Raw genomic sequence first — 56,792 nt, 5'->3', positions numbered from 1 at the left:
AAAGGTTGCCGCGGTTATCCACGCAGAAGCCATCCGGGAAACCGGGGGCGACCTCGGCAAACTGCCGCCCAGCGCCCAGCTCCCGTCCCTCGACCGGATAGACCCGCAGCTGACGGCGGCCCAGCGTCGGGAAGTCGACGATGGACATATCCGCCACATACAACAGACGCTCGTCGGGCGAAAAGGCCAGCCCGTTGGGGCGTTGCAGATCGCTGGCGGCGATAGTCAGTTGTCCGCTGGCCGGGTCGAAGCAGTAGAGGTAACAGCCGATCACCTGGCTGTGCGCGTGATAACCCTCGTCGTCACTGACGATGCCGTAAGGGGGATCGGTGAACCAGATCGTCCCGTCGGATCGCACCACCACGTCGTTCGGCGAGTTAAAGCGTTTACCCTCGACCTTCTCCACCAGCAGTGTGACGCTGCCATCATGCTCGGTACGGCTGATAGCACGGCGGCCATGCTCGCAGCTGACCACCCGGCCCTCATTATCGCGGGCGTTGCCGTTGGCATAGTGCGAGGGTGAACGCCAGAGACTCACCTCACCGCTACGCTGCCAGCGGAACATGCGGTTGCCTTTCACATCGCTAAACACCACGGTGTCCTGCTCTGGCAGCCACACCGGTCCCTCTGCCCATATCGCCGGGGAGCAGAGCGTTTCCAGCCTGAGATTATCGGTCTGCATAACGCCTCCGTTACTTCACGCCCCAGATGGTTTTGTAGTGTCCCTGATAGTCGTTCTGCGGGTCGTAATGGTTCTGCGGACCGCCGTCACTGCCAATATTTTCTTTGGTGATCAGGTGCGCCGGGGTGACGTAACCTGACGGCGGCTGCCCGGCAAAGGCGCGGTTAAACTCATCCAGCAGCTGCCAGCCGTGCAGTTTCAGCGGCTCGGCCACGGTGCCGATCTGGCTGTCACCGCTGCGGATACGCTGGAAGGCGGAGATTGAGCCGTCCCCGGCGGAGATATTAAACGGCGCATTTTTACCGCCTTTACCGGCGGTTTTCAGCGCCGGGGCCATAAAGTCAAAGTAGAGATCGTTGATTGCCAGCGCGTACTGGAACTTATCGCCGTACTTCTGCAACAGACTGAAGGTCATGGAGGGCATGCGGTTGGCGGTGTCGGCCAGCGGCGTATCGATAAACTCCACCACTTTACAGCCGCTGCACTTCTCAATTTCCTGCTTCATCGCATTGGCCTTATCCAGTGCGATTTGGTAGAGCGAATCGGTGAAGATCAGCACCTGTGCCTTGCCGCCGGACTGTACCACCGCATACTGCGCGGCGAGGCGGGCCACTTCGTTGGAGTCAGAAGTGATGTTGGCGACCACACCGTATTTAGCAATCGGCCCTGGCTGAGGTTCCGCGTGCCAGGCCATCAGCACGATTTTTTGCTGAAGGGCTTTTTTCAGCGGAATTTTGGCAACGTTCGGATTCCAGCCGCCAATCACGATGCCGTCCGGGCGCTGAGCAATGGCCTGGTTCAGCGCGGCCAACTGGTCTTTTACCGAGCCGCCACCGTCGAGGGTTTCCAGCTTCCAGCCTGCGGCAGCGGCGGCTTCACTCAGCCCCTGCTGCACGCCCTGTACGCCGCCATTTTTCATATCCGAGGCGATAAAAATCACCTTCTTATTCTTTTGCAGGACAGGCCCGGTGGTCGGGCCGTCCCACTCGGTGACGCTGGCCGTGGCTTTAGTAATGGCGGCGGTGGCCTGATCGAGGTAGCTGTCGGCCCAGGCGGGCAGCGAACCTGCCAGCAGGGTGCCAAGGGTCAGAGCAAGAAGATGACGTTTCATAGGGTACTCCCTGGAGTGATGGTTTTCTGGTTATTGTCAGGAGTGGTAGCCGGGGTGCTTTGACTGCGCACCACGGCCTTTTGGTTCAGCATCCGGCGGCGCTGGGCGTAACCGGCGAGGGTAATGGAGAGCAGTAAAGTGGCACCGTTAAACAGCGGCTCTACCCAGAAATCGCCGCCGAACTGCTGGATACCGGCGATGCCGATCGCCAGGATAGCAATCCCCACCACGGTGCCCCAGACGTTGACGCGGCCCGGACGGATGGTGGTGCTGCCGAGGAACGCGCCCACCAGGGCGGGCAGCAGGTAATCCATACCCACGCTGGCCTGGCCGACACCCTGTTCAGCAGCGATCAGCACCCCGCTAAACCCGGTCAGTACGCTGGAGGCGATAAAGGCACCGATAGTAAATTTGTTGACGGCAATGCCGTTGAGCCGTGCCGCAGCAGGGTTGCCGCCGACGGCATACATGCAGCGTCCGAGCGGGGTGTGTTCGGTGATCAGCCACAGGATGATGGCTACCGCCAGCACGTAGAAGGCACCCACCGGAATACCGAAGATTTCGGTATGGTGCAGGGCGGTGAAGGCATCCGGCAGATCGCCGACAATCTGGCGGCCGCCGGAGTGCCACAGTGCCACGGCATACAGCACGGTGCCGGAACCGAGGGTGGCAACGAAGCTGTCGATATCGGCCAGCGCTACCAGAATGCCGTTCAGCAGCCCGTAGAGCGCGGAAATCGCCAGCACGGTCAGCACCGCCATCTGCCAGGAGAAGCCATATTCCACCTGTAAGGTGATGGCGAGGATATGCCACAGCACAATACCAAAGCCGACGTTAAGGTCGATTTTGCCGACAATCATCGGGATGGTGGCCGCCAGTGCCAGCAGGGCGATTTTGGCTTTACTGGCGAGGATCGCCTGCAACGTCAGCATGCTGGCGAATGACGGCGAGAGCACGGAAAACAGCAGAGTAAGCAGGATGCACAGCAGTAGCAGACCGTAGCGGGTGACGATTTGCATCGACCATGCAGCGGCACCATGCTCGCCAAGGCTGACCCGCTGTTCCAGCGCGGTCGATTTCACGGATGTTTTGGACATAACAGCTTCTCCTGCCACCGTCGAAGGGTGGCGTTGACAATTCAGACGGTGGCGACAGGGGTTTCGTGACTGGCCGAAGCCAGTTCGAGCAGGTTGGCAAACGTGACCTGGTCATTTTTCAGTTCGCCGACCACCTGACCACGGTTAAACACCAGTGCGCGGTTGCAGATATGGGCGATCTCTTCAAAGTCATTGGAAATCACCAGCACCGCAATGCCGTCGGCCAGCGCTTTGTTCAGCAGGTGATAGATCTCTTCGCGTGCGCCGACATCGACGCCTGCGGTGGGGTCTTCGAGGATCAGCAGCGGGGCATTGAGGTGCATCCAGCGTGCCATGACGACTTTTTGCTGGTTACCGCCGGAGAGGGCGCTGATATCCAGGTTGACGTCTTTCGGACGTACATCAAATAACTGCACTTTCCACCAGCTGGCGCCGATTTCAGCCCGGCGACCGTAACGTGACAGCAGCGGGTGGCCGCTGGCACAGGGGTTAAGAAACAGGTTTTCACGCACGCTCATCGACATCACCAGGCTTTCTCCGGTGCGGTCGCCCGCCACCAGTGAGACACCCGCGGCCATGGCCTGCTGTGGTGACTGGGCGTGATAGTCTTTATCGCGAAACGTCATGGTGCCACCGCTGCGCTGGCGCAGGCCGAACAGCAGGCGGCCAATTTCTTCCTGTCCGGCACCGCGCAGCCCGGCCAGTGCCAGCATTTCACCGGGTTGCAGGCTGAAGGACACCGGGCCGACCTCATCAATGCGCAGCTGGTTGAGCGTCAGCACTGGAGGTTGCCCTTCAGGCAGCGCTTCGCGCTGATCGCCGTCGATGGCTTCCCCGACGATCATTTCGACGAGGTTGCGCAGGGTATATTGCGCCGTCATGCCGCCCGCCACGCGTTTGCCGTCGCGCATCACGCAGACGCGGTCGGCAATCTCAATCACTTCATCCAGGCGGTGGGTGACGTAAATCATCCCGACTTTTTTACTTTTCAGGCGGTTGATCACGCTGAACAGATGGCGCACATCGTTGGCGGGCAATGAGGCGGTGGGTTCATCCAGCACCAGCACTTCGGCATTGACCGCCACGGCGCGGGCAATCGCCAGCAGGGATTTCTCAGTGCGCGACAGCTCAAACACGCGGGCGTCCGGGTCCAGAGCGATGCCGACTTCATCCAGCGCAGCACGTGAACGTTCGCGCACCGCCCGCCAGTCAATCAACCCCAGACGACGGGTAAACCCCATCACCAGTGCCATATTTTCGGCAACCGTCATCCACTCAATCAGCCCGAGATCCTGATGGATAAAGGCGATGGGTTGCTGGCGGGCCGTTTTTAAACTGGCGGCAGAGGCGATACTGGCGTTTTGAAAGCGAATATCACCGCTGTCACGACCATAGACGCCCGCCAGCACTTTGATCAGGGTGGATTTTCCGGCACCGTTTTCCCCCAACAGGGCGACCACTTCGCCGGGGAAAACCTCCAGACTGACATCGTTGACGGCAATATTGCCACCGAACCGTTTGGTGATATGGCTCAGCGTAAGAACCGGTGTACCGGGTGTATGCTGCATTACAGCCTCCTGCAACTCCTGGTGAGCATCAACAGCGGCGACAGCAAGAAAAAACACCGCAATATTTCAATATGCGAAATCAAGTTTCAAAAATACTATTCTCTGTTGGAACGGAAAGCAAAGATGTGACGGTTTTATTTATTGTTTAAAAACAATGCTTTGTTTTTGATGTTGTGGAATTGTGATGAATAGCTCACTTCTGGATGGGCGTTTTTTGGCAGATTTGTCCCTCATAAAATGCACTGAAACGTCGTTCCATATTCACAGTACGGGATGCATGGGTTACCATCTGGCAACTCCCCGGACGGGGCGCGGGAAACTTAGAGGAAGCGTGGATGAGCGTAAAAGCGGATAGCGTGAAGGATGATAAGAAAGACAAGCCGCTGGGGACGCAGAGCCTGTTTCGTGGCCTTCAGTTGATTGAACTCTTAAGCAACTACCCTAACGGTTGCCCGCTGGCCCATCTCTCGGAGCTCTCCGGGATGAACAAAAGTACCGTGCACCGACTGTTGCAGGGGCTGCACAGCAGCGGCTATGTGACACAGGCACCGTCGCCGGGCAGCTACCGGTTGACCACCAAATTTATCTCTGTCGGGCAGAAGGCACTTTCATCGCTCAATGTGATCCACGTGGCGGCGCCGCATCTGGAAAAACTCAATCTTGAGGTAGGGGAAACGGTGAATTTCTCCAGTCGGGAAGATGATCATGTGATCCTGATTTATAAGCTGGAGCCGACCACCGGAATGATGCGTACCCGTGCTTATATCGGCCAGCATATGCCGTTGTACTGTTCGGCGATGGGCAAAATCTTTATGGCCTGGGGCAGCGAAGAGTATCCGGCGCACTACTGGCAGAGCCATCAGGACACCATTCAGCCCCTGACAAAAAACACCATCATCACGCTGCCGGAAATGCTGGAAGAGCTGAAAAATATTCGCCAGCAGCAGACGGCGATGGACCGCGAAGAGAACGAGCTGGGTGTCTCCTGTATTGCCGCTCCGGTGTTTGATATTCAGCAGCGGGTGCCGTATGCGGTATCCGTGTCCCTGCCGACGGCGAAACTCCAGCAGATTGGGGTGAAAAAGCTGATGGCTCCTGTGGTAGCCACCGCGAAAGCGATCTCCGCCGAGCTGGGTTTTCACGAGTAATTAAACGGGTAATGTGGGCACAAAAATTGTGCCGCTGTGGTTTTAACACTGCCACGACAGGGCGATCTCTCGTCGGGGAGGTATCCCCCATTTCTTCGCTAGAGACGGTGTGACAGGGCTAAGGCCCGTTTGAGCACGCCGGATCGGCAAAAGCCGCATCCATGCGGGCCTCGGCTCGCGCCATCCCTGGTTATCCAATCCTCAACGTCTCCAGCGCACTCAGCAGCGCATCGACCTTCGGCGTGAGCTGTTTTCTGCGTGGCCACACCACATACAGCGGCAGGCCCGGCACCGTCAGTTCCGGCAGGAATGCCACCAGTTCACCGCGTGCCAGTTGTTCTTCCATCAGCCAGGTCGCCATCTGTGCCACGCCCAGCCCGGCCATCACTGCTGAACGCTGCGCTTCGCCATCCCCCAGCGCCATCCGGTGTGGCACGGTGCGTGTGGTAATGCGGCCATCCGGCGAGGTGACATGCCACGGGCTGGTACTGCCGTCGATGCGGTCATACACAATCGCCCGGTGCTGCTCCAGCGCCTCTAACGACTGCGGTGTACCGTGCTGCGCCAGATAGTCAGGCGAGGCGCAAAAGATCAACTGCTCGCAGCCGAGATAACGCACCGCCAGCGAAGGGGGATAACTGCCTGGCCCGCCGATGCGTACCGCGACATCCACGCCCTCTTCAAACAAGTCAACAAAACGGTCCGAGAACGACAGGTTAAGCTGCATGTCCGGGTGCTGCTGGCAGAAGTGATTGAGCAGCGGCATGACATGCAGCCGGCCAAAGGTATGGGGGACGGCAACGCGCAGACGGCCCACAGGAATGGTACGCTGAGCCGCCAGCACCGATTCGGCTTCGCTCAGCTCCCCCAGCACGCGGGTACAGGTGTCGTAATAGGCCTGCCCGGCATCGGTCAGTGCCAGGCTGCGGGTGGTGCGCTCAAACAGCCGTGAACCGAGGCGCGCTTCCAGCCGTGCCACGCTTTTACTTACGGCAGAACTGGTCAGATGCAGCCGTTCGGCGGCGGCGGTAAAACTGCCGCTCTCCACCGTGGCAACAAAGGCGGTGATGCCTTTCAGGCGATCTTCAGATGAGGCCATTCGTTCCTCCTGTTCATGAATACTGTGAATTTATACCTGAGATGAGAATTTAATTCTCTATTAAGCTGGAGGCATTACTGAACAGGAGAGAAATTATGCAACAACGAGCTTTGATTGTCGGCGTCAGCGGCGTCACCGGAAGTGCCCTGGCAGAACGCCTTCTGGCGCAGGGTTGGCAGGTTTATGGGTTATCACGCGGCCGCACGCCGGTCACCGCCGGGGTCACTTCGCTGACCGCCGATTTGACGGACAGCGCATCCGTCCAGGCCGCACTGAAAGAGGTGGTGGTCGATAAGGTGTTCTTCAGCGCCTGGGCACGTCAGGAAAATGAGAAAGAGAATATCCGCGTCAACGGTGGCATGGTGCGTCATGTCCTGGATGCACTGGGCGACACCCTGAAAGGGGGCCATGTGGCGCTGATCACCGGGCTGAAGCACTACCTGGGTCCGTTTGATGCCTACGGTAAAGGCAGTGTGCCGGTGACCCCGTTCCGTGAGGAGCAGGGACGTCAGCCGGTAGAGAACTTCTACTACGCGCAGGAAGATGAAGTCTTTGCCGCCGCAGAAAAATATGGCTGCACCTGGAGCGTTCATCGCCCGCATACGGTGATTGGTTTCGCGGTGGGTAATGCCATGAATATGGGGCAGACGCTGGCGGTGTACGCCACGTTGTGTAAAGCGAGCGGTCAGCCGTTTGTCTTCCCGGGTTCACAGGCGCAGTGGCAGGGCGTTAGCGATATGACGGATGCCCGCCTGCTGGCCGACCAGCTGATTTGGGCCGCCACCACGCCTTCGGCGCAAAACCAGGACTACAATGTGGTCAACGGTGATGTGTTCCGCTGGCAGTGGATGTGGGGCGAAATCGCCGGATACTTTGGTCTTGAAGCCGCGCCATTCAACGGCGAGCAGCCGCTGGAAGGACGTATGAACGACGCCGCTCAGCAGTGGCAGGAGATTGCCCAACAGCACAACCTGAAAGAGAGCGACGTCACCAAGCTGGCCTCCTGGTGGCATACCGATGCCGATCTCGGTCGCCCGATGGAAGTGTTTACCGACGTCAGCAAAAGCCGCAAAGCCGGGTTCAATGGGTATCAGCCAACGCGCGAAGCCTTCTTTGAGCTGTTTGACCGGCTGAAAGCAGAGCAGTTAATCCCACGCTAACAGGCAACGGTTGTTTCCTCCGGGAAACAATCATGGCTTTTTGATGTTTATTGTTGCGCTAAAAACTGGCTGTGGCAGGATGGTTTCAACGGGTGATTACCCACTTAATTTGAACCGAATCTGAACGCAAAGGTGCTGTTATGAACGACAAAGTGGTTAACTGGAATGGTGGCTTACAGCCGGAAGCCGTGAAGATCCTGTCTGCTAACGGCGGCATGATCGTCTGCCCGACCAAAGTGGGCTACATCATCATGACGTCTGATGCCAAAGGTCTGGAGCGCAAGTTTGACGCCAAGCAGCGTAACCGTAACAAGCCAGGCGTGGTGCTGTGTGGTTCTCTGGAACAGCTGAAAGAACTGGCCCAGTTAAACCCTGAAATCGAAGCGCTGTATCAGCAGCACTGGGACCAGGATGTTCTGCTGGGCTGCATCCTGCCGTGGAAAGAAGAAGCGGTGGCACGTATCCCGGATGACGGTTCTAAAGAGCTGATGATGGACCGCCGCCAGACCAGCTGCTTTGTGATTAAGTTTGGCGTACCTGGCGAGAATCTGGCGAAAGAGCTGTGGGAAAACCACGGTAAATTCTCCTTCGCCAGCTCCGCGAACCCATCAGGTAAAGGAAACCGTGGCCTGGTAGAAGGCATTGGCGAGCGCATCGAAGCGCATGCAGACCTGATTATTGCTGCCAACGACTACGTGAAATCCATCCAGCCAAACGAGTCTGAAAAGACTCGCTACGAGCAGGGTGTGATGGTTGCGATGGTTGACGATAACGGCAAACTGGTGCCAGAGCAGAAAGGCGAGCGTAACATCACGCCATGCCCGGTGCTGATCCGTAAAGGTCTGGATGTGGATAAGATTATGTCGATCATGTCTGACATCTTTACTACCTGGGATTACCGTCACGGCAACTATTATTAATTTTACCCGTCATAATTGACGCTACAGCAGCGTTGGCTTCATGTGCTCACCCCGGTCACTTACTCCAGTAAGCTCCCGGGGATTCACGCATTCGCCGCCTTGCTATAACGCCAATTATTTAGGGTAATTTATCCGTCATACTTGACGCTACAGCAGCGTTGGCGGCGCTCACTTACCCCAGTCACATAGTTATCTATGCTCCTGGGGATAAGCAAGCTTGCCGCCTTGCTGTAACGCCAATTATTTAGGGTAAAATAATATCCTCGGTATATTCTATTGCTTTCCGTCTGCTATTGTTATTTCTTTAACGCCTTCTGCAAATCCTCAATAAACAGTCTCACGCGCGGTGAAATAAAATTATCACTTTTCACCAGAACGTATGACTTATAAATATCCATTTCCCAGTCGGGTAATAACTGCACCAGTTCCCCACGGGAAACCGCTTCCTGTGCAATATAATTAGGCAGATAGGCGATGCCGGTTTGTGCCACGGCTGAGTTTAATAAAGCGATGCTGTTATTAGCGCGAAAACGGCTGCGGACTTCAATGTCTTTCTTCTGCTTCTCTTTACGGAACGGTAATGAAATCGTATGGGCCGGGCCACGAAAAAGAATAAAGTCATGGCGCGGCAGATCGTCCGGGCTGGCAATAGGAGCGATATTTTTCAGGTAATCCGGGGCGGCATACAGCCCCCAGGCGATGTCCATCAGCGGACGATAATGGCGGTGGTCGGGTAATTCGCGCGTGATGGCAATGGCGATATCACAGCCATCATCCTCCAGATTGACCGCGCGATCGGTCAGGTCGAGATCGACACTGACGTGGATATTGCTGGCGACAAAACTGTTCAGCGCCGGAACAATACACTGACAGCCAAAGGTGACCGGGGCCACCACGCGCAGGCTGCCGGTCGGCTCTTCGTGGAACTGGCGGATAAAAAGATCGGCGCTTTTCACCTCATGCAGGATGCGGTAACAGTAGTGATAGTACGTCATCCCGACTTCGGTGACCTGAATCCGCCGGGTGGTGCGTTGCAACAGTTTTGCCCCGAGGCGCACTTCCAGCGCCGAGATCTCTTTACTCACCGAGGATTTTGCCAGCCCCAGCGCTTTCGCGGCTTCGGTATAGCTTAACGTTTCCACCACTTTGGCAAAAATAATCATCCCGTGCAGGTTTTCAAAATCGCTCATTATTATCCCGGATTGTTCTGAGGCGGAAACAATAGAGGATATTAGCATATTACCCGTTTACCGCGCAGAGAAAAACGGTAAGGTGATTAAAATTTATTTACTTTCAATGGCCGAAATATCACGCAGAGATAAATAGCATGGGGCAGACAATCAGTCAGAAAATACTCGCTCGTGCCAGCGGGCGGGAAACCGTTACGCCTGGAGAAATAGTCTGGGCAAAAGTGGATATATTAATGTCGCACGATCCCTGTACGCCGGGTGTCGCCAGCGTATTTAAAAAAGAATTTGGTGAACAGGCGAAAATATGGGATGCCGACCGTTTTATTCTGATTCCGGATCACTTTGTTTATTCGGCTGACCCGCAGGCTAATCACAATATTCGTGTGATGCGCGAGTTCGCTCAGGAGCAGAAAATTAAATACTTCTACGATGTTGGTACGCCACAGTATAAGGGCGTTTGCCATATTGGTCTGGCCGAAGGTGGGCATACCCGGCCCGGTGAGGTGTTACTCGGCACCGATTCCCATACGGTTACCGCCGGAGCTTTTGGTTGTTTTGCTGTCGGGCTGGGCATCACCGATGCGGCCTATGCGCTGGGGACCGGCGAAATCCCACTGAAAGTGCCCACCACCATCCGGGTTAACTATCACGGCACGCTGCCGGCGCATGTGCAGGCAAAAGACCTGATCCTGGCGCTGCTGGCTGAGCTGACGGTGGAAGGCGCAACCTATGAAGCGATTGAGTTCGGCGGCAGTGTCATTGATGCCCTGTCGGTGGAAGAGCGTATGACGATGTGCAATATGGTCGTGGAGTGCGGTGGAAAGAACGGCATTATGGTGCCGAACGCAGCCACGCTGGCTTATCTGGCGGAACGCACCGATATCCCGTTTAGTGTGGTGACGGCCGATGCGGATGCGGACTATAGCCGGGTGGTCGAGTTCGATGTGACGTCCATGCAGCCGCTGGTGGCAAAACCGCACTCACCGGATAACGTGGTGTCGATTGATACGCTGAAAAATGTCGCCATCTCTCAGGCCTATATTGGTTCCTGTACGGGCGGCAAGCTGGCGGACTTTGTCGCTGCTGCACAGGTGATGAAGGGGCATAAAGTAGCGATCCCGACCTTTGCCGTTCCGGCCACTAAAGAGGTGTTTCATCGCCTGATCACCACGCAAATTGCAGGGCAGTCGGTGTATCAGATCCTCACCGATGCCGGCGTGCAGCTGTCGTCAGAAGCGGGCTGCGCGGCCTGTTGCGGCGGCCCGGCCGATACCTTTGGTCGCGTGCATCAGCCGATTTCAGTGATCTCCACCACCAACCGTAACTTTGTTGGCCGCATGGGGCACAAGCGCGCCACTATCTATCTGGCCTCCCCTTATGCCGTGGCGGCGGCGGCGGTGACCGGCATGATCACCAACCCTGTTGAATTCGGAGTGTAAGCATGGAATCGATCATAAGCGGCGCGGTATACGTGCTGGGTGACAATATTGATACCGACCAGATTCTGACTGCCGAGTATCTCAAAGTGAATCCTTCGACGCCGGAGGGCTATGCCCAGCTGGCCTCACTGGCGATGTGCGGTCTGCCGGAAGGCGCACTACCGTTTATCGATGTGCAGAGTGGGCGCTCGGCTTACCCGATTATTGTGGCGGGGAAAAATTTTGGCTGTGGTTCATCGCGTGAGCATGCCGTGATGGCGCTGGGGGCCGCCGGGGTGCAGGCCGTGATTGCCCGGTCTTATGCGCGCATCTTTTTCCGCAACTGTGTCGCGACCGGAGAGTTGCTGCCCGTTGCGACCACCGCAGCGCTGTATCAGCAGCTGCAAACTGGCGACCGGGTGAGTATTGATACCTGCAGTCAGACGGTGACCGTGCTGGCAACGGGCGAACAGCTGGCGATTGATCCGGTGGGGGAGCTGGCGAATATCATTGATGCGGGCGGGTTGTTTGCCTATGCGCGCGCCAGTGGGCGCATTCGTACAGGGTAACGGAGCAGAGCAACGGGCGAAGCCTGCACAGCGGCTTCACCCGGGAGCTGGCAGGATTATTTCGCTGAAATCGCCAGCGCGCCACCGGCAAAGACAAACAGGCTGCCGGTAGAACGGTTGAGGATGCGCAGACGACGTGCATTGGAGAACACCCCTGACAGGCGGCGTCCGGCGCAGGCATAGCTGAACATAATGCTGAGATCCAGCACCGCCCAGGTGATGGCCAGCGTGGCAAACTGCGCAGCATGTGGCTGGCTGGCATCAACAAAGTTCGGGAACAGTGCCGCGAAGAACAGCAGATCTTTCGGGTTACTGATACCGACCATAAAGCCTTTGCGGAACAGGCGTAATGCACCCGGTGCCTCTTCCAGCTCCACGGCATTCACCGCAGCAGGCTCGCTGTTATCACGCCAGGCCGCAATGCCCAGCCAGATCAGATACGCGGCACCGACCACTTTTAGCACGGTAAAGGCCGTGGTAGACGCCGCCAGGATGGCACCCAGCCCCAGCGCAGAAGCGGTCATCAGCATCATGGCGGCCAGCACGCCGCCCGTCACCGTTGCCAGTGCCTGTTTACGGCCATAGCGCAGTCCGTGGGTCATGCTGATCAGGGCCGAAGGGCCGGGGATGGCAATCAGTGCGGCAATCACACCGGTATACGCTAGCCAGAGTTGAAGCGTCATTACATAATCCTTTCTGGTTATCACCCTCAGCCTGAGGGCGCCGGGTCTGTTCTTTTCGTCAAATTACGAAGGTGCAATAGTTTATTTTCCCGGCAATGAGAAGTAAATCACAGTCGGGAAATATTCCTGTGACGAGGCCTGTCAGCGATTCAGTACAAGCTCCCCGAACCCCGGGTTTCAGGCGAAAGCGGCCGTTGAGTGGGATAAACACCGCAACGGCCTCCAGCCGATCTATCCACTGCGTGCGAGCGTGTGCAGTCACCGTGGATAAAGCATTTTCCATCAGGGCTCTCTCTGGGTATTGTCTGAATTAGACAAAAAATGCCCCCATACTTAACTTTTACAAGCCCGTAACATTGCAGCGCGGGCTCAACAGGCACAGCCACACATCATGGGTAAGCGGAAAAATACGCTAATCTTCTGTAAGCGTTGAAGAATACTGTTAAAAACGCCAGAGAAATCATTTTTGCCTTTTTTGGCCACCAGCGTCGTTAAGCTGCTGTAATTTAGCGATTAATGAACACTATTTTAAAAAATAAATAGGCAGTCAGAAATGAAGGTGAAACGGCAATTTTCATTTTTATTGTCAATGAATTTGGCTTATTTTTCTTTCTGTTTATTTTTTGAAATATTTCTTCATTAAGAGTAATGGAAACATCGGGTTGCGTGCTGAGACTACGGTACTATAATAAGTCTCTTAATCCACCAGCGACTTTGCCATAATATTTAGGCATCAGGAGGTTCTTATCACTTTCAACCAAAATGAAGCGATGATTGACAATAACCCTACTGAATATGAAGCCTGGTACGATGATTATGAGGCTGGGCCTGATTCCGCGGTCGAGCCTCAGCCGGAGCCGATCCGTGGGCTACCCGCGTCCGATATTCTCACCCCTTCAGACCGCTATCAGGAGCTGTTCGAAGTGGTGCAGATGTCGCGTATTTTTTCCGACAGTAAAACCTTTGCTGACTGTGCGCCGAGGTTTGAACCGGAACGAATTCTCTTTCGTTATTATATGGCGCGTGAGCGGGATGATTTTAACCTGCTGGAATTCGTGCTGGAAAATTTCGAGCTGCCACGTGTCCATGACAGCCGCTATGTTTCCGACCCGGAAAACAGCATCGAACAACATATTGATGCGCTGTGGCCGGTATTAACCCGCCAGCCGGAAAAGCATTGCGAGTTTTCATCGCTGCTGCCGCTGCCGAAACCCTATGTGGTGCCGGGCGGGCGATTTGGTGAAACCTACTACTGGGATTCCTATTTCAGCATGCTGGGTTTTGCCGCCGCCGGGCGTGGCGATCTGATGCATAACATGGCCGACAACTTTGCGTGGATGATTGATAAATACGGCCATATTCCTAACGGTAACCGTACTTATTACCTCAGCCGTTCGCAGCCGCCGGTGTTTGCCATGATGGTGGAGTTGTTCGAAAAGAATGATATCCATGAAGCACAGCATTACCTGCCGCAGTTGAAAAGCGAGTATGCGTTCTGGATGGATGGCCAGGACGATCTCTCCCCGAATCAGGCGTATCGCCACGTGGTGATGCTGCCCGATGGTTCGGTGCTGAACCGTTACTGGGATGACCGTGATACGCCGCGTGACGAGTCCTGGCTGGAAGACGTGGAAACGGCACGCCAGTCATCGCGTCCGTCCAGCGAAGTGTACCGTGACCTGCGTGCCGGCGCGGCATCCGGTTGGGACTTTACCTCGCGCTGGCTGGCTGAGCCAGGCCGTCTGGAAAGCATCCAGACCACCAGTATTGTGCCAATCGACCTGAATGCGTTCCTCTACAAGCTGGAAACCACCATCGCCCGATTGTCGGCCAGCAAAGGCGAGCAGGAGACCGCAGACCGCTACCAGCAGCTGGCGCTGCGTCGCCGTGAGGTCGTAGATAAGTATCTGTGGGAAGAGGAAACCGGCCTGTACCGGGATTACAACTGGCGTGAAGGGGAGAAAGCCGCGTTCTCCGCCGCGGCGGTCACCCCGGTGTATGTGGGAATGTCCAGCTATGAGCAGGCCACGCGTACGGCGAAAGCGGTGCGTGACTATCTGCTGGCACCGGGCGGTATGCTGTGCAGCATGGAAGTGACCGGTGAGCAGTGGGACAGCCCGAACGGCTGGGCACCCATGCAGTGGCTGGCGGTAAAAGGCTTCAGCAGTTATGGCGAAGAAGAGCTGGCGAAGGAGATTGCCACCCGTTGGCTGACGACCGTCGATACCACCTGGCAGCAGCATCACAAGCTGGTGGAGAAATACAACATCAGCGGTGATGCCGCGCTGCTCGGTGGCGGTGGCGAATACCCGTTGCAGGACGGCTTCGGCTGGACTAACGGTGTGACGCGCCGTCTGCTTGAGTTGTACCCACGCAGCTGAGATCAGAGGGTGGCCGCCCGGCCACCCTCATCGACGTTTACCCGACAACACCTCGTATTATAAAACTGGCTTATTAACCCCCGCCTGCCATAAGACAAAAGCCTTATTTCTCCATGAAAAATCATGCTATTACTTGGGGATAACCCGCATGATGATCCCGGAGATCCTGAAATGAAAAAACTGACCCTGACCGCGCTGGCTTTGCTGGCGGGGTTTAGTGCTTCTGCCCTGGCCGCAGAAGAGCTGCGTTTTGGCGTTGACCCGACGTTCCCCCCCTTTGAATCCAAGGCTGCTGACGGATCGCTGCAGGGATTTGATATAGATATGGGTAACGCCATCTGCCAGCAGATGAAAGTGAAATGTGTCTGGGTACAGACCGGTTATGACGGCATTATCCCGGCGTTACAGGCGCGCAAGTTTGATGCCATCCTGTCAGCCATGGCGATGACTGAAAAACGTCGTGAGCAGGTGGCGTTCACCGACATGCTCTATAACACCCCGAGCGCGTTGCTGACACGTAAAGACAGCAAGCTGATGCCGGAACTGGCATCGCTGAAAGGCAAGACCGTTGGCGTGGCGCAGGGCACCACGCAGGAAGGCTTTGCGAAAAGCGTCTGGGGCAGCCAGGGTGTTCAGGTGGTGAGCTATCCAAACCAGTCGGAAATTTATCCGGACCTGGCGTCAGGGCGTCTTGATGCCACTTTCACCAGTGCAGCAGCGGCTGAGTCCGGCTTCCTGAAAACGCCGCAGGGTGCGGAGTATCATATCGCCGGGAAACCGCTGTATGACCCAAAATACTTCGGTGAAGGTGTCGGGATCGGCTTGCGTAAAGATGACGGTGCGCGCATTGCCAAAATTAATGAAGCGATGGCTGAACTGCACAAAAATGGCACCTACGATCGTCTGGCGAAGCAGTATTTCAGCTTTGATGTTTATCACCGCCCGGAGTAAGCGATGACGTTAACGACACTGCCTGACTTTCGCCAGCAGCGCGCACGCTTTCTGGCAGCAGTGGGGGCGCTGGGAGGCGCTGTTACCTGCTACCCACACCCGCTGAGCGGCCCGCAGGGCGAGCCGCTGTCGACCGATGTGGCGGTGATTGGCCGCGCGGATGCCCCGCAGGTGATGCTGGTGGTTTCTGGCACCCACGGCGTGGAAGGGTATTACGGCTCCGACAGCCAGATCGCCTGGCTGGAAGCGCTGGATGGCAGCACCCTGCCGCAGGATGTCGCGCTGGTGCTGGTGCATCTGATCAATCCGTGGGGTACCGCTTGGCTGCGGCGGGTGAATGAAGACAACGCCGACCTGAACCGTAACTTTATCGACTTCTCGGGAGCGGTACCGCCCAATCCGGCGTACCCCGCGCTGCACAGTATTTATACCTGCCGTGACCTGGACGGATCAGAGCGTGCGGCAGCCGATGTGCAGATGGCACTGAAGTGCGCGGAGATCGGCTGGGGTGGCGTAAAACGTATTGTGGAAGCCGGGCAGTATCAGTTTGCTGACGGCATCTTTTACGGCGGCAGCGAGGCCAGCTGGTCTCAGCAGATCCTGCGGCAGATTATCGCCAATCATCTGCAAATGGCACGGCGTATTATCAGCTTCGATCTGCATACCGGGGCCGGGGCTTACGGCCATCCCATGCTGCTGGCGATTGCGCAGCGCCCTTACCCGGCGCTCGATGAAGCGAAACGTCTGTTTGGCGAGTGGCTGACGGTGATCATCACCGGGGACAGTGGGGAGAGTGACACCGGTGTGACCGCCACAGCCACCGGTTATTTGTCACAGTTTATGCTGGATCAGCTGCCGGAGACTGAACTGCTTCAACTGGTGGTGGAGTGCGGAACTTACGACGGTCGTGATATGCACCGTCGCGTGCGCGACGACCACTGGCTGCATCTGTACGGTGACCTGGACAGCGAGCAGGCATTACAGGTGAAACAGCAGCTGTTTGAAGGGTTTTACCCGGCCGATCCGGACTGGCGGGCGCTGGTTGCACTGCGCACCCGACAGATTTTCCAGCGCGGCTGGGAAGCATTACAGCAGTGAGATCACAGGCGCCCGTAGAAGGTCATGCGGGCGCTTTCTGACAACGACACATCCGGCTGGGCATTGTACGCCAGCACCACCAGCATACGTGTCGTATCTCCTTCCGTTGGCGTCACGCGGTGCAGGGCATTCCGCCCCCTGAACAGCACCAGATCCCCCGGCTCAATGGCCAGTTTCTCTACCGGATGCTCACCGTCCAGCACGGCACCCACACCGCTGTAGTTCATCTCTCCGGCTTCCGCATTACGCAGATGGCTGACGTATTCAAATACGCCGCCCGCTTCGGGTTTCTGAATCAGCAGTGTGATAGCGAAGGAGGAGTTGTCAAAGTGCCAGCCCAGCTCCTGCCCGGCATGTGCATAGTGCAGGTTAATCGACGACAGGTTGTCGGCATACGGGAACAACTGTTGCTCTTGCAGCACGCCGCATAGAAACGCCTTGAACGCGTCCGAGTCGTACAACGTACGCAGGGCCGAGGCCGCCGGGATCTCTTCATCGGTAATACAGCCTTTCGAGGAAACCACCTGGCGGTTACGCGGGTGATCGGCGGCAAAGGCATCGTCCGGTTTCTGCAAATAGACGTTATGCTGGCTGCTGGCATAAAACGCCAGATGCTGGTTATCGTCCCCTTCCTGCTTGATTGCGGCCAGCGCGGCAGGGGTTAAAAAACCTCGCAGTACCAGCGCGCCGCTGGCAGCCAGCTGCTGCTGGCATGTTGCTGTGTAACCGGCATCGGTAATCGGGTGAGCACTCAGGTTAAGCAGGGAAGCAAGAGGATTCATCAGGGTCTCGTTGGCAGAAAAGCAGGTTATTCACTGTACGATGCCGTTGCGCGCTCTACTACTGATTTCTCGGACTTTTTAGCGATAAAAACCCAAGAGAATTATCCCTTTAGTTATTATTGTTGCAGTGGTTATCAGAAGCATTCATCTTATTGTCATCCGGTCCGTAACAAGGGAATGAAAAAATGAAAATACGGTTATTCGACGATCATGAAGCCCTGAGCCAGCAGGCCGCGGCAGATATTTTTACTGAGCTGAATCAGGGAGGACGTTGTAATTTCGCCCCGACAGGCGGTTCATCGCCGCTGCGGCTGTATCAGCATCTGGTCGCACGGTTACAGGCAGAAAACGCCGGACAGCAGGTGCACTATTATCTGCAGGATGATGTTCCGCTGCGCGGTCGTGAGCAGCAGCCAGGGGTGATTTATCAGCATATTGACCGACATCTGCTGACCCCGGCGGGCATCCCGCCACAACGCATCCATCCGTTAACCCTGGCCAACGTTGCGCAGCAGGATGCCGCGATTGCCGCTGACGGCGGGCTGGATCTGCTGCTGCTGGGGGTGGGGCAGGATGGACATATTGCCGCGAACCTGCCGGGCACGCCGTTCGACACGCTGACGCGTGAAATTGAGGTCGATCGCTGCCACGGTGTACTGATGGCGGCTTTAGTGCAGGAAGTGGGATCGGAGGAAAATGTTCCCGACAGCTACCTGAGCTTTGGCATTCACACCATTATGCAGGCGCGGCATATCAGGGTGCTGATCAACGGTGAGAATAAAGCCGAGATAGTCCGGCGGATGCTGATGGAGCCCCCCGTGGAAGCGTTGCCTGCTTCTGTATTGCAGCGCCATGCCAACTGCACGCTCTATCTCGACGCGGCCGCCGCACGCCTGCTGGATGCGGACTGGCTGGCTGAACGAATGGAACGTTAATGCCCGCGGCTGAGGGTGACCAGATCAACCTGTTTCAGTAATGAACTTAGTGGGGCGAACAGCGGCTGCGGCAGTGCCGCCGGATCGCACCACTGCCAGCCTTCACATTTGTCCGGTTCGCGACATTCCGGTGTGCCAGTGGCGTGGTAAGCCAGCATAAACAGCGTGACATAGTGCTTCTGTTCTGCCGGAAAAATATCGTTGGTAAACGGTCCGGTGACACAGTCACCAATGACTAGTCCGCACTCTTCCAGCGCTTCACGTTCCGCACACTGCTGCGGTGTTTCCCCAAATTCAAGGTGCCCACCGGGTGCAGACCAGTCGCCTGCGCCGTGGCTGCCTTTACGCTTTCCCAGTAATACCTGGCCATCACGGAAAATTAAGACTCCGACGCCAATACGTGGTGGTGACATGCTTCTCCCCCTCAGTCATTCAGGCGGGCCACCCTGGTGTGACCCGCCTGAAAGCGCAATATAAAGCAACACTCCCTGTTTGTGAAAAGAAACGCGATAGCCGCTTAACGGAACAGTTTCTGGACAAACTCCGCGTAGGCCGGTCGCCAGACATCCATTTCGTGCCCCAGCTTCGGCCAGGCGTGATAATCGAACTTCACCCCTTTCTCTTCAAGCGTTTGCTTCAGCCCGGCGATATCTTTACCGGTAATGGTGTCATTCTCGCCAACCACAACGGTAAAGTTTTTCAACTGACGGTTAATCTGATCCGGTTTTTCCAGCTGTGCCGCCACCTTGTCATTCGGAACAGTGGTGGTGCTCACACCGCTAAGAGTCGCCAGCGCACTGAAACTGTCCAGATGACTGAGACCCGACACCAGCGCCTGATATCCTCCCTGCGACAGGCCCGCCAGTGCGCGTCCGTTCGCATCATGACGGACATTAAAACGCTGGTTTATCAGCGGGATAATATCGTGGATCAGTTCACGGTCAGCCGCCGCCGCATTCAGCGGGTAGAACAGCTTACGGCGCTCCTGCGGCACGTACGCTTCCGGCGTGGTGGTGGCGGTATCGGTTTCGGTATCCGGGATCACCACCAGCATCGGTTTGATTTTTCCCTCTGCCAGCAGGTTATCCATCATTTCCGGCACACGGCCCTGATCGATGGCCGAGCGCAGACTGTCACCAAAGCCATGATAAAAATAGAGCACCGGTAGCGGGGCGCCTTTTCCGTCGTAACCCGGCGGTGTCCAGACCGCGACCTGACGCTCGCGCTTCAACTGGGGTGAGTGATAAGTCAGCGTACGCAGTTCACCATGAGGCACATTGCGCACATCGAGAATGCTGCCCGGCACCAGGATCAGGCTGGTGTTCACCTGGCGCTGGGGTTTGGCATACGCCGTACCGGTATCGATACTGCGGAAACCATCAACACTGAAGAAGTACTCATACAGATTCGGTGCCTGCACCGCTGAGCGGAAACTCCAGACCCCGCTGGCGTCCTTCACCATCGGATGCGAGACATAGCTATCCGGCGTGGCCCCGGTAAACACCGAGACTTTTTGCGCCTGCGGTGCGAACAACCGGAAGGTGATGCTGTGGTCAGCATTCACCTGGGTCACGTACTGATTCACCGCCCGGTCCTGCGGCGGGAATACAGGGAAATCAGCGGGCAGCGTCGCGGAAAAGGCCGGGAGCGATGCCCCCAGTACCAGGCCTGAGAGCAGCAGTGCAACGGCAGACTTCTTCATCAGTTACTTCCTTATCGGTTAAGAAAATCAGGGGCAGATTACCACCAGACTTCCGCCTGAACGCCCAGCGTGAACTGATCGTTTTTGCTGTCCTGGAAGCTGTAATTTGACAGCTCATTATCCAGTACATGCAAATACGTACCGTAGAAACGGATCTCCGGGCGTGAGTTCAGGATGCTGGTATCGACTTTCAGCGCGTGATACAGCGTCGTTTTATAGCCAGATTCTTTCAGATTCTCACCTGACTGCGTTTTGTTGGTCTGAGTAAACCAGCCCAGTTCCACACCGGTCTGATTGTAGCTGTCCCAGATCCAGGCCGGGCGCACCACGGTACGCAGGCTTTCGAAATCGCTGTGTGAACCACTTTCGTAGCTGTAGACATCGTTACCGCGTGAGTAGACCAGCGCATTCGCCATAATGATCTTATCGCTCAGGTACATTTCACCCTGGGAGATGGCGCGGAACGCGGTGCCGTTAGTGTGGTCGCCATAATAGTAGCCGTTATAGCTGACATTGGAGCTTGCACCGTTGTAATTGGCGAAGCTGCTGGCGAAGGAGTTGTTACCGGCCTGCAGGCTGAAGTCGTTAAAGCCTTTGTTGTAGAGCTGCTGGCGCACGATGGCGGTGGCCAGCCATGCGTCTTTCAGCGTATAGAAGCTGTTGCTGTCTTCATTGTTTTTCTGCTCGTCGGTTTTATTCGCCATCGAATATTTACCCATCATGGTCAGCGTTGCGCTATCCCACAGTGGCAGATCTTTGTAGCGGACCTCGACAGAGTTGGTATTCATTTGCGTCTTATTGGCGAGATCGCGCGAGTAAACGTCGATATCTTCACGGGTCAGTGACAGATCAACCTTGCCCGGTCCGGCCGCCAGGTTTTCAATACCTACGCCGCCGCCGACGTCGGTGCGCACGCTTTTCCAGTCGAGCATCTGGATTTCATAGACCGGTAGGGTATGTTTACCCACCCAGAAGTCAGCTTCGGGCGCAAACGGCAGGAAACCTTTGGTGGTCAGGTAGATATCGGAGAACTGCAGCAGGTTTTCATTGCCGGTGTTGTCGCCAAACCAGCCGGAACCATACTGCTGGCTGACGTTACCATCCAGTTTGACAATGGCTTCGGCGGTTTTTCCATTCTGGTTATACACGCGCTGTTTCAGCAGTAAGTCAAACCAGCCGCTGTGCTCATTACCAAAGCGCCCGACGGAGCCGATAGCATAGGACTGTGGGGAGCCGTTGTTGCCGGTTGCCCAGCCGCTGCGCAGGTAGCCGGAGTAGGTGAAGCCGATATCATCTTTCACATACTGGCTGATGTCTTTCAGAGTGACTGGCTGGCTACTTTCGCCACCCGCAGAGGTACTGGCGACGTCAACCGTAGAGCTGGCGCTGACCGCGACAGGGGCGGCATTCGGCGTGCTGGCGGGCGCCGCACGTTTAGCCATAGCGGGCTGCTCATGCTGTGCTTTATATTCGCTGAATTCCGTTTGGGTTCGCTGTAACTCTTTTTCCAGTAATTCCAGACGCTGTTCCAGCGTTAATTTAGCGGCAAGAACATGGTTTGGAAACAGTGCAGAAGTAATAAGAACGGCTATTATTTTTAATGAGTGTTTTTTCATTTTTTTAGTTTCCCAGGTGTTGCATGATAAATAAAAGGCATGCGGAATCCCTGCCAGTCGTACCGCTAACGGGCATAAAATTGAGAGTGGGTGCGAAAGCAGATAACACTCTTTAAATCAACGATTTGTTTTTATTTTTTTTCTTTTATGAATACCATTCCTCTTATATTTTCTTGCTGCCAACTTTTCTGAAGGCAAAAAAAAACCTGAATAGCTTTTCTTTCCGCTTTTTCAGCAAGAAGAAAAACGCTTCAGGTTTTGCCTGCCAGCCCGTTAGCGGGCAAACAGTAACAATCCAGAGTGTTTGTTAACGAAATACGGTATGAAATATTTCGTAATAAGAAGATTTTGTCTCAATTATGGCTGCGGCTGCAATGACATTTTCATTCTCTGTCTACAATCTGTGATGAAACTAACACTTAGCCACCGGAGCCATCGCTATCCTTCCTGTGGGATGGTGAACAGGACACTCAGGAGAGCCGCAATGAGTCACAGAGTTATCAGCGCAGACCGTATTCGTGACCGCTTTTCCAAAGCGATGTCGGCGATGTATCAAAAGGAAGTTCCTCAATATGGCACGCTGTTGCAGCTGGTGCGCGAGGTGAATCAGCAGGCATTGGCGCAGCATCCTGGCGCATTGAATGCAGATCAGTGGCCCCAGGAAGTGAATCGCCTGAGCGTGGAACGCCACGGCGCCATTCGCGTGGGGACGGCGCAGGAACTGGCCACTCTGCGGCAGCTGTTTGCCGTGATGGGGATGTCGGCGGTGGGGTATTACGATCTCACGGCGGCCGGGGTGCCGGTGCACTCCACCGCGTTTCGCCCGGTGACGGAAGAGGCACTGCAAATCAATCCGTTTCGCGTGTTTACCTCACTGCTGCGGCTGGAGTTGATTGAGGATCCGGCGTTGCGCCAGCAGGTGAGTGAGATTCTGGCCCGGCGCGATATCTTCACGTCGCGGCTACGCGAATTGCTGACGCGATGGCAGCAGCAGGGCGGTCTGGACGATGCGCAGGCGGACGAATTTGTCCAGGAAGCGCTGGAAACTTTCCGCTGGCATCATCAGGCTTCGGTCGACCTCCGTACCTATAACACGTTGCTGGCACAGCATCGTCTGATCGCCGATGTGGTGTGTTTCCGTGGGCCGCATATCAACCATCTGACGCCGCGCACGCTGGATATCGACCTTGTACAGCAGCTGATGCCGGAATATGGCATCACGCCGAAAGAGACCATCGAAGGCCCGCCTGCACGACATTGTCCGATCCTGCTGCGGCAAACCAGTTTTAAAGCGCTGAATGAAGCGATTGATTTTACCGACCAGACGGCGGGTACGCATACTGCCCGTTTTGGGGAAATTGAGCAGCGCGGCGTGGCGCTGACGCGCAAGGGTCGCGAGCTGTATGATCGCCTGCTGCGTGAAGCCTCAGCGGAAAAACACGGGGATAACGACAGTCATCAGCGTCATTTGAGCGCGGTATTTAACGCCTTCCCGGATGATGCTGACCAGTTGCGTCAGCAGCAGCTGGCTTTTTACCGTTATCGTCGTCATCCGGAAATAGCCGCATTACCGGGTGACGATCTGGAGAGCCAGATTGCCCGGGGTGCGGTCATTGCCGAACCGATTATCTACGAAGATTTTCTACCGGTCAGTGCGGCCGGGATTTTTCAGTCGAATCTGGGGAGCGACACGAGCAATATCAGCAGCGGTAACCCCAGCCAGGCGGCGTTTGAGCAGGCGCTGGGGGCTCAGGTGCTCGATGAGTTTACGCTGTATCAGCAAGTACAGCAGGATTCCCTCGATCGCCTGTTCCTGTAGGGCCTGACCCTCTGTTTCGGTCAGCCCCCTGAGTGCTCCCGAGAAAAATGACCAGGGCGTTATTGCGGGCAGCCTGTTAACCGGTTCCCGGAGGAAGGGTTGCTTGCTGCACCGGCATAAACACGTCCCTGTGGCCTGGCGGCCGGCCTTCCCTGGCCGGCAGCCTGCTGCAATCAGCCCTTCCTCCTTCACCTGCTGGCATTTGCGTGGCTGTTTTTAAAACCCACAGCGGGAACGAATGTTTAGGGGATGGGGCCAGTTTGAGGTAAGCCGGACGTCACGCGGCAGGACGCCGCGTGCCGAGGCCCGCAGGGATGCGTCTTTTGCCGATCCGGCGTGCTCAAACTGGCCCCAGCCCGTGTGCTATGCATTCAGCCAGAAAACATTTCTGGGATCTCTCAGGGGGCGCCCCCTGCGTTTAACCGACCTGACCGCTTAACACCCGTTCAATCACATTCAGCGCGCCTTCATGGTTGTTACTCTCGGTGTGATATTGCGCTACCTGCTTCACGGCGGGTTGCGCATTCGCCATCGCAAAGCCATAACCGGCGTGTGCCACCATCTCAATATCGTTACCGCTGTCACCGACGGCCACCACTTCATTGTCGGCAATCTGCCACTGACGTTGCAGTAGCGCCAATCCGTGCGCTTTGTGGATGCCAGGAATGATCAGGTCAACAAACCCGAAGCCGCTGGAAACCGGTGTGACGATGCCATCGAGCGCATGGCCGATATGTGCCATCAGTTCCGGGATTTTTTCATCGGCCAGATTCAGTGAGAACTTGAAGATGGTGTCATTGAGCGCGCTGAAATCATCGCGCAGTTCCAGGCGGTGATAGTGCTGCGACATCAGTGTTACCAGTGATTCGGGTGCGCTGTTGAGCATATAGGCGCTGCGCGGCCCGCAGACCACGGTATGGGCGTAAGGCAGCCTGGCCAGCACCGCCAGCACTTTTTCCAGATGCGCTTCACTTAACTCGCCACAGAACAAGGTCTTACCACAGTCGACAATATTGGCACCGTTTTCGGAGACAAAAGCGATCTCATCCCGTATTTCCGGGAAGAAGCTGATGAGCTGGTAATACTGGTTGCCGCTGGCGACCACAAACTTGATGTTCTGCTTTTTCAGTTGCTGGTATTGCGCTAAAAATCGCGCTTTGTTGTAGGTTTTGTTGTCATCGAGGAAGGTGCCGTCCATATCCACAGCAATCATTTTAATCATCGGGTCCCCTGAGTAAAAAAGGTAAAATACTGCCTTATCATCGGTGGAAAGACTGAAGGTAAAAAGAGGCAGCTTTTTTCCGTGCGTTCCCCTTTTATTTGTGTGCTTGCTGAGGCTGAGCCGTTATTGGGTTATTTATCCCCTGTCTGGTGCTTTTTGTACTGTTACTGGATGCTGTTAGCGATGAAAGTACCTGTAAGGGGAAAAACCTACCTCGAAAAGAGGCAGTGATTTTCGACGGGCATCAGATTGTGATCCGCACGCTGCTTACATAATATGAAAGGAAAGGATTACTGATGAAAGTAATCACAGACGGAGAGGGTCCCTATGAAACAGCGTCACCGGCGTATTCTCGATCGGGTGGAAGAGAAGGGAAAGGTCAGCATTAATGAGCTGGCGCAGATTAACGGTGTCTCTGGCGTGACGATCCGCAAAGACCTGGCTGAACTGGAAAGCCTGCATTATCTCAGCCGTGCTCACGGTTATGCGGTGTCACTTAACGATCTCTCTGAGCGTGTCAGCAGTAACTTTTCCACCAAAGAAGCCATGGCAAAGCGGGCGCTGGCGCTATTGTCAGAAGGGGACACGCTGTTTATTGAAGCCGGTAGCAGCAATGCACATTTTGCCCGGGAGATTGGCCGTTCAGGCCTGGATGTCACGGTGGTAACCCCTTGTGTTTATGTCGCTAACGAGCTGAAAAACTGCCATCAGGATGTGGTGTTGATAGGCGGGGTGCTGCAAAAGCGCAGCGAATGCCTGGTCGGGCCGCTGACCCACCTGTGTATCAACAACATCAATTTCAACAAGGTGTTTATCGGTATTGATGGCTACAACCCGGATTATGGCTTTACGGGGCGTGACATTATGCGCGCTGAAAACATCCGGCTGGCGATAGAGAAGCGGGTGCAGAATTACGTGATTGCCGAATCGGGCAAGTTCGGCAAGTTGTTCCCGTATAACGTGGCGAAGCACAGCGATATCGATACGGTGATCACTGACGCCGGGCTGCTGCTAAACTTTGAAAACGCCCTCGTGCAACAGGGGGTGAGGGTGCTGAAGGCCTGATAGCGCTTTCATATTCGCGCTGCTTTGTTACGTTATTTCCCGCCTGGTGAAAGGTCACTTTCACCAATCGCAATACACCACAACCATCAGTATCTAACTAACTGTTTTAAAAATGTTTGTTTTGGTTTTTTATTGTTTTCTTCTGCCTTGATAAGCGTGACGGCGATCAAATTTCATCGGGAATATTTCATTTATCGTACTGCGAAAGCAAAAATAGTTTCATATGAAACTTCTCAGCGTGGTCTCCCGGAGGATGTGATGGAATTCTATTTAGATACGGCAGATGTGGCAGTGGTAAAGCGCCTGGCAGCAGTGCTGCCGATAAAGGGTGTGACCACCAATCCCAGTATTGTCGCTCGCAGTAAGCGCCCGCTCAGCAGCGTGTTGCAGGAGCTGGTGACGATTCTGCCTGCCGACAGCACGCTGTTCGCTCAGGTGATTGCGCATGAGGCATCTGCCATGGTGGATGAGGCGTTACAGTTGCGCGAAATCGTGCCGTCGCTGGTGGTAAAGGTGCCAGTAACCCACCAGGGCCTGACCGCAATTAAATTACTGACGCAGCAGAATATCCCGACGCTGGGCACGGCAGTATACGGAGCCGGGCAGGGCTTTTACGCGGCGCTGGCCGGGGCCAGCTACATTGCTCCCTATGTTAACCGTATTGATGCGCAGGGCGGCGACGGCATTGCGCTGGTCAGGGAGCTGCAAACCTTGCTGGGCCTCCACTGCCCACAGAGCAAAGTGCTGGCCGCCAGCTTCCGTACGCCGCGCCAGGTGCTGGACTGTATGCTCGCCGGGTGTCAGGCGATCACCGTCGATCCGGATGTGGCGGAACTGTTCCTGCTTGATCCGGCGGTGGACAGCGCACTGCAGCGTTTTGACCACGACTGGTCATCGGCCTACGGTAGCCTGACGCTGTCATAAATGACCTGCTGAATGTCAGGGTTCTGACGTTATTTGGTAAAGAATTCTTACATATTGCCGATTAATTGCTCTACCGAAGAAAAAACCGTAGAGGGCATTATGGGCGTTATCAGTGGAGTGACCGACAGCGTGGCAAGAGGGTACATCGCCACAACCGCAGTGGAAGCAGCAACCTCTTCTCAAACCGAGAGCATTACCGGAAAAACCTTGCCTGCCAGCATGGTGGTGATCTCGCCGGAAGGCAGAGCACGACTGGCGCAGGTTTCCACCGAACCCTTAACGGCAGAGCAACTGGAACAGCAGGAACACCAGGTTAAGGACCTGCTGGCCAGTAAATCAGCCAACCAGACCCCGTCGATAAATCTGGGGTATGCGTTGTTTAACGATCCGCAAACCAACTGGGATGCCCGCACCTTCAGCCCACTGCTGAAGATGACCGCTGACCCTACCCAGGCCAGCATGGACAGCTTTGCCGCCGCGCTGCATCAGGTGATAACGGATGGTCAGGTGGGGCGTAATCAGTACGATAATTCAGACACCTCGGAGGCGATGGCCCTGACGTTAACCCAGGCCAAGCTGCATAAGCTGGTGGAGAAATATGTCTCACCCGATAACCAACAGCAGGCAACCGATATTGTTGATGCGATGATTGATGACAAGATTGCCTTTCGCGAAGAGCGAACGCTCCTGTCGGCACAGGGGATGCTGGATGTGGCTAACCAGTACGGCACCCGTGCGATGCAGGCTGATGCGCGTGACTATCTTGAGCAGGTGAAGAGCGGCACCGCCCGACCGCAGCTTGAACTGGTGGCGATGATGGCGGCGACAACACTCAGTAAAAATATGGAGGCTGCGTTCAGTGCCTTTGCCGATGTGATTAACAACACGCCGAATCCTGACAAGATGGCGCAATCCTCTATAGAGAGCGGGCTCAAGCAGCTTGATGTGTACCGTCAGCAGTGGGATGACTTCTACAAAAAACTCGCTGAGTAACAGCCGCACGGGTCGATCATTTTTTCCGATCGACCCGTGCTGAGGGTTTGTACCAGGGTCCAGGTCAGCAATACTGGCTGACCGAAACTCAGGGTCAGCCATTACGGATTTATGCTTGTCTTGTTTTATGGGCAGACTTCATCAGGCGGCGGGCATTCATCCGCACGATAAAACTGCCCGCTCCGGCCAGTGTCAGCAGGGCGACCACGCCCGGCCAGCCCGCCTTTTCCAGCAACAGACTGCCCAGCGCCGAACCGACCGCCATACCGATAAATACCCCGGTAAACATCAGCGCATTCAGGCGGCTGCGGGCGGCGGGTTCCAGCCCGAAGATCAGCGTCTGATGGGAAACCAGCGTCGCCTGCACGCCAAAATCAAAGCCGATAGCCGAGATAACAATCAGCGCCAGCTGGGCGGAAACCGGCAGCAGCGGCAGTAAAAACAGGGCAGCAAAAGAGAGCGTGGCGAGGGCAGTGCTGAACTGCGTAACCAGCGCCGGGCCGCGGCGGTCGGCCATCATTCCCGCCAGCGGTGCCGCCATTGCGCCTGCGGCACCCGCCAGGCCAAACGCCCCTGCCGTGGCGCTGCCCAGGCCATAACGGCTGTGCAGCATCACCGCCAGTGTCGACCAGAACGCGCTGAAACCGACAGAGAGCAACCCCTGCGCCAGCGTGGCGCGGCGCAGCTCACCGTGGTGCATCCACAGGTGGCGCATTGATGCCAACAGCGCCGGGTAACCCAGCGAGGTGCTGGGGGCGATATGCGGCAGGCGACGCCACAGCACCAGGGTAATCATCAGCACCAGCAGGGCGGCGAGCACAAACATGACGCGCCAGCCGAAGTACTGCGCCACCAGCCCGCTCACCACTCTGGACAGCAAAATGCCAAGCAGCAGCCCGGTCATCACCGTGCCCACCGTTTTACCGCGCTGTGCCTCCGGCGACAGGCTGGCAGAAGCCGGAACGATATCTTGTGCCATTGTCGCGGTGATGCCAATCGCCAGGCTGGCGGCCAGCAGCACCATCATATTGCCGGCGGCGGCGCTGAGCAGCAGGGCCAGCGTCAGCAACATACCTTTGAGAGTGATAATGGTGCGGCGATCGTGGCGATCCCCCAGTGGCGCCAGCAGCAGGATGCCGAGGGCATAACCCATTTGCGTCAACGTCGGCACCAGGCCGCTGGTGGTGACGCTGGCATGAAGCTGGCGCGATAAGATTTCCAGCATCGGCTGGCTGTAGTAGATGGATGCCACGCTAAAGCCAGCGCCGCTGGCCAGCATCAGCACGGTGGGGCCGGAGAGTGGCTGCGGTAAAGAAGCGGTGTGAGTCGACATGGTGAACAGCCTGTGTGTCAGTGAAGTTGGCGCTATTATTATGCGCCGCTGCGTTAGAGGGTAGTCGCCTGCCTGGTAGAACTGTTATACGATAGGCGTATGAACATATCTCAATTTCCCGGCGTTGACCGTATAGAACTGATGCAGACTTTTGTGCGCATTGTGGAAGCCGGCAATCTGTCGGCGGCGGCGGCACGTCTGGGAACCAGCCAGCCCACCGTCAGCCGCCGCCTGCAAACCCTGGAAAAACTGCTGGGGCTGAAGCTATTGCAGCGTACCACGCACGTGATGAAGCTGACGGAAGATGGCGAACGCTGTTACGCCCATGCCAGAACGTTGCTGGAAAGCTGGCAGGGCATTGAGGACGATCTGCGCGGCGTAACGGAAGAGCCGCAGGGCGTGCTGCGTGTGCTGGCCCCGCATGCCTTTGGCCAGGACCAGATGATTGGGCCTTTGCAGCGCTACTTACAACGCTACCCTCAGATGACCGTCGAGTGGATGCTCAGCGATCGGCACCCGGACTTTATTGCCGAAGGCATTGATTGTGCGGTGCACGTCGGTCCGGTGACGGAACCCTCGGTGGTGGCCCTGCTGGTGGCCGAAGTGCCGCGCATTGTGATTGGTGCACCGTCGCTGCTGCCTTCGGGGGAGCTGCCCCGGCATCCGCAACAGTTGCAGGATCTGCCCTGGCTGGCGCTCAGCACTTTTTACCGTCACAGCGTGTCGCTGACGCAGCTTCCGAGTGGGGAGAACCAGCGTTTTGATATCCGGCCACGTCTGCTGACCGACAGTCTGTATGCGCTGCGCAATGCCGTACTGGCAGGAATGGGGGTGGGTATTGCATCGTCATGGGTGGTACAGGAGGATATTGCCCGTGGGGACTTGCTGCATCTGGCTCCACAGTGGCAGGCCGCTGCGTTGCCGGTGTATCTGGTCTATCCGCATGCCCGTTACTATCCGGCACGATTGCGGATGTTTCTGGCGATGATGCGCGAAGCGATGCCGGTCCTGTCGGGGACGCAGCACCCGGTGCGCTAAATAAAAAAGGCACTCCCGCCAGGAGAGTGCCTGTAGAGCGCGGGATCAGAAGCTGTAGCTGACGCCTGCCTGCCAGGTACGGTCACGACCGATCCAGCAGTTGTTGGTGTCGTAGCAGGTGAAGGTCTCTTTGTTGGTCAGGTTCTGCGCGCTGGCTTTCAGCGTCACCCCGGCCAGCTGCGGAGACACCGCCGCCATATTGTAAGACACGGCCATATCCCACAGCGTGGTGCCGCCCAGTTTCCCCTGATCGTTCGCCAGTGAAATTTCCATTGGGCCGACATAACGCGCCCCGGCACCGACGGTCAGGCCGCGTACTGCACCGCTGTCGACGGTGTAGTCACCCCACAGGTTGAAGGTGTTCTCCGCCACCTGAGTCGGGCGTTTACCCTGATACTTATCATCTTCCGTATTCAGCGCGTGGGTGTAGGCGTAGTTGGCGATGATATTAATATTCTCGGTCGGACGACTGATCACCGACAGCTCTGCGCCTTTTGACTCCACTTCCCCGGTCTGGCGATAGTTCAGGAAGGTAAGATCCGAGGTCAGCACATTTTTCTGGCGAATATTAAATACCGAGGCGGTCACCGTGGTGGCGTAATCGGCCAGCAGGTATTTCACCCCGCCTTCCAGCTGACGGCTGGTGGTCGGTTTGGCGGTGGTCAGGTTGCCCGTGGGTGAAACCGGTTTGAAGCCTTCGGAATAGCTGATAAACGGCGCAATGCCGTTATCAAAGGTGTAGAGCGCGCCGAGGCGTTTGGTCAGGCGGTGCTGATCAACCCAGGTTTTGGTGTTATTGGCAAAATAATCGGTATTGGTTGAGCGGTAGTCGTCGTAACGCAGTCCGGCGATCAGGCTCAGGTTGCCGTATTCGACCTGATCCTGGAAGTAGTAGCCGGTTTGATTAAAACTCAGGCGGTTAAGCTGCGCGGTGTTCAGGCCCAGCGCCGACTCATTGACCTGATTGTAATCCGGGTTGCTGATATCAATACCCGGTGAGGCGGCAGAAGCATATTTATAGTGGAAGTGGGAATCCATGCGCTGATAGTCCACACCCGCCAGCAGGTGGTGTTTCCAGTCGCCCAGATCCCACTGCTTCGTCACCTGGTTGTCGATGTTGAAACTTTTCAGATCTTCATCAGTGGTATAGGCAAAACGACCCAGTTGCGTGTTGCTGACCGCTGGATCGGTGATGCCGGTCGCGTAGATGCTTTGCTGATGCGTGTCGACGTCAAAGTAGCGTGCCTTCTGGGCGACGGCCCAGCCGTTATCGAACTCATGTTCAAAGCTGTAACCCAGCATCCACTGGCGCTGTTTAAAGCCGCTCCAGCGATCGCCCGCGTAGGCGCGGTGTGAGGAATCTAAGGCTTTCAGCGCGGCCAGCGGCATTGTATCCGACGGCGTCAGGCTGGGGATATCCTGGTACTGCGCATCAAATGTCAGGCGGGTTTTGTCCGAGGGTTGCCATGTCAGGGACGGTGCCACCAGATAGTTTTCGGATTTGGTGGTGCGCGGCTGGTCATCGCCGGCGCTGGCTTTACCGATAAAGCGGTAGCTCCAGTCGCTGTCGGCAATCGCCCCGGTGCTGTCGATATAGCCTTCGCGCAGTTTCCGGCTGCCGCTGTTAAAGCCGACCTCGGTTTTCTGTTCTTTCTGCGGTTTCTTGCTCTGAATATTCACCAGACCGCCCGGTGAACCGTTGCCGTACAGCACCGAGGCCGGGCCTTTCAGGATATCAACATGGTCGATAAGAATTGGGTCGATATTGGCTTTGGTATTTCCGGTGACGTTATACGGTAGCTGCAGCCCGTCGTAGAACGAGTTATCTACCGCAAAACCACGAATTTTATATTCGCTCATATACGAGGTGGCACCACGGGTTTCTGTGGAGACGCCCGGCGCATAGCGCAGAATTTCATTCAGTGAGTTGGCGTGGCGTGCGGCAATCTCTTTGCTGCCCACGGTGTTAATCACCTGCGGCGTTTTACTTTCCGGCACCGCCGATTTGGTGGCGCTGTTGGTGTAAGCGGGCAATGACGCTGCACCGGAATCCGACGCGCTAACCACCAGGGTTTTTTCGTCAGGGGTGGTGGCGGCGTGAGCGAAGGTGGCGCAGGTGCTGGCAATCAGCACAGAGAGCAGGCAGGGCTTGGTGTTAAACATAGATTCAGATGCCAATGAGAATGTTAAAGATAACGACAATTATTATCATTGGACGTGACTATGCAATAACTTCCGAAAAATTAAATTTTTATCGCGAAATAACACCTACAAGCCGTAGTGCTTTTTATGTGCAGATCTTCACGGCAATATAAAAATTTGTCTTTAGTTAGAACGTTACCTGCCTGTTACGTGCTTGAGGTGATGATACGCCTGGAATCTGTGGTTTTTAGGGGTGATTATATATTTAACAAGTAGTTAAATATGGCGCGAAAGCGCATTCAGACTCTGTGGTGATATTATGACAAGAAAGTTATGAAGCAGAAAAATAGTAGAATATTTAAAGTAAAGCGGGCATTAAGAGGGAGAGAACGTCCGTAGAGGAAAATAAAAAAAGCAGCTATCACGATGATAGCTGCCTCGCTGAGCGCGTTGCGATTCATCAGCAGGCGATCGTGTCAGCGCATCATAAGAGTGGTATCTTTTCCCCCTTCTTTTTTGCTCCTTCAAGGTCAGTGGATGATTAAGCATCGTTATGCGGGTTGTTTTTTGTTCTCTCTTTTAATTTCTGGAATAAGTCATGCCGGGGTGATGATTACCTCTCCTGAAGGGGGCGTATTAACCTTTTCTCAGGCGAAAAAAGGGGAGCATTACGATGCCAACACATGGGGGAAAATCGTCTTCTCTACTAAAAATATGCAGGCAGACCTCAGCCAGGAGGACCGTTATTACACTGAAGACGGTTCTTCCCAGGTGTCCCCCTCCGGGCGTTATCTGATCGTCAACAGCATCTCTGGTGGGGAGTTGTGGCAGGAAGATGGTACGGTGACCTGGAGCGACCGCGCCTATTGCAGTGTGGTTGATATGAAGAATGGCTGCATCACCAGTGACTGGAGCGGTGAGGCGTGTGGTTACACGTGGGTCGGCGGCAAAGATATCCTCGCCAGTTCAGAAAAACCCAACGCAGACACGTTTAACTTTACCGCAATGCGCCCTAAGCTGCGTGAGTCGAAAGGGGATTTCGCCCTGATGGGAAATGCCCGGGTAATGAATATTATGCGTTGTGACGTGCCGGGGAAAGGTAATATTAATGACTACCAGCAACTGGCTACATTAAATAAATTATCGGCAAAGGCCGTTCGCAGCCAGATAGCCCATTACGTAAATAGCCTGACGGTGGCCGCATCGATAGAGTCCAAAGCCTTATTATTCACCCGTGCAGATGAACACAGTCAAACTAAGGCCTATTTGGTGGCGGGGGACGAAATAAAGATCATACAACGTTCACCTGATAATCAATGGGTGAATGTGGGTTACATCAATGCAAAAGGCTCTCCCCTTGTTGCCTGGATCAAGGCAGATACGCTAATAAAGTGAAGGTAAATGGTTCCAAAGGAGGAGAGTAACAATGTTACCCAGTAAGAAAGCCGTTAAAGAGAACGATGCCCGGTGGAGGGAGAAACTGAAACGTCGGGATAACCTGGCCGCCATCTTCTTCTTTGTTATCCCATTATGTTTATTTTTGACTGGCGGGCGCGATCTGGCCCGGCTGACGCCATTCTTGTGGCTGCTTTACTGTATTGCCTATCTCATCGTCTTTCGACGCTCATTACGGTTTTTTTCGACTGACGAGCTGCGTTTGATCGCAAGACACGGCAACAATCATCCTTTTTACGCGCTGTGCTGGATAATGGTGATAGGTGTCGGCCTGATGCTTATTGTGGCTATCGTGCAATTCCTCACTGCCTGATCTTGCAACGTCTCATATCTGTTCCTCCTGCCGTTAATCTCTCTGTTTAACACAGCCAACAGGGCACTCATGCCCCAGGTTTTGGTGCTGATCCGTCATCTTATGACACAATATCTTGATATTAAAACTCTGTTATGAATAATCGATGGGGTATTTTTTGGGATATTTAATGGAATGATAGGATTTAACTTATAAAAGGAGTTTTCGTGAGCCTGTTTCCCAGAACACTGTCAGAATATGTAGCGATGACTATTTACTTAGTAAGGGTTTCCGATTGTATATCAATAAGTGGTTCAAAAAATATTATTATTTTTGAGGAAGGCAGTGCAGGCAGTTATTGTGGTGCGCTTGTCTGATTGTTCTTATTTAACACGATAATTTTTTTGAACTTTCTTAAATAGATAAATACATTTTCTTAACTCAGAAGCCCACTATGAACCCATTATCTGAACGTTATCTGAAAACCGGCGGTGACCCGACTATGCTGCCGGACTATATTTCCCTGAACGATGAAATGAGTAAGTTCGCTCATTCTGCACGGCCGGACGTGGACTGGACTCGGGTACAAAAATTGTGCCTGGCACTGTTTGAACGCAACGGTGTGGAATTACAGACAGCCGCCTGGTATACCCAGGTTCGCATGCAACTTGCCGGGTTATCCGGGTTGAACGAAGGCCTGGCGATCCTCGAGGCCCTGATTAGCCATAAGTGGGAAACGCTGTGGCCGAAGCAGGGACACGCGCGGGTGGACATCCTCAGTAGCCTGAGCCGACGTATCCAGCAACTGATGCGCACGCTTCCGATTAGCTACAGCGACCTTAACCTCAGTCAGTTGTACCAGGCCGAGCATCTGCTCGCGCGTCTGAATGAAGTATTGGATCGGCGGGAATTAAAACAGCTGAGTCAGTTTGATGTACTGGCCACGTTGATGCACAGCATTGCCATTCGGTTGGAAAACAGTGACGTGGCGGGAAAAAACAGTACGTCAGTCGCCGGAACTCCTCTGGCGAAGGGCACCAGTAGTACGGTGGCTAAGCTGGACGTGGTGTTACCCGAGCCGGTTGCAGAATCTCCAGTGCTGACACCGAAGGAAACTGAGGAACCCGTGAGATGGGTCTATGTGGCGCAGTCTAAGGCAGCGATGCAGATACCGTTTAACAATATGCCCTGGAAGCCCTTTGCGGCGGGGATGTGCGTCATGCTTGTGCTGGGCAGCGCGGTACAGCTGGGCTGGGATAAGGTATTTCCTCCGGCTCCGCTGTTGTTGCAGCTGGAAGCGTCCGTTATGCCTCTTGCTACCCCGTTATCGCCCGCTCAGCGTCAGGCTTTGCTTCAGAGTCAGCCTCAACTGGCGGAAAACTTTGTTGAGCAAACGCAGCAGCAGCTGGAGCGGGTAGAGGGCTACAGCCCTGACTGGTCTTTATCCTACGGCCAGGGGTTAATCAACCAGTTGCAGTCATTCAAGCCGCAAGATGAGGCTGCAAAAAAGCTGGTACAGAAATGGCAACAGCAGGTCAATGCGGCAGCGTTACCCGAAGATGTGATGAGCGGCTGGCATAAGGGCATGTCGCAGTTGCAGCAACTGAGTGCGAAGCTGAATACGCTCGACAGCGAGCGCGGGAAATACATTACGGTCAGCGAACTGAAGTCGGTGATATACACCGCAAGGCAGGCGTTTAACCGATCGATCCCGGTTGAAGAACAGCTGCGTCTTTACTCGGTCAGCTCTTCTGATATACAGAAACGGCAGACGGAAATGGCGTTGGAGCAGTTGCAGAAGCGTTACTTCTTGCTGAGTCAGGAAAAAGGAAAAGAGAGTCTGTAACCCAGAAAGCAAAAAACCCGCCACAGGCGGGTTCTTCTAAATAGGGTGCCCGGACTCGGACAAAAACGCCGGGAGCGTTTTTGCATGGCGCTTCAGCGCCAGCCCCGGAGGGGCGAGTCTCATGGATGAGACGAGTAATCGAACGCAGTTCGATGGAGAGTCCGTGACGCAGAAAGCAAAAAACCCGCCACAGGCGGGTTCTTCTAAATATGGTGCCCGGACTCGGACAAAAACGCCGGGAGCGTTTTTGCATGGCGCTTCAGCGCCAGCCCCGGAGGGGCGAGTCTCATGGATGAGACGAGTAATCGAACGCAGTTCGATGGAGAGTCCGTAGCACAGAAAGCAAAAAACCCGCCATAGGCGGGTTCTTCTAAAGATGGTGCCCGGACTCGGAATCGAACCAAGGACACGGGGATTTTCAATCCCCTGCTCTACCGACTGAGCTATCCGGGCAACGGGGCGCATTAAACCGTAAAGGCCGTTCGGCGTCAACGGCTTTGTCATAAAAAAGTCGTAAAATCCTGCCGACTGCCTGCTTTTTACCCTGATACGGCAAAGTGCTTTAGCTTAACGCCCCATTTTTGCGGCACAAAGCAATGGTCAGTACGTCTTCTGCCAGGCGGCGGGCGTTTTCCACTTCCTGCACCTTGCGCTTCACCAGCAGACGGGACAGACAGCCCTCCAGAATCAACTCCATCTGATGTGCCACCAGCTCAGGATTATCGGTTTCCAGCTCGCTCAACAGGGCATGAGTATATTGCCAGGATGCCTGTTTTTGCAGTTCCGCAATTTCGTGGATCGGATGGTCCGGTTGCGGGTAGAAACTACAGGCGGCAATAAACAGACAGCCGGGATAGCGTTGATTATTGACGGCTTCTGCCAGCACCTGATAACGGGCCATCAGTTTTTTCTGCGGGCTGAGGCTGTCGTCCAGCAGCAGCTTACGTCGCCAGACTTCAATCTGCTGCCCGTGATAGCGTAGCGCGTCATACAGCAACGCATCGCGATCCGGCCAGAAGCGCTGAAGTTCTTGTTCGCTGCATCCCAATTCTTCCGCCATCATGGCAAGAGAAGTGGTGGCGGCGAGTCCGTTCAGCTCAAGGATGCCAAGAGCCTGTTCCAGTACCTGTTCACGCTGCACGTCCTTCTCCTCGTTTAGCTTTATCAAAATCTAGTGTCGTTTACTGTGCCAGTTTCTGCAAATGCGCCCGAAACGCCGCCGGTTTCATAAACCCGGTCACGCGTGAGCCCGGGATTTCATGGCCCTGTGCATCAAAGAAAAGCAGGGTGGGCAAGCCCAGGACATTCAGATGGTTCAGCAGGGCGCTGTCGCTGGCGTTACTGGCAGTGACATCTGCCTGCAATAACTGCATGTGGCCAAAGGCCGCCTGCACTTGCGGATCGCTGAAAGTGTATTTCTCAAATTCTTTGCAGGCCACGCACCAGTCGGCATACAGGTCGAGCATCGTGAGGTTGCCCGCACTGCTTGTCAGCCGTTGATTGAGCTGCTCAACGCTACTGATTCGGGTAAACGTTAACTGTGGGCCCGCTTCCTGCTGGGCAGCACTGCCAAACGCCCAATCTTGCAAGGGACGGGCAACAATCAACATGATGCCTAACAGCAGAATTTGCAGCACGCGCAGCCAGCCACGCTGGCTTTTCAGGCTGCTGATAAACGCCCATCCGAAGAAGGCGACGGCCAGCAGGCTCCAGAGGCGCAATCCCCAGGTGTCGCCGACCACCCGCTCCAGCAGGAAGACCGGGAGAGCCAGGATCACAAAGCCAAAACCCTCTTTTACCGTCTGCATCCACGGGCCACTTTTCGGCAGCAGGCGGTTGCCGAACAGCGTAATGGCGACCAGCGGCAGACCCATACCCAGCGCATACAGATACAGCGTTCCGGCACCGGCCAGCATATTGCCACTCTGAGCGATGTACAGCAGGATAGCGCTCAGCGGGGCAGTGGTGCAGGGCGAGCAAATCAGCCCGGCCAGCGCACCCATCAGGAAGACGCCCGGCAGTGAGCCGCCCTGCTGACGGTTACTCCACAGCGTCAGACGGGTCTGCAATGAAGAGGGGAGTTGCAGGGTGAACAGGCCAAACATCGACAAGGCCAGCAGAATAAACAGCACAGAAAGTCCGATCAGCACGGCGGGTGCCTGAAGCGCGGCCTGGAAGCGTAGCCCGGCGGCCGCCACGACAATGCCCATCAGGGTGTAGGTCAGCGCCATGCCCTGTACATAGACCATCGCCAGCGCAAACAGGCGAGCCAGACTGTAGCGGCGATTGCCGCCGAGGATAATCCCCGAGATTAACGGATACATCGGCAGTACGCAGGGCGTGAACGCTACGCCAATGCCGATCAGCAGTGCCCACAGCGGTGAGAAGGGCAAGCTGTTGCTGCCGGACGTCTCTGAGGCAGTGGCAGGTACCGGTGTGGCTTCCGGCGTGCTATGCGCCGCCACTGCATCCAGCGGCACGGTGCGTGTCTCCGGCGGATAACAAAATCCCGCTGCGGCACACCCCTGATAGACCACCGTCATTTGCGCGCCTGCAGCGGCTTGCCTGAGGGTGAAAGGCAGCGTCAGGCTGTCCGGATAAATTTCCGTTTTGCCATAGAACTCGTCTTCATGCGGTTTGCCTGCGGGCAGACTCCACTCGGCGAGCGTCGCGCCCTGCACGCTGATCTTTATCTGCTGGCGATACAGGTAGTAGCCCGGTTTGATCTGCCAGTTGAGGGTGAGAATGTCGTTTTTTTGTGTGAAATCAAAAGCGAAGGCCTGATTGACCGTCACAAACTGGCTGTTGTTGTTGTGGCCGAACAGCGACGCGCTGGCGTTCACGCTGAACAGGCTGGCAAACAGCAGGAAAATAAAGGGGATAAGTCGCTGAGTCATAACGGGTCTTGCTCTCTCCATGTGGGACCGGCCGGACGGCAAAGGGAGATGATAGCATGGCACCGTGAGTTTCGGGGGGCCGGGGTCGGGCAGGTCGGCCTCTACAGGATCCAGGGGCCGATCATTTTTTCCGATCGGCCCGGGGAGAGATTAGAGAATAATGCCACCCAACAGGAAACCAAACGCCACCGACAGCACAATGGCCAGCGTGCCAGGGATCAGGAACGAGTGGTTAAACACAAAACGGCCGATACGCGTGGAGCCGGTATCGTCCATTTCCACCGCGGCCAGCAGCGTAGGGTAGGTCGGCAGCACAAAGAGAGCGGATACCGCCGCAAATGATGCCACCGCAGTGACCGGGGAAACACCCAGCATCAGGGCTGCCGGCATCAGCGCTTTGGTGGTTGCCGCCTGCGAGTAAAGCAGCGTTGAGGCAAAGAACAGGATCACAGCCAGCATCCATGGATAATCGTGCAGCAACTCACCTGCCACCTGCTGGATATCGCCGATGTGGGCTTTGACAAACGTATCCCCCAGCCAGGCAACGCCGAGTACGCAGACGCAGGCACTCATGCCGGATTTAAAGGTGCTGGCACTGAGAATTTCACCGGTATCAATCTTGCAGGTTAAGCAGATCAGCGCGGCAACGGTCAACATAAACACCACGATGGCTTCATTACGCGGCAGCACCGGGTTTTGAATCAGGCCAACCGCATCGCTGATCGCGGTGGCGTACAGTACCACGGCGACAATGCCGACCAGCAGCAACAGTACTGAGCGCCTGGCTCCCGGTTTTTCTTTAAACTTGCTGGCCCCACGCAGGGCCACTTCGCCTTTTGCCAGCCGGGCCTGATATACCGGATCATCCTTCAGCTCTTTACCAAGGAAGTTGGTGAGCAGCGCAGCGATAAAGATAGCCGCCATCGTGGAGGGGATCGCAACCGCCAGCAGCATCAGGTAGCTGATGCCTTTGGGTTCGAGGATGCCCGCCATAAACACCACGGCCGCTGAAATTGGCGAGGCGGTGATGGCAATCTGCGAAGAGACCACGGCAATCGACAGCGGACGGGAAGGGCGTATGCCCTGTTCTTTGGCCACCTCGGCAATCACCGGCAGCGTGGAGAACGCGGTGTGCCCGGTCCCCGCCAGCAGGGTCATCACATAAGTCACCAGCGGTGCCAGCAGGGTGATATAGCGCGGATGTTTACGCAACAGCCGCTCGGCCAGATTGACCAGATAATCCATCCCGCCAGCAACCTGCATCGCGGCGATAGCGGCAATAACGCCCATAATGATTTCGATAACGTCGAACGGGATGGCACCCGGTTTGATTTGAAATCCCAGGGTGAGAATCAGCACCCCGAGACCTCCGGCAAAGCCGATGCCGATCCCTCCCAGCCGGCTTCCCAGATAGATCGCGGCAAAGACGACGATAAGCTCAGGTAATAACATAAGGTGTTCCTTAATTTTTTTGCTAATAAACCGTTAAAATTTTGTGTGCTGTGAAAAGTAAAAAGGCACGGTGTTCGGGTGAACAACGTGCCTTAAAAAGTTAGATATCCGGTCTGTTATTGTTCGTTTTCATCGGTATAGCGTTTTGCTTTGTACACCGGGAACATCAGGTTCTGCGTAGAGAAAATATCATCCAGCTCGCTTTCGGTCAGTAAACCGCGCTCCAGTACCACTTCCCGCACGCTCTTACCGGTTTCGGCGCAGATCTTGCCGACGATATCGCCATTATGGTGGCCGATATACGGGTTGAGGTAGGTGACAATACCGATGGAATTAAACACGTAGGCTTCGCACACCGCTTTGTTGGCGGTAATGCCATCGACGCATTTTTCCAGCAGGTTGTAGCAGGCGTTGGTCAAAATATGAATGGACTCAAACATCGCCTGTCCGATGACCGGTTCCATCACGTTCAGCTGGAGCTGGCCCGCTTCAGAAGCCATCGTCACCGTAATATCGTTGCCGATGACCTTGAAGCACACCTGATTGACGACCTCAGGGACGACCGGGTTAACCTTGGCAGGCATGATTGAAGAGCCAGCCTGTAATTCCGGCAGGTTAATTTCGTTCAGGCCAGCGCGTGGGCCGGAGGAGAGCAGACGCAGGTCATTACAGATTTTCGACAGCTTAACCGCCAGGCGTTTCAGCGAACTGTGCACCATCACGTAGGCACCGCAGTCGGAGGTGGCTTCGATCAGGTCTTCTGCCGGCACGCAGGCCAGGCCGCTGACTTCTGCCAGCTTTTGTACGGCCAGTTGTTGATAGCCGTCCGGTGTATTCAGACGAGTACCAATGGCGGTCGCGCCCAGGTTGACTTCCAGCAGCAGTTCGGCGGTGCGCAGAATGCTGCGGATCTCTTCATTCAGCAGCACGTTAAAGGCATGGAATTCCTGGCCAAGTGTCATCGGCACGGCATCCTGAAGCTGGGTACGGCCCATTTTCAGGATGGTGTTAAATTCCACCGCTTTCCGCTGGAAGCCTTCACTCAGCTGGCCGATAGCGTCCAGCAGTTTCAAAATGGAGCTGTAAACCGCGATGCGGAACCCGGTTGGGTAGGCATCGTTGGTGGACTGGCATTTGTTTACGTGGTCATTCGGATTGAGGTACTGATACTCTCCTTTCTGATGCCCCATCAACTCGAGGCCAATATTGGCCAGCACTTCGTTGGTGTTCATGTTTACCGAGGTGCCAGCCCCCCCCTGGTAAACGTCGATCGGGAACTGATCCATACACCGGCCGTTGTTCAGCACTTCATCACAGGCACTGATAATGGTGTTTGCCACGTTGCGCGGGATAGTTTGTAGCTCTTTATTCGCCAGCGCCGCCGCTTTTTTAACCATGACCATACCGCGTACAAATTCAGGGATGTCACTGATTTTGTTGTTGCTGATATAGAAGTTTTCAATCGCACGCAGAGTATGAACACCGTAGTAAGCATCCGCGGGGACTTCACGCATACCTAACAGGTCTTCTTCGATACGAATGTTATTAGTCATGAGAACCTTCTTTAAAGGAATACCGGTAAAATCATCACAATTTAAGTGCCTGTTTCTGCGGTCGACATCCAGAGAATATCGGGCCGGAGAACGGCTGCCGCAAGATTTTATCTGTTTGCGTCACACCGAGCACGATCATATTCTGTCGTGATGCAAAAGCCTGAAGCCAGATCACTTAAACTGCCTGCCATATCAAACAGTTTCAATGATATGTGATCGTACTCACAATGAAAGGTGTCGCATCTATTTCAACATTTCCCGTTGAAAAAGGGGGTCCTCGCTCCCACCTTCTATACTATCGGTCACTACGATCGCCATTTTATGCCGCCGTGCACTCTGCAGGGGGGCCATTGATACAGGAGAATACGGTGCGCTGGTTACCGTTCTTAGTAATATTTGCCCTGGTATGGATCGAGATTTCTCTCTTCATTCAGGTTGCCCATGTGATGGGCGTGTTGATGACCATGCTACTGGTGATCTTCACTTCCTGCATTGGCATTTCTCTGGTGAAAAACCAGGGGATGAAAAACTTTATGCTGATGCAGCAGAAGCTGAATGCGGGCGAAAGCCCGGCGGCAGAGATGATCAAGAGTGTCTCGCTGGTGCTGGCGGGTTTCCTGCTGTTACTGCCAGGCTTCTTTACTGACTTCATTGGTCTGCTGCTGCTGTTGCCTCCGGTACAAAAGCATCTGACGCTGAAGCTGATGCCGCATCTGAAAGTCTGGGGCGGTGGGGGCGCTGCGCCTGATAGCGGGTTTACCGTTGATGGTGAATACGAGCGTAAAGAATCGAATCTGATTGAGCATGACCGCAACGACGACAGGCGTTAATGTTTTGCCCGTCAATCACGGCGCTTTCCTGACGGGGCGCCGTTTTTTTTGCCTGCCGAACAGGATGTACAAAAAAACACCTAAAGAGGCAGTTAACAAAAAAAATTACTTCTGGCCCTTGAAAGGCCTCCTCGGCGGCCGCATCTCTTCCGTCACGAGGCCGGTAGCCAATGCAGCCCGGCTTTCATCCCAAAACTGATTGGACTTCTCAAAGGAGAGCTAACAATGAAAATTCGTCCATTGCACGATCGTGTTATCGTCAAGCGTAAAGAAGTTGAATCCAAATCTGCAGGTGGCATCGTGCTGACCGGTTCTGCGGCGGGTAAATCTACTCGTGGCGAAATCCTGGCTGTTGGCAACGGTCGCATCCTGGAAAATGGCGAAGTGAAGCCATTGGACGTGAAAGTAGGTGATGTGGTCATCTTCAGCGAAGGCTACGGCGCGAAAACTGAAAAAATCGACAACGAAGAAGTTCTGATCATCTCAGAAAACGACATTCTGGCGATTGTTGAAGCGTAATTAACGCGTAATTCACTGAACGTAACGAATTTAAGGAAAAAGATAAAATGGCAGCTAAAGACGTAAAATTCGGTAATGACGCGCGCGTAAAAATGCTGCGCGGTGTGAACGTACTGGCAGATGCAGTAAAAGTTACCCTGGGCCCGAAAGGCCGTAACGTGGTTCTGGATAAATCTTTTGGTGCACCGACCATCACGAAAGATGGTGTTTCTGTTGCGCGTGAAATCGAGCTGGAAGACAAGTTCGAAAACATGGGCGCTCAGATGGTGAAAGAAGTCGCTTCCAAAGCTAACGACGCTGCGGGTGACGGTACCACCACTGCTACCGTACTGGCACAGTCCATCATCACCGAAGGCCTGAAAGCCGTCGCTGCGGGTATGAACCCGATGGATCTGAAGCGCGGCATCGACCAGGCGGTTATCGCCGCGGTTGAAGAGCTGAAAAAACTGTCTGTGCCTTGCTCTGACTCTAAAGCGATTGCTCAGGTCGGTACCATCTCTGCTAACTCCGATGAAACCGTGGGCCAGTTAATTGCTCAGGCGATGGAAAAAGTGGGCAAAGAAGGCGTGATCACTGTTGAAGAAGGCACCGGTCTGCAAGACGAGCTGGACGTGGTTGAAGGTATGCAGTTTGACCGTGGCTACCTGTCTCCTTACTTCATCAACAAGCCAGAAACTGGCGCAGTTGAGCTGGAATCTCCATTCATCCTGCTGGCTGACAAGAAAATCTCCAACATCCGTGAAATGCTGCCAGTGCTGGAAGCCGTTGCGAAAGCCGGTAAACCACTGCTGATCATCGCTGAAGATGTTGAAGGCGAAGCGCTGGCAACGCTGGTGGTGAACACCATGCGCGGCATCGTGAAAGTGGCTGCGGTTAAAGCTCCTGGTTTCGGCGACCGTCGTAAAGCCATGCTGCAGGACATCGCTGTTCTGACCGGTGGTACCGTAATCTCAGAAGAGATCGGTATGGAACTGGAAAAAGCAGGTCTGGAAGATATGGGCCAGGCGAAACGCGTTGTGATCAACAAAGACACCACTATCATCATCGATGGTACCGGTGAAGAAGTGGCGATCAACGGCCGTGTGACTCAGATCCGTCAGCAGATCGAAGAAGCAACTTCTGATTACGATCGTGAAAAACTGCAGGAACGTGTCGCGAAACTGGCAGGCGGCGTTGCCGTTCTGAAAGTGGGCGCAGCGACTGAAGTTGAAATGAAAGAGAAGAAAGCACGCGTTGAAGATGCTCTGCACGCTACCCGTGCAGCAGTAGAAGAAGGCGTGGTTGCTGGTGGTGGTGTTGCACTGGTACGCGTGGCGTCTAAATTGTCTGAACTGCGTGGCCAGAACGAAGACCAGAACGTGGGTATCAAAGTTGCGCTGCGCGCAATGGAATCCCCACTGCGTCAGATCGTTGCTAACGCCGGTGAAGAGCCATCTGTTGTGACTAACAACGTGAAAGCAGGCGAAGGTAACTACGGTTACAACGCGCAGACCGAAGAGTACGGCGACATGATCGACTTCGGTATCCTGGACCCAACCAAAGTGACCCGTTCTGCTCTGCAGTACGCGGCTTCTGTTGCTGGCCTGATGATCACCACCGAATGTATGGTGACTGATCTGCCTAAAGGCGATACGCCTGATTTAGGCGCAGGCGGCATGGGTGGTATGGGCGGCATGGGCGGAATGATGTAATCCCCCCGCTCCACTGCCCTTAGCGGTACGTGATGCAAAACGCCCCGTCAGTTTGCGCTGACGGGGCGTTTTTTATTGGCAGGTCACATCAAGCCTTTTGTACAGAGTACGATCGTCGTCGTCCTCATCATCGATGTGGTAATTGATGATGCACTCCTCTGTACTGCGTGCAATTTTCACCTGCATACTGGCCTGTTCTGCTGCATTACTGAGAAACGCCACGCCCTCATCTACAGCTTCTGTGACAAGCTCCCCATCCCGCCATAGCGTACTGCCTTTCGGTAACATTTGGCCATTTGCAAGCCTGACGGTGAGCAGCAATCGCGTGCCGGAGAGCACTGCTATCTTCACTTTTTTTACCGTGCCTCGTGCCAGATGTAGCGTGCGGTGACCATTAATCACATCGATATTTTTAGGCAGTTTATCCACATCGATGTTCAGTGAACTATCCTGCCATGGCGGTATCGCCGGGAGGACTGCCTCTCCACGCCAGTCCGTCCACGCGATCCCGCCCGGTGTGATGATCGGGATCCCTGCCACAGGACGACTGAGTGCCAGCAGACCAAAGGTATCTGATACCGGATTGTTGCTGAAACCCACGCCATAAGGGTAAAGAATGACTGCACCCTGACCGCTCACGCTGTAGTTGCTGTTGTGCTGGGTGTCCTGCTGGGCATTAAGGCTAAGGCGGGTATAGCGCAGATCGCTGTTGAGCGAGCCCTGGATCGAGCGGTTATGATCGCTGTTGGTTTGTTCCAGAGCCAGGTTGTAATCACTGTAGTCTGAAAGTGACGCACTGACTTCACTACCCAACACATCACGATGATTATAAGCGCGGTAGTAGTGCCGAAAATGCGTCTCCCCCAGCGACCAGTTAACATTCAACGAGATATTTTTATTTTTCTGCTTTCCGCCGCTGCCCTGTGACGCACTCAATGACAGCCGAAGATTCTTAGTGAAGCGACGATTCCAGGACAGCATGGCATAGCGCCATAACTGATCATTCTGATAGCTGCGCGAGCGACTATAGCTCAGGGACAATGTGCCCAGCCATTGAGGAGACCAGTTAGCAGAGACGCTGAGTTCGTTATTTTGCTGGTCGTTGTGGTTGTTACTATTGCGCTGTTTTGCTTCATTCAACGTGATAAAATTCGGGCTATTTTTACTCATTCCCAGAGACAGGGAAAGATTCTGCGACAGGTTATGGCTACCCGAAAGCTGCAATTGAGCGCCGTTACTGCGGCGAGTATCGTTCTGTTCCACGATAGCCTGAAGTGAAATTGAGCTGCTGCCTGCAAGGATTTGCGGCACGCCGTTAAGCGAAATCGCAAGGGAATGGTAGCTTTTGCTGAGCAGCGCTCCACTGCGCAGTGACCACGAGGGGCCGGGTTGCCAGTTCTGATTTAGCGTCAAAATGGCCGGTGTAGCACTGTCCTGTGCCACTCTCTTTACACTGCCTATCGCCAGGCTGAAACCGGGGCTGCTGCCGCGATTAAAATGGGTAAGCTGGGTGACAGGAACCACAAAGTGCTGATTTTCCCCCTTATTTTCTACTACCGTGACATCAAGTGGGGCATTGAGGTTTTGTACTGGAATATTGTCCAGGTTGAACGGGCCTGCCGGCACCAGGGTGCTGTAAATGATTTGATCATACTGTCGCACTTCGACACGCGCTTGAGGGGTATTAGCAATGCCCTCAATATTGACGCCACTTCCTCCCACCCCCTGAGATAACACATCATCCGGTGAGAGCTGAAAGCCATTTAACGTGTCCAGGGCGAATAGGGTATTTCTAACGTTAATTTCCCCTGCCTGTAGGGTCTTGTTCAGCTTACTAACATAGCGTTCCAGATAGGTGGAGTTAACCGTAGCCGTCAGGCCCTGTTTATCCTGTTGAACGTTTTGCTGACTGCGCAATATCCAGTTGGCCAGATTGATACCGCTATCCAACGCCAGCCAGCTGTAACGTTCCCGATGGTCAGGGGAAAGATTCATGCTGGAAAAGTAGTTGTAGTTAACGTGGATGGCACTGCCGCCGGATTCGCCCTCATGACGTTGGCTGACAAGCCATGAAGAGGGCACTACGATACTGAGCGACTGTGTTTCCTGCTGCCAGGCGAGACTAATCTGGCTATCACTGGCCGCCCAGTCATAACATTTTTGAGATCGTGCGGCATCAGGAACGCTCAGGCCCAGTTCTTCAAACAGCGCTGGAGTGAAACAAATCGCCCCCTGGTGAGTGACCTGTAATTGGAATGAACCGATAAAATCACCGTTAAGGCTGATATCTATCACATTCAATCCGGCAGGGATCTTGCCCAACCGATCCAGCTTTTCCAGTGCACTCTGGTCCAGGCCGTGGCGTTTTAACGTTTCAACGTCCCAGTCTTCAGGCGAGGTTTCACCCGATAAAGAAGCGGAAGGTGTTTCGTTGGCGGTGGCATTAGAGTTTAGCGCCACAAATATCAGACTGGCGGGCAGTAAAAAAATGAGCTTCCACATTATTCCATTTCATTTGGTAATGAGTGCAGTAAATTTCCTTTTACCGCCGGGGTCAATGTGTCACCGACATTTCAACATTGCCGGTGTCGAAGCCATATTTCGACACGGTTTCAATACTGACCTTCTGCGTGCCAGTGAGCTGTGCGGCTTCTTTCACCATCACGGGCACCGTCTGCTGCGGCAGAACATAGGTTTTGGTCAGCAGTGCGTTTTTCCCCTGTGGAAGCAGCTTGATTTGTTGTGACAGCCTGACCACATAGGGACTGGGATTGTGTACCGTCAGCTTATTGCCGTTGAGGTTCCAGACCAGTGCTTTCCATGGATCGGCGCTCATGGCTAATCCTTGTGGATGAATAATCACTGGAATATTTTGGCGAATATTAACGTCAATTCTGTTTTCATCATTGCCTGTTTTCGGCCGGATGCCTTCGAAGGTGACACGCTTCAGATGCTCAACCTGGAGTGGGCGGTCGCTATTAAGAATAAAACGCACCAGCTGGGTTTTCCCGGCTTCCAGGCGCATGACGGGCTGAGTGGCATACAATTTGGGCTGCGGATCGTCAGGTAAATCGTGAATTTTGACATACAGCAGTTCTGTCTGATCGTCAGTATTGGTGACATTGATGCTGCCGCCGCCATCCTTTTCAAGAATAAACAGCATGGGGGTTTCTGGTTTCATGGTGGCGTAAGACGCTGCTGTCCAGGAGCAGCAGAGTAGAGCCAGTGTGGTCAGGGTAAAGGAGCGCATGGTACCTCTGTAACAAGAACGGAGTGCTACGGGTTGTAACACTCCGGTATTTAGGTGAAATTAATCTGGGATTACAGGTAAACCAGATCGTAAGTCGCTTCACCTTTGATATCGATTCTTTCAGAGGTTTTCAGCTTGGATGCCGGGGAAATAAACGGGGTGAATTCCAGCCCGATGGTATGGCTTTTACCCATAACAGGCGCATTGCTTTTATCCCCTGTTGTCCAGGAGTACATCTTCTGGCCGGTACCTGAAATAAGGCGGCTGGTGTTATCAAAAGTACTCCAGACGTTAGACCCCACAGGAGCAACGATGAAATTGCTCACGCCAACCTGGTCTACATTTGTGCTATCGGTGTCGAGCTTCACCATATAACCGCCGATTACCGCGCCGTCAGAGGTTGCTCCCAGGCTGAAAATTTCGGGCACCTGTAAACCCATATAGAAAACCTGGCCCGCTTTTTCTGCCACATCGGTGGGTTGGATGGCAACGGCTGTGGCAGATGGGCAGTCAATCCTAATCTGCAGTTTTGATACGGGTAGGATTGTGTCTTTCGTCAGGTTCAGATTATCGGCTATCAATTTTCCTAACTTAATGCTCGTTGAACTGACCCCTTTACCAATATCGCATGACGCAGGAATAATCATGCCATCAACTTTTACAGTGAACTGTGATTTGCCTGCATTGGCCATGCCCGATGTTGCGATAGCGGCCAACAGAGACAGGCTCAGCGCGGTCTTTTTAAAATTCATGTGTGTATAGTCCTTATACGTTTTATTCATGAAGAAAATACTCTCCTGTGAGAGTAAGGGGAACGCTTAATACTTAATGCGGGTTTCCTTGAATTCCACTTTCACTTGGATATTCCCTTTTTAACCTAACATGCAGAAGGCAGGATTAAATGTCGCATGTTTGTTTTTTTTAACTTTATCAAAGGTTGTCTGATGTATTTTGGAGGCTTGTTTTTACATCTATTGATGTAGGGTTAACTAATCAAGTTAAAATAAAAATAGCAAATGAGATTTTTACAGATATACAATTTCAAACGTTGTCATTCCATCTATTTTTATTGCATCTGCCTGATTTAAATTGAAGATGAAAGGCTTCAGGATGATGTCAATATTAACCTGACGTGCGCTTCCTGGTGTTATCTGGCTACCCCAGGAGTAAATGTTTTCACCGGATGGAGTCAGCCTGAACTGCCCGGTGCGCCAGCTAACCCCTTCGTTATCTGAAACCAGCACGTTAGGTATAACTCTTCCGTCCATTCGCGAGTGTTCAGGGTCAATCAGGGCGAGATAGCCACCAATTGCCTGTCCTTTATTTGTCAGGCCAAGGCTGAAAATATCACGCTGCTGTTCACCCGCCAGCTGAACGTTGCCGGCATTCGGGGCAATGTCTCTTGCGCGAAAAGCAAACGAAGTCGCTCCCTGACATTGAATCATCAAGCCTAATTTTTTTTCGGGCAGTAGCGTTCTGCCCGAATGGGAGCTGCCCTGACCAGCGGCCAGATTTAACTTAATGCTTCCTGCGCTATTCATGCCGATATCGCATGAGCCGGGCATAATCTCGCCCTGCAACTTTATGGTTGTTTGGGAGGATGCGAATATCTCATTAGAGCCTAATGCAAGCAGTATCATCACGGTAAGGGTGAGAGGTGATCTGATTTTTTTCATGCATAGTCCATTATTTATGATGTGTGATAGCAGCCTGACTCGTTATCCTTGAGTGGTAATTGCTGCCTCGATTATACACAGTGCCGTGTTTAATAAAAGTTTGTCTTTATAGTAAAATCTTTATTTGCGTGTTTACTCTTGTTGTTTCAATATGTGATTTTTTTGGAGCGATCGTTATTAATATATATTTCTTAACTGGAAATATATCACTTAATGGGTGTTAATTATCACTCTAATGGTGTGTTCAAAAAGCAATCAGTTGCGGGCGCAAGAAAATCAGTAAGTATGTTTTTCTTTTGCCAGTTAAAAGGGTATAAATGGGGTCGTATAATTTTACAATTTTGAGGAAAAGCATGCGTATTCACGTACTGGGATTCTCGGCGCTCGCGCTGCTGCTGGCAGGCTGTAGTTCATCCAACACACTGAGTTCAGCTGGCGAGCGTGTCACCTTTACCGATCAGCAACCAGCAAGTAGCTGCCAGCTGCTGGGCAACGTGACTGGCGCACAAAGTAACTGGTTCTCAGGTTCCGGTGGCGAAGGCAGTTCACTGCGCGGCGCAGCCAACGATCTGCGTAATCGTGCGGCAGAGATGGGCGGTAACGTCATTTATGGTGCCACCAGTCCAACCCAGAACATCTGGTCTAACTTTGCACCGCTCGACAGCAAAATGAGTGGTCAGGTGTATAAGTGCTCATGATCGTTATGGCCTGATGGGCATTCTGACGATGAATAAAAAAGGGTGGCTTTAAGCGCACCCTTTTTTATTGCTGCAATGCCGCCGCATCTATTCCTGACGTAACTGTAAATCGAGAGGCGTTTTGCTCGGCTCACCCCCAATCTCCCGCGCCAGTTTCGGTACCATATAACCCGAAACCTTACCTAACAGTTCACGCACAATGGCGCGTGCGCGCTGGTCATCAACGTAGAAATGCGCTGCGCCTTGCACCTTATCCAGCACATGCAGGTAATAAGGAAGTATCCCGGCATCAAACAGCGCATTGCTCAGTGCGGCCAGCGTGGTGGCATCATCGTTAATGCCCCGTAGCAGCACGCTCTGATTCAGCAGCGTCACACCCGCACGTTTTAGCATACGCATACCATGGCGCAGGTCGTCGTCGATCTCTTGCGCGTGGTTGATATGGGTGACCATCAGCGTTTGCAGGCGTGACTGTGCAAGCCGTTGGCACAGCGCTTCGGTGATGCGTTTAGGGATCACCACCGGCAGACGGCTGTGGATGCGCAGGCGCTTAATATGTGGAATTTGTTCCAGTTCTGCGATCAGCCAGTCCAGCTCGTGATCCTTTGCCATCAGCGGATCGCCGCCGGAGAAAATAATCTCATCCAGTTCTGGCTGTTGTCGGATATACTCCAGGGCTTGCTGCCAGTTGCGTTTATTGCCCTGGTTATCAGAGTACGGAAAATGGCGGCGAAAACAGTAACGGCAATTGACGGCACAGCCGCCTTTGACCAGCAATAACGCACGATTACGATATTTATGTAACAGACCCGGCACCACACTGCTCTGCTCATCCAGCGGATCGGTACTGTAACCCGGTGCATCAACGAACTCCTGCTGCGAGGTAATAACCTGTAGCAGCAGAGGATCCTGCGGATCGCCTTTGCGCATGCGTGCAGCAAAGGCCCGGGGGACGCGCAGGGCGAAAAGACGCCGTGCGTCATGGCCTGAAACCAGATCAGGGTGATGGTGCAACGCTAAAAGTTGCAGTAATTCATTCGGATCAGTGATTACATCGGCAAGTTGATGCAACCATTCTTCTCGCACAGGGGTATTTAGGGTTACAATGTGTGCCATTTTTTTGGCTAAGTACCAGTAATAAATTGTAGAGGGCCTTTATGGCGACTTATTCTAGCAACGATTTCCGTCCCGGTCTTAAAATCATGTTCGAAGGCGAGCCTTATGCCATCGAATCAAGCGAGTTTGTTAAGCCGGGTAAAGGCCAGGCATTCGCACGCGTAAAAATGCGTCGTCTGTTGACCGGAACGCGTGTTGAGAAAACTTTTAAATCTACCGACTCCGCTGAAGGCGCTGATGTAGTAGATACTAACCTGAACTACCTGTACAACGACGGCGAGTTCTACCACTTCATGCACCCGGAAAGCTTCGAACAGCATCCTGTTGAAGAGAAAACCGTGGGCGATGCAGCAAAATGGCTGCTCGACAACGCTGAGTGTATCGTGACCCTGTGGAACGGCAAACCGATCCAGGTGTTACCACCGAACTTCGTTGAGCTGGAAATCACGGATACTGATCCGGGCCTGAAAGGTGATACCGCAGGGACTGGCGGCAAGCCAGCGACACTGTCTACCGGTGCGGTAGTGAAAGTGCCACTGTTCGTGCAGATTGGCGAAGTGATCAAAGTTGATACCCGTTCTGGCGAATACGTTTCACGCGTAAAATAAGCCCGAACCAGTGAGGGCCTGCCCGTCAGGCCCTTATCCTTGACGATGTGAGTTTAAGTATATGTTGAAATTCATAGCTGTTGCATTGTTGATGACCTGCGCGCTCAGCGCCTGTAATACCTTCCACGGCTTTGGCGAAGATGTGCAGCATCTCGGCGGTGCCATCACCGACGCAGCCAATAAGTAACGTCTTCTGGTCTGAAAAATTCCCTTTTTGCTTTGCCATACAGGCAAGCGCATAAATTACAGCTATGCTTACATCGCTGTGCTTTATCTCTAATTAAAAGGAAATTGCTATGAAGAAAAGTATTGTTGCCCTTCTTTCTGTTCTGGTGCTCTCTTCCGTACTCTCTGCCTGTAATACCACGCGCGGCGTGGGTGAAGATGTTGAGGCGGGTGGTAAGGCAATTCAGAAAAGCACGAATTAATCTGTGTGAAAGGCCGGTGCGGTGCACCGGCGATAGCCTTGTTAGCGCTGATTAACCCAAATCAGTTTATCCACGGCAAAGCCTGCTCCGCGTGCTTTAGCCAGTAACTCTGTTTTTACCCCGTCTTCCAGCTGCGGCGTCCGCGATAAAATCCACAGATAGTCCCGATTCGGCCCGCACACCAGCGCGTGCTGGTAATCGTTATCCAGCGCAATCACGTTATAGCCGCCATAAAACGGTCCGAAGAATGACACTTTGAGTGCGGCCAGATCAGAAGGGCCGGTAAAATAGGCTTTACCTACACTCTCCTGCCAGCGCTGTTTGCGCGTATTAAAGCCGCGGTTAACCACTTTCAGCCCGCCATCGTCGCGTTTGCTGTAGGTGGCCGTCACCTGCTCCAGGCCACGTTCAAAACGGTGGTCCAGGCGCGCAATCTCATACCAGCTTCCAAGATAGCGTTCGGCATTGAATCCAGAAATGGGGGTAACGCCTTGCGGCGGGGTGGTAGAGCAGGCAACCGAGAGCAGCGCCCCGGCACCTGCGGTGAACATTTTCCATAGCGACATATAAATAAGCCATTCCTTAATGATCGAATGGCTTGAGTATAGGTTTACACGGCGATCACGCCAATTAATGCTACTACGCTTAACAGCGAGGCAATGCCGTAGCACAGCAACTTGCTGGCAGGGATATGCAGTTTCAGGTCATGCAGGCTATGGTGCAGGCGGTGCAGTGCGCACCACAGTGGCATCACAATCACCAGCAGCAGGATGACTCGGCCAGGCAGTGACTGAGCAAATCCCAGAACCCGCTCATAGCTGAACGTCTCTGCCGGTGCCCAGCCTAGCGGCAGCAACAAGCCGACCAGCAGAACGATCACCGGGCTGACCAATGCAGCCCACATGCCCCCGGCACCAAACAGGCCCCAGAAGATGGGCTCATCAGAACGTTGCGGTTGTGTGTTCATTATCACTCCTTAAGCCAGCAGCGACACGGCCAGTACAACGCCGCTTAAAATAATCATCACGATCCATAGCCCTTTAATGATCGGTTCCGGCGGCAGCTTCTCCCCTTTAACGATAATAATTTGTGCTTTTGGGGCCAGGTCAAACCAGGTTTTGCTGTGATGCAAGGCGGCGACGAGTGCCACCAGATTCAGTAGCAGGACGATGGGGTTCTGCAGGAAGGTGACAAAACCTTCCCAGCTTTCCTGCCCCATCTTCAGAGCAAACAGGCCGATAATCAGCTCAATACTGAACCACAGTGCGGGAATGGCGGTGCCTTCACGCAGCATATACAGACGGTAGAACGGCAGCGACTGCCACCAGCTTCCTGACATAGGACGGATATACGCATTACGTTTCGAGGTCATTTACAGCCTCCTTAATGGGGTTTCAGGGTGGCGATCAGGAAGTCTTTACTGCTCTCCACTTTGCCCTGCTGGATAGCCGCCGCCGGGTCGACGTGTTTCGGGCATACTTCGGAGCAGAAGCCGACAAAGGTACAGCTCCAGACGCCATTAATGCCGTTAAGCTGCGGCATACGCTGTGCTTTACCCCGGTCACGGCTGTCGAGGTTATAGCGGTGGGCGAGGGTGATCGCCGCAGGGCCAATAAATTCAGGGTTCAGGCCAAACTGTGGGCAGGCGGCATAGCACAGACCGCAGTTAATACAGCCGGAAAACTGATGATATTTCGCCATCTGCGCCGGGGTTTGCAGGCCCGGGCCTTCACTGGCCTCCCGCGGGTTACCAATCACCCAAGGCTTAATCGCCTCCAGACTTTCCATAAAGTGAGTCATATCCACCACCAGATCGCGTTCGATCGGGAAGTTTGCCAGTGGTTCTACTTTGACGCCGGCCGGGTAATCGCGCAGGAAGGTTTTGCACGCCAGTTTGGGGACACCATTCACCATCATCCCGCAAGAACCACAAATCGCCATACGACATGACCAGCGATACGACAGATCAAAAGCCAGGTTGTCTTTGATATAGCCGAGGGCATCAAGCAGCGAGGTGGTTTCATCCCAGGGAACGTCAAAAATCTCGTTACGCGGGACGCGGTCTGTCTCCGGGTTGTAGCGCATAATGTTGATTTGACGGTTTTTGCTCTCACTCATGACCAGGCTCCTTGTGGGTGCTGCCCTCAGAGGCCGCGCCATACACGCGCGCAGCAGGCGGCAGATGGGTAATGGTCACCGGATCGTAAGCGACCGAAGGCGCTCCCTTCGGGTTGAAGAAGGTCAGGGTATGCGCCAGGAAGTGTTCGTCGTCGCGTGTGGTGCAGCCTTCATCCAGCCGCTGATGTGCGCCGCGAGACTCTTTACGTTGAATGGCTGAATGCGCCATACACTCCGCCACATCCAGCCCGTGGGCCAGTTCAACGGCGTACAGCAGTTCGGTATTGAACACGCTGGAGGTGTCGGTCACACGCAGGTTAGAAAAACGCTGCTTCAGCTCCGCCAGCTTATCGATGGTTTTTTGCATCAGCTCCGTGGTGCGGTAGATGCCGCAGCCTTCTTCCATCGCCATGCCCATTTCATCACGCAGCGTGGCCGCATTTTCGCTGCCCTGCTGATTCACCAACCCGTGCAGTCGTTTTTCAATGTCGTTGCGCTGAGCGCTGAGTGCGGCATCCCGCACCGGATGTGGCTGGGAAGCGCGCTGTGCGGCTTGCTCGCCCGCCAGGCGCCCAAACACCACCAGTTCTGCCAGCGAGTTAGAGCCGAGGCGGTTCGCCCCGTGCAGTCCAACGGAGGAACATTCACCCACGGCAAACAGACCCTGGATACGCGTTTCACACTCGGCGTTGGTTTCAATGCCGCCCATGGTGTAGTGCGCGGTCGGACGCACCGGGATCGGAGCCGTAATCGGGTCCACGCCGACATAGGCTTTGCTCAGTTCGCAGATAAACGGCAGACGTTCGCGCAGTTTTTTCTCACCGAGGTGGCGCAGATCGAGATAGACGACATCCCCGCGTGGTGTGGCGATGGTGCGCCCTGCACGCCATTCGTGCCAGAAAGCCTGGGAAACCTTGTCGCGCGGGCCCAGCTCCATATATTTGTTTTTTGGCTCCCCGAGTGGAGTTTCCGGCCCCATGCCGTAATCCTGCAGGTAACGGTAACCGTCTTTATTGACCAGAATACCGCCCTCACCACGGCAGCCTTCCGTCATCAGAATGCCGGAACCCGGCAGGCCGGTGGGATGGTACTGAACAAACTCCATATCGCGCAGTGGGACGCCGTGGCGAAACGCCATGCCCATACCATCGCCGGTGACAATGCCGCCATTGGTGTTGTAGCGATAGACGCGGCCCGCGCCGCCGGTCGCGAGGATCACTGACTGTGCGCGTACTTCCAGCAGCGTGCCTTCCATCATGTTGATCGCGACCAGGCCGTGCGCCACGCCATCGTCCACCAGCAGGTCGAGGACGAAATGCTCATCAAGGCGTTGGATTTGCGGGTATTTCAGCGAGGTTTGAAACAGGGTGTGCAGCATATGGAAGCCGGTTTTATCGGCGGCAAACCAGGTGCGTTCAATCTTCATTCCGCCAAAACGACGGACGTTGATGGAGCCATCTTCTTTGCGGCTCCACGGGCAGCCCCACTGCTCCATTTGCGCCATTTCCTGCGGGCAGTGCTGAACAAAGTAGTCCACCACGGGTTGTTCGCACAGCCAGTCGCCCCCGGCAACGGTATCGTGAAAATGAGAATCGAAACTGTCCTGCTCTTGAGTGACGGCGGCGGCACCGCCTTCGGCGGCCACAGTGTGGCTGCGCATCGGATAGACTTTGGAGATCAGAGCAATCTTCAATCGCGGGTTGGCTTCTGCGGCGGC

General features: G+C 54.5%; 52 protein-coding genes and 1 tRNA gene (2 of these 53 only partly in view). 24 read left to right on the top strand and 29 right to left on the bottom strand.

Annotated elements, in window-relative coordinates; all coding sequences use genetic code 11:
• The 4 genes in view from HHI26_RS15010 to HHI26_RS14995 are tightly spaced (at most 41 nt apart) and all read right to left on the bottom strand, a layout consistent with a single transcriptional unit that may run on beyond the window.
• Nucleotides 1–682 carry the 5' portion of an SMP-30/gluconolactonase/LRE family protein gene (locus HHI26_RS15010; protein WP_171149296.1) on the bottom strand. Its footprint begins 164 nt before the window's first position, so the window shows 682 of its 846 coding nt (coding positions 1–682); the start codon lies at nt 680–682; the stop codon falls past the left edge of the window.
• 10 nt (nt 683–692) lie between these two features.
• Nucleotides 693–1,793, bottom strand: a complete 1,101-nt coding sequence (locus tag HHI26_RS15005) for a substrate-binding domain-containing protein (RefSeq protein ID WP_133842614.1) — start codon at nt 1,791–1,793, stop codon at nt 693–695.
• Nucleotides 1,790–2,890 carry an ABC transporter permease gene (locus HHI26_RS15000; protein WP_133842613.1) on the bottom strand — a complete coding sequence of 367 codons (1,101 nt, stop codon included), beginning with the start codon at nt 2,888–2,890 and terminating at the stop codon, nt 1,790–1,792. The genes HHI26_RS15005 and HHI26_RS15000 overlap by 4 nt, the downstream gene beginning before the upstream one ends.
• Nucleotides 2,891–2,931: 41 nt before the next feature.
• The gene (locus HHI26_RS14995; protein ID WP_133842612.1) at nt 2,932–4,458 is read right to left on the bottom strand and encodes a sugar ABC transporter ATP-binding protein; all 1,527 of its coding nucleotides are present in this window, start codon (nt 4,456–4,458) and stop codon (nt 2,932–2,934) included.
• A 335-nt stretch (nt 4,459–4,793) separates the two neighbouring features.
• Between HHI26_RS14995 and HHI26_RS14990 the strand changes: the two genes are divergently transcribed.
• Complete coding sequence (locus HHI26_RS14990) at nt 4,794–5,606, top strand: IclR family transcriptional regulator (RefSeq protein WP_133842611.1); 813 nt, start codon at nt 4,794–4,796, stop codon at nt 5,604–5,606.
• Between the two features lie 190 nt (nt 5,607–5,796).
• Here HHI26_RS14990 and HHI26_RS14985 read toward each other — a convergent pair whose 3' ends face one another.
• On the bottom strand, nt 5,797–6,705 hold the full coding sequence (locus HHI26_RS14985) for a LysR family transcriptional regulator (protein WP_133842610.1): 909 nt from the start codon (nt 6,703–6,705) through the stop codon (nt 5,797–5,799).
• Nucleotides 6,706–6,800: 95 nt separating this feature from the next.
• Here HHI26_RS14985 and HHI26_RS14980 point away from each other — a divergent pair, with 95 nt between their 5' ends.
• Nucleotides 6,801–7,865, top strand: coding sequence for an SDR family oxidoreductase (locus HHI26_RS14980; protein ID WP_133842609.1), 1,065 nt, complete (start codon nt 6,801–6,803; stop codon nt 7,863–7,865).
• Between the two features lie 140 nt (nt 7,866–8,005).
• The gene (locus HHI26_RS14975; protein ID WP_133842608.1) at nt 8,006–8,785 is read left to right on the top strand and encodes a Sua5/YciO/YrdC/YwlC family protein; all 780 of its coding nucleotides are present in this window, start codon (nt 8,006–8,008) and stop codon (nt 8,783–8,785) included.
• 296 nt (nt 8,786–9,081) lie between these two features.
• Here HHI26_RS14975 and HHI26_RS14970 read toward each other — a convergent pair whose 3' ends face one another.
• The gene (locus tag HHI26_RS14970; protein ID WP_133842607.1) at nt 9,082–9,975 is read right to left on the bottom strand and encodes a LysR family transcriptional regulator; all 894 of its coding nucleotides are present in this window, start codon (nt 9,973–9,975) and stop codon (nt 9,082–9,084) included.
• Nucleotides 9,976–10,112: 137 nt separating this feature from the next.
• Between HHI26_RS14970 and HHI26_RS14965 the strand changes: the two genes are divergently transcribed.
• Nucleotides 10,113–11,414 (top strand): aconitase/3-isopropylmalate dehydratase large subunit family protein, encoded by a 1,302-nt coding sequence (locus tag HHI26_RS14965; protein ID WP_171149295.1) that lies wholly within the window; start codon nt 10,113–10,115, stop codon nt 11,412–11,414.
• A gap of 2 nt (nt 11,415–11,416) precedes the next feature.
• On the top strand, nt 11,417–11,962 hold the full coding sequence (locus tag HHI26_RS14960; RefSeq protein WP_167864307.1) for a 3-isopropylmalate dehydratase: 546 nt from the start codon (nt 11,417–11,419) through the stop codon (nt 11,960–11,962).
• 56 nt (nt 11,963–12,018) lie between these two features.
• Here HHI26_RS14960 and HHI26_RS14955 read toward each other — a convergent pair whose 3' ends face one another.
• Nucleotides 12,019–12,645, bottom strand: a complete 627-nt coding sequence (locus tag HHI26_RS14955; RefSeq protein ID WP_133842604.1) for a LysE family transporter — start codon at nt 12,643–12,645, stop codon at nt 12,019–12,021.
• A 746-nt stretch (nt 12,646–13,391) separates the two neighbouring features.
• Here HHI26_RS14955 and treF point away from each other — a divergent pair.
• The 3 genes from treF to HHI26_RS14940 all read left to right on the top strand — a co-directional run bounded on the left by treF (nt 13,392) and on the right by HHI26_RS14940 (nt 17,075).
• Complete coding sequence (treF, locus tag HHI26_RS14950; protein ID WP_259152095.1) at nt 13,392–15,026, top strand: alpha,alpha-trehalase TreF; 1,635 nt, start codon at nt 13,392–13,394, stop codon at nt 15,024–15,026.
• Between the two features lie 171 nt (nt 15,027–15,197).
• Nucleotides 15,198–15,977 carry an ABC transporter substrate-binding protein gene (locus HHI26_RS14945; RefSeq protein WP_133842602.1) on the top strand — a complete coding sequence of 260 codons (780 nt, stop codon included), beginning with the start codon at nt 15,198–15,200 and terminating at the stop codon, nt 15,975–15,977.
• Between the two features lie 3 nt (nt 15,978–15,980).
• On the top strand, nt 15,981–17,075 hold the full coding sequence (locus HHI26_RS14940; protein ID WP_133842601.1) for a DUF2817 domain-containing protein: 1,095 nt from the start codon (nt 15,981–15,983) through the stop codon (nt 17,073–17,075).
• A gap of 2 nt (nt 17,076–17,077) precedes the next feature.
• Here HHI26_RS14940 and HHI26_RS14935 read toward each other — a convergent pair whose 3' ends face one another.
• On the bottom strand, nt 17,078–17,857 hold the full coding sequence (locus HHI26_RS14935; protein WP_159336770.1) for a 2OG-Fe(II) oxygenase: 780 nt from the start codon (nt 17,855–17,857) through the stop codon (nt 17,078–17,080).
• Between the two features lie 185 nt (nt 17,858–18,042).
• Between HHI26_RS14935 and HHI26_RS14930 the strand changes: the two genes are divergently transcribed.
• Nucleotides 18,043–18,792, top strand: coding sequence for a 6-phosphogluconolactonase (locus HHI26_RS14930; RefSeq protein WP_133842599.1), 750 nt, complete (start codon nt 18,043–18,045; stop codon nt 18,790–18,792).
• On the opposite strand, the gene HHI26_RS14925 is transcribed toward HHI26_RS14930, so the two are convergent.
• The 3 genes from HHI26_RS14925 to HHI26_RS14915 form a co-directional block, all read right to left on the bottom strand.
• Nucleotides 18,789–19,205 (bottom strand): NUDIX hydrolase, encoded by a 417-nt coding sequence (locus HHI26_RS14925; protein ID WP_133842598.1) that lies wholly within the window; start codon nt 19,203–19,205, stop codon nt 18,789–18,791. The genes HHI26_RS14930 and HHI26_RS14925 overlap by 4 nt on opposite strands.
• 104 nt (nt 19,206–19,309) lie before the next feature.
• Nucleotides 19,310–20,494: an alpha/beta hydrolase-fold protein gene (locus HHI26_RS14920; RefSeq protein WP_171149294.1), complete on the bottom strand. Its 1,185-nt coding sequence runs from the start codon at nt 20,492–20,494 to the stop codon at nt 19,310–19,312.
• Between the two features lie 38 nt (nt 20,495–20,532).
• On the bottom strand, nt 20,533–22,110 hold the full coding sequence (locus tag HHI26_RS14915) for a carbohydrate porin (protein ID WP_133842596.1): 1,578 nt from the start codon (nt 22,108–22,110) through the stop codon (nt 20,533–20,535).
• 484 nt (nt 22,111–22,594) lie between these two features.
• Between HHI26_RS14915 and HHI26_RS14910 the strand changes: the two genes are divergently transcribed.
• On the top strand, nt 22,595–23,929 hold the full coding sequence (locus HHI26_RS14910; protein WP_171149293.1) for a VOC family protein: 1,335 nt from the start codon (nt 22,595–22,597) through the stop codon (nt 23,927–23,929).
• A 418-nt stretch (nt 23,930–24,347) separates the two neighbouring features.
• Here the strand turns inward: HHI26_RS14910 and HHI26_RS14905 are convergent, their stop codons facing one another.
• Complete coding sequence (locus tag HHI26_RS14905; protein ID WP_171149292.1) at nt 24,348–25,151, bottom strand: Cof-type HAD-IIB family hydrolase; 804 nt, start codon at nt 25,149–25,151, stop codon at nt 24,348–24,350.
• 327 nt (nt 25,152–25,478) lie between these two features.
• Here HHI26_RS14905 and HHI26_RS14900 point away from each other — a divergent pair, with 327 nt between their 5' ends.
• The 3 genes from HHI26_RS14900 (at nt 25,479) to HHI26_RS14890 (ending at nt 28,133) form a co-directional block, all read left to right on the top strand.
• Nucleotides 25,479–26,216 (top strand): DeoR/GlpR family DNA-binding transcription regulator, encoded by a 738-nt coding sequence (locus HHI26_RS14900; protein WP_133842593.1) that lies wholly within the window; start codon nt 25,479–25,481, stop codon nt 26,214–26,216.
• Between the two features lie 258 nt (nt 26,217–26,474).
• On the top strand, nt 26,475–27,140 hold the full coding sequence (gene fsa / locus HHI26_RS14895; RefSeq protein WP_133842592.1) for a fructose-6-phosphate aldolase: 666 nt from the start codon (nt 26,475–26,477) through the stop codon (nt 27,138–27,140).
• Between the two features lie 54 nt (nt 27,141–27,194).
• Complete coding sequence (locus tag HHI26_RS14890; protein ID WP_227535199.1) at nt 27,195–28,133, top strand: hypothetical protein; 939 nt, start codon at nt 27,195–27,197, stop codon at nt 28,131–28,133.
• Nucleotides 28,134–28,242: 109 nt separating this feature from the next.
• On the opposite strand, the gene HHI26_RS14885 is transcribed toward HHI26_RS14890, so the two are convergent.
• On the bottom strand, nt 28,243–29,466 hold the full coding sequence (locus HHI26_RS14885; protein WP_238337028.1) for an MFS transporter: 1,224 nt from the start codon (nt 29,464–29,466) through the stop codon (nt 28,243–28,245).
• Between the two features lie 99 nt (nt 29,467–29,565).
• Between HHI26_RS14885 and HHI26_RS14880 the strand changes: the two genes are divergently transcribed.
• Entirely contained in the window at nt 29,566–30,504 is a 939-nt protein-coding gene (locus tag HHI26_RS14880) for a LysR family transcriptional regulator (protein WP_197931295.1), read from the top strand.
• Nucleotides 30,505–30,549: 45 nt separating this feature from the next.
• Here HHI26_RS14880 and HHI26_RS14875 read toward each other — a convergent pair whose 3' ends face one another.
• Entirely contained in the window at nt 30,550–32,667 is a 2,118-nt protein-coding gene (locus HHI26_RS14875) for a TonB-dependent siderophore receptor (RefSeq protein ID WP_171149291.1), read from the bottom strand.
• A 405-nt stretch (nt 32,668–33,072) separates the two neighbouring features.
• On the opposite strand from HHI26_RS14875, the gene HHI26_RS14870 reads away from it, so the two are divergent.
• The 3 genes from HHI26_RS14870 to HHI26_RS14860 all read left to right on the top strand — a co-directional run bounded on the left by HHI26_RS14870 (nt 33,073) and on the right by HHI26_RS14860 (nt 36,239).
• Nucleotides 33,073–34,041 carry a hypothetical protein gene (locus HHI26_RS14870; protein WP_167864313.1) on the top strand — a complete coding sequence of 323 codons (969 nt, stop codon included), beginning with the start codon at nt 33,073–33,075 and terminating at the stop codon, nt 34,039–34,041.
• Nucleotides 34,042–34,072: 31 nt separating this feature from the next.
• Entirely contained in the window at nt 34,073–34,414 is a 342-nt protein-coding gene (locus HHI26_RS14865) for a hypothetical protein (RefSeq protein ID WP_167864314.1), read from the top strand.
• Between the two features lie 433 nt (nt 34,415–34,847).
• Nucleotides 34,848–36,239, top strand: a complete 1,392-nt coding sequence (locus tag HHI26_RS14860; protein ID WP_171149290.1) for a VasL domain-containing protein — start codon at nt 34,848–34,850, stop codon at nt 36,237–36,239.
• 377 nt (nt 36,240–36,616) lie between these two features.
• On the opposite strand, the gene HHI26_RS14855 is transcribed toward HHI26_RS14860, so the two are convergent.
• The 5 genes from HHI26_RS14855 to aspA all read right to left on the bottom strand — a co-directional run bounded on the left by HHI26_RS14855 (nt 36,617) and on the right by aspA (nt 42,141).
• Nucleotides 36,617–36,692: transfer RNA gene (locus HHI26_RS14855), tRNA-Phe, on the bottom strand.
• A 109-nt stretch (nt 36,693–36,801) separates the two neighbouring features.
• Nucleotides 36,802–37,380, bottom strand: a complete 579-nt coding sequence (locus HHI26_RS14850) for a transcriptional regulator (RefSeq protein WP_133842587.1) — start codon at nt 37,378–37,380, stop codon at nt 36,802–36,804.
• 40 nt (nt 37,381–37,420) lie between these two features.
• Entirely contained in the window at nt 37,421–39,136 is a 1,716-nt protein-coding gene (locus tag HHI26_RS14845; protein ID WP_171149289.1) for a protein-disulfide reductase DsbD, read from the bottom strand.
• Between the two features lie 150 nt (nt 39,137–39,286).
• On the bottom strand, nt 39,287–40,588 hold the full coding sequence (locus HHI26_RS14840) for an anaerobic C4-dicarboxylate transporter (protein WP_167864317.1): 1,302 nt from the start codon (nt 40,586–40,588) through the stop codon (nt 39,287–39,289).
• Between the two features lie 116 nt (nt 40,589–40,704).
• Nucleotides 40,705–42,141 carry an aspartate ammonia-lyase gene (aspA, locus tag HHI26_RS14835; protein ID WP_133842584.1) on the bottom strand — a complete coding sequence of 479 codons (1,437 nt, stop codon included), beginning with the start codon at nt 42,139–42,141 and terminating at the stop codon, nt 40,705–40,707.
• Nucleotides 42,142–42,509: 368 nt separating this feature from the next.
• Here aspA and HHI26_RS14830 point away from each other — a divergent pair, with 368 nt between their 5' ends.
• The 3 genes from HHI26_RS14830 (at nt 42,510) to groL (ending at nt 45,181) form a co-directional block, all read left to right on the top strand.
• Complete coding sequence (locus HHI26_RS14830) at nt 42,510–42,971, top strand: FxsA family protein (RefSeq protein WP_133842583.1); 462 nt, start codon at nt 42,510–42,512, stop codon at nt 42,969–42,971.
• Nucleotides 42,972–43,196: 225 nt separating this feature from the next.
• Nucleotides 43,197–43,490 carry a co-chaperone GroES gene (locus HHI26_RS14825; RefSeq protein ID WP_133842582.1) on the top strand — a complete coding sequence of 98 codons (294 nt, stop codon included), beginning with the start codon at nt 43,197–43,199 and terminating at the stop codon, nt 43,488–43,490.
• 47 nt (nt 43,491–43,537) lie between these two features.
• Nucleotides 43,538–45,181, top strand: coding sequence for a chaperonin GroEL (gene groL / locus HHI26_RS14820; protein ID WP_159336785.1), 1,644 nt, complete (start codon nt 43,538–43,540; stop codon nt 45,179–45,181).
• 72 nt (nt 45,182–45,253) lie between these two features.
• On the opposite strand, the gene HHI26_RS14815 is transcribed toward groL, so the two are convergent.
• The 4 genes from HHI26_RS14815 to HHI26_RS14800 form a co-directional block, all read right to left on the bottom strand.
• Nucleotides 45,254–47,683 (bottom strand): fimbria/pilus outer membrane usher protein, encoded by a 2,430-nt coding sequence (locus HHI26_RS14815; RefSeq protein WP_171149288.1) that lies wholly within the window; start codon nt 47,681–47,683, stop codon nt 45,254–45,256.
• Between the two features lie 52 nt (nt 47,684–47,735).
• Nucleotides 47,736–48,431 carry a fimbria/pilus chaperone family protein gene (locus HHI26_RS14810; protein ID WP_159336787.1) on the bottom strand — a complete coding sequence of 232 codons (696 nt, stop codon included), beginning with the start codon at nt 48,429–48,431 and terminating at the stop codon, nt 47,736–47,738.
• A 71-nt stretch (nt 48,432–48,502) separates the two neighbouring features.
• Entirely contained in the window at nt 48,503–49,213 is a 711-nt protein-coding gene (locus HHI26_RS14805; protein ID WP_171149287.1) for a hypothetical protein, read from the bottom strand.
• Between the two features lie 243 nt (nt 49,214–49,456).
• The gene (locus HHI26_RS14800) at nt 49,457–50,107 is read right to left on the bottom strand and encodes a hypothetical protein (protein WP_159336789.1); all 651 of its coding nucleotides are present in this window, start codon (nt 50,105–50,107) and stop codon (nt 49,457–49,459) included.
• A gap of 353 nt (nt 50,108–50,460) precedes the next feature.
• Here HHI26_RS14800 and HHI26_RS14795 point away from each other — a divergent pair, with 353 nt between their 5' ends.
• The gene (locus HHI26_RS14795) at nt 50,461–50,805 is read left to right on the top strand and encodes a DUF4156 domain-containing protein (protein ID WP_133842576.1); all 345 of its coding nucleotides are present in this window, start codon (nt 50,461–50,463) and stop codon (nt 50,803–50,805) included.
• 87 nt (nt 50,806–50,892) lie between these two features.
• On the opposite strand, the gene epmB is transcribed toward HHI26_RS14795, so the two are convergent.
• The gene (gene epmB, locus HHI26_RS14790; protein WP_133842575.1) at nt 50,893–51,921 is read right to left on the bottom strand and encodes an EF-P beta-lysylation protein EpmB; all 1,029 of its coding nucleotides are present in this window, start codon (nt 51,919–51,921) and stop codon (nt 50,893–50,895) included.
• Nucleotides 51,922–51,962: 41 nt separating this feature from the next.
• Between epmB and efp the strand changes: the two genes are divergently transcribed.
• From efp to HHI26_RS14775, 3 genes are all read left to right on the top strand, one after another.
• Complete coding sequence (gene efp / locus HHI26_RS14785) at nt 51,963–52,529, top strand: elongation factor P (RefSeq protein WP_133842574.1); 567 nt, start codon at nt 51,963–51,965, stop codon at nt 52,527–52,529.
• 61 nt (nt 52,530–52,590) lie between these two features.
• Complete coding sequence (locus HHI26_RS14780; RefSeq protein WP_133842573.1) at nt 52,591–52,716, top strand: entericidin A/B family lipoprotein; 126 nt, start codon at nt 52,591–52,593, stop codon at nt 52,714–52,716.
• Between the two features lie 109 nt (nt 52,717–52,825).
• Entirely contained in the window at nt 52,826–52,957 is a 132-nt protein-coding gene (locus tag HHI26_RS14775; protein WP_133842572.1) for an entericidin A/B family lipoprotein, read from the top strand.
• A gap of 41 nt (nt 52,958–52,998) precedes the next feature.
• Here HHI26_RS14775 and HHI26_RS14770 read toward each other — a convergent pair whose 3' ends face one another.
• The 5 genes in view from HHI26_RS14770 to frdA are tightly spaced (at most 44 nt apart) and all read right to left on the bottom strand, a layout consistent with a single transcriptional unit that may run on beyond the window.
• Nucleotides 52,999–53,523 carry a lipocalin family protein gene (locus HHI26_RS14770; RefSeq protein ID WP_133842571.1) on the bottom strand — a complete coding sequence of 175 codons (525 nt, stop codon included), beginning with the start codon at nt 53,521–53,523 and terminating at the stop codon, nt 52,999–53,001.
• 44 nt (nt 53,524–53,567) lie between these two features.
• A complete protein-coding gene (frdD, locus tag HHI26_RS14765) occupies nt 53,568–53,927 on the bottom strand; it encodes a fumarate reductase subunit FrdD (RefSeq protein ID WP_133842746.1) in 360 nt (119 codons plus the stop codon).
• A gap of 6 nt (nt 53,928–53,933) precedes the next feature.
• A complete protein-coding gene (frdC, locus tag HHI26_RS14760) occupies nt 53,934–54,329 on the bottom strand; it encodes a fumarate reductase subunit FrdC (protein ID WP_159336790.1) in 396 nt (131 codons plus the stop codon).
• Between the two features lie 11 nt (nt 54,330–54,340).
• Complete coding sequence (locus HHI26_RS14755) at nt 54,341–55,075, bottom strand: succinate dehydrogenase/fumarate reductase iron-sulfur subunit (protein WP_133842569.1); 735 nt, start codon at nt 55,073–55,075, stop codon at nt 54,341–54,343.
• A protein-coding gene (frdA, locus tag HHI26_RS14750) for a fumarate reductase (quinol) flavoprotein subunit (protein WP_133842568.1) crosses the window boundary here: on the bottom strand, nt 55,068–56,792 show its 3' portion. The gene runs 66 nt beyond the window's last position; the window shows 1,725 of its 1,791 coding nt (coding positions 67–1,791); its start codon lies beyond the right edge, outside the window; the stop codon is at nt 55,068–55,070. Before frdA ends, HHI26_RS14755 begins: the two co-directional genes overlap by 8 nt.

The organism is Erwinia sp. JH02, assembly GCF_013074405.1.
Taxonomy (GTDB): domain Bacteria; phylum Pseudomonadota; class Gammaproteobacteria; order Enterobacterales; family Enterobacteriaceae; genus Erwinia; species Erwinia rhapontici.
The sequence above is the reverse complement of the archived record's forward strand: the minus strand, read 5'-3'. Positions and strand labels throughout refer to the sequence as shown.

Excerpts from the sequence above, each read along its gene's own strand:
- HHI26_RS15005 (WP_133842614.1), bottom strand. The coding sequence starts at position 1,793 with ATGAAACGTCATCTTCTTGCTCTGACCCTTGGCACCCTGCTGGCAGGT.
- HHI26_RS15000 (WP_133842613.1), bottom strand. The coding sequence starts at position 2,890 with ATGTCCAAAACATCCGTGAAATCGACCGCGCTGGAACAGCGGGTCAGC.
- HHI26_RS14995 (WP_133842612.1), bottom strand. The coding sequence starts at position 4,458 with ATGCAGCATACACCCGGTACACCGGTTCTTACGCTGAGCCATATCACC.
- HHI26_RS14990 (WP_133842611.1), top strand. The coding sequence starts at position 4,794 with ATGAGCGTAAAAGCGGATAGCGTGAAGGATGATAAGAAAGACAAGCCG.
- HHI26_RS14985 (WP_133842610.1), bottom strand. The coding sequence starts at position 6,705 with ATGGCCTCATCTGAAGATCGCCTGAAAGGCATCACCGCCTTTGTTGCC.
- HHI26_RS14980 (WP_133842609.1), top strand. The coding sequence starts at position 6,801 with ATGCAACAACGAGCTTTGATTGTCGGCGTCAGCGGCGTCACCGGAAGT.
- HHI26_RS14975 (WP_133842608.1), top strand. The coding sequence starts at position 8,006 with ATGAACGACAAAGTGGTTAACTGGAATGGTGGCTTACAGCCGGAAGCC.
- HHI26_RS14970 (WP_133842607.1), bottom strand. The coding sequence starts at position 9,975 with ATGAGCGATTTTGAAAACCTGCACGGGATGATTATTTTTGCCAAAGTG.
- HHI26_RS14965 (WP_171149295.1), top strand. The coding sequence starts at position 10,113 with ATGGGGCAGACAATCAGTCAGAAAATACTCGCTCGTGCCAGCGGGCGG.
- HHI26_RS14960 (WP_167864307.1), top strand. The coding sequence starts at position 11,417 with ATGGAATCGATCATAAGCGGCGCGGTATACGTGCTGGGTGACAATATT.
- HHI26_RS14955 (WP_133842604.1), bottom strand. The coding sequence starts at position 12,645 with ATGACGCTTCAACTCTGGCTAGCGTATACCGGTGTGATTGCCGCACTG.
- HHI26_RS14945 (WP_133842602.1), top strand. The coding sequence starts at position 15,198 with ATGAAAAAACTGACCCTGACCGCGCTGGCTTTGCTGGCGGGGTTTAGT.
- HHI26_RS14940 (WP_133842601.1), top strand. The coding sequence starts at position 15,981 with ATGACGTTAACGACACTGCCTGACTTTCGCCAGCAGCGCGCACGCTTT.
- HHI26_RS14935 (WP_159336770.1), bottom strand. The coding sequence starts at position 17,857 with ATGAATCCTCTTGCTTCCCTGCTTAACCTGAGTGCTCACCCGATTACC.
- HHI26_RS14930 (WP_133842599.1), top strand. The coding sequence starts at position 18,043 with ATGAAAATACGGTTATTCGACGATCATGAAGCCCTGAGCCAGCAGGCC.
- HHI26_RS14925 (WP_133842598.1), bottom strand. The coding sequence starts at position 19,205 with ATGTCACCACCACGTATTGGCGTCGGAGTCTTAATTTTCCGTGATGGC.
- HHI26_RS14920 (WP_171149294.1), bottom strand. The coding sequence starts at position 20,494 with ATGAAGAAGTCTGCCGTTGCACTGCTGCTCTCAGGCCTGGTACTGGGG.
- HHI26_RS14915 (WP_133842596.1), bottom strand. The coding sequence starts at position 22,110 with ATGAAAAAACACTCATTAAAAATAATAGCCGTTCTTATTACTTCTGCA.
- HHI26_RS14910 (WP_171149293.1), top strand. The coding sequence starts at position 22,595 with ATGAGTCACAGAGTTATCAGCGCAGACCGTATTCGTGACCGCTTTTCC.
- HHI26_RS14905 (WP_171149292.1), bottom strand. The coding sequence starts at position 25,151 with ATGATTAAAATGATTGCTGTGGATATGGACGGCACCTTCCTCGATGAC.
- HHI26_RS14900 (WP_133842593.1), top strand. The coding sequence starts at position 25,479 with ATGAAACAGCGTCACCGGCGTATTCTCGATCGGGTGGAAGAGAAGGGA.
- fsa (WP_133842592.1), top strand. The coding sequence starts at position 26,475 with ATGGAATTCTATTTAGATACGGCAGATGTGGCAGTGGTAAAGCGCCTG.
- HHI26_RS14885 (WP_238337028.1), bottom strand. The coding sequence starts at position 29,466 with ATGTCGACTCACACCGCTTCTTTACCGCAGCCACTCTCCGGCCCCACC.
- HHI26_RS14880 (WP_197931295.1), top strand. The coding sequence starts at position 29,566 with ATGAACATATCTCAATTTCCCGGCGTTGACCGTATAGAACTGATGCAG.
- HHI26_RS14875 (WP_171149291.1), bottom strand. The coding sequence starts at position 32,667 with ATGTTTAACACCAAGCCCTGCCTGCTCTCTGTGCTGATTGCCAGCACC.
- HHI26_RS14870 (WP_167864313.1), top strand. The coding sequence starts at position 33,073 with ATGATAGCTGCCTCGCTGAGCGCGTTGCGATTCATCAGCAGGCGATCG.
- HHI26_RS14865 (WP_167864314.1), top strand. The coding sequence starts at position 34,073 with ATGTTACCCAGTAAGAAAGCCGTTAAAGAGAACGATGCCCGGTGGAGG.
- HHI26_RS14860 (WP_171149290.1), top strand. The coding sequence starts at position 34,848 with ATGAACCCATTATCTGAACGTTATCTGAAAACCGGCGGTGACCCGACT.
- HHI26_RS14845 (WP_171149289.1), bottom strand. The coding sequence starts at position 39,136 with ATGACTCAGCGACTTATCCCCTTTATTTTCCTGCTGTTTGCCAGCCTG.
- HHI26_RS14840 (WP_167864317.1), bottom strand. The coding sequence starts at position 40,588 with ATGTTATTACCTGAGCTTATCGTCGTCTTTGCCGCGATCTATCTGGGA.
- aspA (WP_133842584.1), bottom strand. The coding sequence starts at position 42,141 with ATGACTAATAACATTCGTATCGAAGAAGACCTGTTAGGTATGCGTGAA.
- HHI26_RS14825 (WP_133842582.1), top strand. The coding sequence starts at position 43,197 with ATGAAAATTCGTCCATTGCACGATCGTGTTATCGTCAAGCGTAAAGAA.
- groL (WP_159336785.1), top strand. The coding sequence starts at position 43,538 with ATGGCAGCTAAAGACGTAAAATTCGGTAATGACGCGCGCGTAAAAATG.
- HHI26_RS14815 (WP_171149288.1), bottom strand. The coding sequence starts at position 47,683 with ATGTGGAAGCTCATTTTTTTACTGCCCGCCAGTCTGATATTTGTGGCG.
- HHI26_RS14810 (WP_159336787.1), bottom strand. The coding sequence starts at position 48,431 with ATGCGCTCCTTTACCCTGACCACACTGGCTCTACTCTGCTGCTCCTGG.
- HHI26_RS14805 (WP_171149287.1), bottom strand. The coding sequence starts at position 49,213 with ATGAATAAAACGTATAAGGACTATACACACATGAATTTTAAAAAGACC.
- HHI26_RS14800 (WP_159336789.1), bottom strand. The coding sequence starts at position 50,107 with ATGAAAAAAATCAGATCACCTCTCACCCTTACCGTGATGATACTGCTT.
- HHI26_RS14795 (WP_133842576.1), top strand. The coding sequence starts at position 50,461 with ATGCGTATTCACGTACTGGGATTCTCGGCGCTCGCGCTGCTGCTGGCA.
- epmB (WP_133842575.1), bottom strand. The coding sequence starts at position 51,921 with ATGGCACACATTGTAACCCTAAATACCCCTGTGCGAGAAGAATGGTTG.
- efp (WP_133842574.1), top strand. The coding sequence starts at position 51,963 with ATGGCGACTTATTCTAGCAACGATTTCCGTCCCGGTCTTAAAATCATG.
- HHI26_RS14780 (WP_133842573.1), top strand. The coding sequence starts at position 52,591 with ATGTTGAAATTCATAGCTGTTGCATTGTTGATGACCTGCGCGCTCAGC.
- HHI26_RS14775 (WP_133842572.1), top strand. The coding sequence starts at position 52,826 with ATGAAGAAAAGTATTGTTGCCCTTCTTTCTGTTCTGGTGCTCTCTTCC.
- HHI26_RS14770 (WP_133842571.1), bottom strand. The coding sequence starts at position 53,523 with ATGTCGCTATGGAAAATGTTCACCGCAGGTGCCGGGGCGCTGCTCTCG.
- frdC (WP_159336790.1), bottom strand. The coding sequence starts at position 54,329 with ATGACCTCGAAACGTAATGCGTATATCCGTCCTATGTCAGGAAGCTGG.
- HHI26_RS14755 (WP_133842569.1), bottom strand. The coding sequence starts at position 55,075 with ATGAGTGAGAGCAAAAACCGTCAAATCAACATTATGCGCTACAACCCG.